The 56,096-nt window shown below is 57.5% G+C and carries 56 protein-coding genes and 3 tRNA genes (2 of these 59 running past the window's edge); 31 read left to right on the top strand and 28 right to left on the bottom strand.

The window, feature by feature from the left end:
- Window positions 1-220, top strand: the 3' portion of a protein-coding gene (locus tag DK510_RS17365) for a hypothetical protein (protein WP_058276835.1). It extends 134 nt beyond the left edge of the window; 220 of the gene's 354 nt are visible here — the last part of the coding sequence; its start codon lies off the left edge, out of view; it ends in the stop codon at window positions 218-220.
- An 86-nt stretch (window positions 221-306) separates the two neighbouring features.
- Here the strand turns inward: DK510_RS17365 and DK510_RS17360 are convergent, their stop codons facing one another.
- Complete coding sequence (locus DK510_RS17360; RefSeq protein WP_109313158.1) at window positions 307-1,464, bottom strand: DcaP family trimeric outer membrane transporter; 1,158 nt, start codon at window positions 1,462-1,464, stop codon at window positions 307-309.
- Between the two features lie 650 nt (window positions 1,465-2,114).
- Between DK510_RS17360 and DK510_RS17350 the strand changes: the two genes are divergently transcribed.
- Both DK510_RS17350 and DK510_RS17345 read left to right on the top strand, forming a co-directional pair.
- Window positions 2,115-2,318 (top strand): hypothetical protein, encoded by a 204-nt coding sequence (locus tag DK510_RS17350; RefSeq protein WP_109313156.1) that lies wholly within the window; start codon window positions 2,115-2,117, stop codon window positions 2,316-2,318.
- A gap of 117 nt (window positions 2,319-2,435) precedes the next feature.
- Entirely contained in the window at window positions 2,436-4,481 is a 2,046-nt protein-coding gene (locus tag DK510_RS17345; RefSeq protein ID WP_109313155.1) for an acetyl/propionyl/methylcrotonyl-CoA carboxylase subunit alpha, read from the top strand.
- 76 nt (window positions 4,482-4,557) lie between these two features.
- Here DK510_RS17345 and DK510_RS17340 read toward each other — a convergent pair whose 3' ends face one another.
- The gene (locus DK510_RS17340; RefSeq protein ID WP_109313154.1) at window positions 4,558-5,004 is read right to left on the bottom strand and encodes a DUF4174 domain-containing protein; all 447 of its coding nucleotides are present in this window, start codon (window positions 5,002-5,004) and stop codon (window positions 4,558-4,560) included.
- Window positions 5,005-5,172: 168 nt separating this feature from the next.
- On the opposite strand from DK510_RS17340, the gene scpA reads away from it, so the two are divergent.
- The 6 genes from scpA (at window position 5,173) to DK510_RS17310 (ending at window position 10,628) form a co-directional block, all read left to right on the top strand.
- On the top strand, window positions 5,173-7,299 hold the full coding sequence (gene scpA, locus DK510_RS17335) for a methylmalonyl-CoA mutase (RefSeq protein WP_109313153.1): 2,127 nt from the start codon (window positions 5,173-5,175) through the stop codon (window positions 7,297-7,299).
- A 104-nt stretch (window positions 7,300-7,403) separates the two neighbouring features.
- Window positions 7,404-8,006 carry a VOC family protein gene (locus DK510_RS17330; RefSeq protein ID WP_109313152.1) on the top strand — a complete coding sequence of 201 codons (603 nt, stop codon included), beginning with the start codon at window positions 7,404-7,406 and terminating at the stop codon, window positions 8,004-8,006.
- Window positions 8,003-8,527 (top strand): GNAT family N-acetyltransferase, encoded by a 525-nt coding sequence (locus tag DK510_RS17325; protein ID WP_109313151.1) that lies wholly within the window; start codon window positions 8,003-8,005, stop codon window positions 8,525-8,527. Before DK510_RS17330 ends, DK510_RS17325 begins: the two co-directional genes overlap by 4 nt.
- A 9-nt stretch (window positions 8,528-8,536) precedes the next feature.
- The gene (locus tag DK510_RS17320) at window positions 8,537-9,217 is read left to right on the top strand and encodes a molecular chaperone DjiA (RefSeq protein WP_109313150.1); all 681 of its coding nucleotides are present in this window, start codon (window positions 8,537-8,539) and stop codon (window positions 9,215-9,217) included.
- A 3-nt stretch (window positions 9,218-9,220) separates the two neighbouring features.
- Window positions 9,221-10,216: an endonuclease/exonuclease/phosphatase family protein gene (locus DK510_RS17315; protein ID WP_109313149.1), complete on the top strand. Its 996-nt coding sequence runs from the start codon at window positions 9,221-9,223 to the stop codon at window positions 10,214-10,216.
- Window positions 10,217-10,253: 37 nt separating this feature from the next.
- Window positions 10,254-10,628 carry a hypothetical protein gene (locus DK510_RS17310; protein WP_109313148.1) on the top strand — a complete coding sequence of 125 codons (375 nt, stop codon included), beginning with the start codon at window positions 10,254-10,256 and terminating at the stop codon, window positions 10,626-10,628.
- 3 nt (window positions 10,629-10,631) lie between these two features.
- Here DK510_RS17310 and DK510_RS17305 read toward each other — a convergent pair whose 3' ends face one another.
- From DK510_RS17305 to DK510_RS17285, 5 genes are all read right to left on the bottom strand, one after another.
- Entirely contained in the window at window positions 10,632-12,176 is a 1,545-nt protein-coding gene (locus tag DK510_RS17305) for a Ppx/GppA family phosphatase (protein WP_109313147.1), read from the bottom strand.
- A gap of 49 nt (window positions 12,177-12,225) precedes the next feature.
- On the bottom strand, window positions 12,226-12,915 hold the full coding sequence (locus tag DK510_RS17300) for a DnaA ATPase domain-containing protein (RefSeq protein WP_109313146.1): 690 nt from the start codon (window positions 12,913-12,915) through the stop codon (window positions 12,226-12,228).
- Between the two features lies 1 nt (window position 12,916).
- A complete protein-coding gene (locus DK510_RS17295) occupies window positions 12,917-13,990 on the bottom strand; it encodes an AI-2E family transporter (RefSeq protein ID WP_109313145.1) in 1,074 nt (357 codons plus the stop codon).
- Between the two features lie 90 nt (window positions 13,991-14,080).
- Window positions 14,081-15,055: an isopenicillin N synthase family oxygenase gene (locus DK510_RS17290; RefSeq protein ID WP_109313144.1), complete on the bottom strand. Its 975-nt coding sequence runs from the start codon at window positions 15,053-15,055 to the stop codon at window positions 14,081-14,083.
- Window positions 15,055-16,419 (bottom strand): FAD-dependent oxidoreductase, encoded by a 1,365-nt coding sequence (locus DK510_RS17285; protein WP_109313143.1) that lies wholly within the window; start codon window positions 16,417-16,419, stop codon window positions 15,055-15,057. Before DK510_RS17285 ends, DK510_RS17290 begins: the two co-directional genes overlap by 1 nt.
- 168 nt (window positions 16,420-16,587) lie before the next feature.
- Between DK510_RS17285 and proS the strand changes: the two genes are divergently transcribed.
- Window positions 16,588-17,928 (top strand): proline--tRNA ligase, encoded by a 1,341-nt coding sequence (gene proS / locus DK510_RS17280; protein ID WP_109313142.1) that lies wholly within the window; start codon window positions 16,588-16,590, stop codon window positions 17,926-17,928.
- Complete coding sequence (locus DK510_RS17275) at window positions 17,912-18,805, top strand: glycosyltransferase family 2 protein (protein ID WP_109313141.1); 894 nt, start codon at window positions 17,912-17,914, stop codon at window positions 18,803-18,805. The genes proS and DK510_RS17275 overlap by 17 nt, the downstream gene beginning before the upstream one ends.
- Before the next feature lie 5 nt (window positions 18,806-18,810).
- On the opposite strand, the gene DK510_RS17270 is transcribed toward DK510_RS17275, so the two are convergent.
- On the bottom strand, window positions 18,811-19,161 hold the full coding sequence (locus tag DK510_RS17270; RefSeq protein ID WP_058275672.1) for a hypothetical protein: 351 nt from the start codon (window positions 19,159-19,161) through the stop codon (window positions 18,811-18,813).
- Window positions 19,162-19,498: 337 nt separating this feature from the next.
- On the opposite strand from DK510_RS17270, the gene DK510_RS17265 reads away from it, so the two are divergent.
- From DK510_RS17265 to DK510_RS17255, 3 genes are all read left to right on the top strand, one after another.
- The gene (locus tag DK510_RS17265; protein WP_109313140.1) at window positions 19,499-20,485 is read left to right on the top strand and encodes a DUF6492 family protein; all 987 of its coding nucleotides are present in this window, start codon (window positions 19,499-19,501) and stop codon (window positions 20,483-20,485) included.
- 64 nt (window positions 20,486-20,549) lie between these two features.
- Window positions 20,550-21,845 carry a lipoprotein-releasing ABC transporter permease subunit gene (locus tag DK510_RS17260; protein WP_109313139.1) on the top strand — a complete coding sequence of 432 codons (1,296 nt, stop codon included), beginning with the start codon at window positions 20,550-20,552 and terminating at the stop codon, window positions 21,843-21,845.
- Entirely contained in the window at window positions 21,838-22,524 is a 687-nt protein-coding gene (locus tag DK510_RS17255) for an ABC transporter ATP-binding protein (protein WP_109313138.1), read from the top strand. Before DK510_RS17260 ends, DK510_RS17255 begins: the two co-directional genes overlap by 8 nt.
- Here the strand turns inward: DK510_RS17255 and DK510_RS17250 are convergent.
- The gene (locus DK510_RS17250) at window positions 22,508-22,945 is read right to left on the bottom strand and encodes a DMT family transporter (RefSeq protein WP_109313137.1); all 438 of its coding nucleotides are present in this window, start codon (window positions 22,943-22,945) and stop codon (window positions 22,508-22,510) included. The two genes, DK510_RS17255 and DK510_RS17250, sit on opposite strands and share 17 nt — an antisense overlap.
- Window positions 22,946-23,037: 92 nt before the next feature.
- On the opposite strand from DK510_RS17250, the gene DK510_RS17245 reads away from it, so the two are divergent.
- On the top strand, window positions 23,038-23,436 hold the full coding sequence (locus tag DK510_RS17245; RefSeq protein ID WP_234999127.1) for a cytochrome c: 399 nt from the start codon (window positions 23,038-23,040) through the stop codon (window positions 23,434-23,436).
- A 3-nt stretch (window positions 23,437-23,439) separates the two neighbouring features.
- On the opposite strand, the gene DK510_RS17240 is transcribed toward DK510_RS17245, so the two are convergent.
- Window positions 23,440-24,132 (bottom strand): hypothetical protein, encoded by a 693-nt coding sequence (locus tag DK510_RS17240; protein ID WP_109313136.1) that lies wholly within the window; start codon window positions 24,130-24,132, stop codon window positions 23,440-23,442.
- Between the two features lie 41 nt (window positions 24,133-24,173).
- Window positions 24,174-24,836, bottom strand: a complete 663-nt coding sequence (locus DK510_RS17235; RefSeq protein WP_109313135.1) for a DNA-3-methyladenine glycosylase I — start codon at window positions 24,834-24,836, stop codon at window positions 24,174-24,176.
- A 416-nt stretch (window positions 24,837-25,252) separates the two neighbouring features.
- On the opposite strand from DK510_RS17235, the gene DK510_RS17230 reads away from it, so the two are divergent.
- The 7 genes from DK510_RS17230 to DK510_RS17200 all read left to right on the top strand — a co-directional run bounded on the left by DK510_RS17230 (window position 25,253) and on the right by DK510_RS17200 (window position 33,146).
- Window positions 25,253-26,203 carry an ABC transporter substrate-binding protein gene (locus DK510_RS17230; RefSeq protein ID WP_058275748.1) on the top strand — a complete coding sequence of 317 codons (951 nt, stop codon included), beginning with the start codon at window positions 25,253-25,255 and terminating at the stop codon, window positions 26,201-26,203.
- Window positions 26,204-26,213: 10 nt separating this feature from the next.
- Window positions 26,214-27,263 (top strand): glycine betaine/L-proline ABC transporter ATP-binding protein, encoded by a 1,050-nt coding sequence (locus tag DK510_RS17225; RefSeq protein ID WP_058275679.1) that lies wholly within the window; start codon window positions 26,214-26,216, stop codon window positions 27,261-27,263.
- The gene (locus DK510_RS17220) at window positions 27,260-29,326 is read left to right on the top strand and encodes a proline/glycine betaine ABC transporter permease (protein WP_109313134.1); all 2,067 of its coding nucleotides are present in this window, start codon (window positions 27,260-27,262) and stop codon (window positions 29,324-29,326) included. Before DK510_RS17225 ends, DK510_RS17220 begins: the two co-directional genes overlap by 4 nt.
- A 108-nt stretch (window positions 29,327-29,434) precedes the next feature.
- Window positions 29,435-30,100, top strand: a complete 666-nt coding sequence (locus tag DK510_RS17215) for an NnrU family protein (protein ID WP_109313133.1) — start codon at window positions 29,435-29,437, stop codon at window positions 30,098-30,100.
- A 72-nt stretch (window positions 30,101-30,172) separates the two neighbouring features.
- Complete coding sequence (locus DK510_RS17210) at window positions 30,173-30,694, top strand: DUF2478 domain-containing protein (protein WP_109313132.1); 522 nt, start codon at window positions 30,173-30,175, stop codon at window positions 30,692-30,694.
- 86 nt (window positions 30,695-30,780) lie between these two features.
- Window positions 30,781-32,028 carry a D-arabinono-1,4-lactone oxidase gene (locus tag DK510_RS17205; RefSeq protein ID WP_109313131.1) on the top strand — a complete coding sequence of 416 codons (1,248 nt, stop codon included), beginning with the start codon at window positions 30,781-30,783 and terminating at the stop codon, window positions 32,026-32,028.
- Window positions 32,025-33,146 (top strand): alanine racemase, encoded by a 1,122-nt coding sequence (locus tag DK510_RS17200; RefSeq protein ID WP_109313130.1) that lies wholly within the window; start codon window positions 32,025-32,027, stop codon window positions 33,144-33,146. Before DK510_RS17205 ends, DK510_RS17200 begins: the two co-directional genes overlap by 4 nt.
- Window positions 33,147-33,153: 7 nt before the next feature.
- On the opposite strand, the gene DK510_RS17195 is transcribed toward DK510_RS17200, so the two are convergent.
- Complete coding sequence (locus DK510_RS17195; protein ID WP_109313129.1) at window positions 33,154-34,635, bottom strand: hypothetical protein; 1,482 nt, start codon at window positions 34,633-34,635, stop codon at window positions 33,154-33,156.
- 227 nt (window positions 34,636-34,862) lie between these two features.
- Window positions 34,863-34,946, bottom strand: a tRNA-Tyr gene (locus tag DK510_RS22865).
- 116 nt (window positions 34,947-35,062) lie between these two features.
- Between DK510_RS22865 and rlmB the strand changes: the two genes are divergently transcribed.
- The 4 genes from rlmB (at window position 35,063) to DK510_RS17175 (ending at window position 37,357) form a co-directional block, all read left to right on the top strand.
- On the top strand, window positions 35,063-35,833 hold the full coding sequence (gene rlmB / locus DK510_RS17190; RefSeq protein ID WP_109313128.1) for a 23S rRNA (guanosine(2251)-2'-O)-methyltransferase RlmB: 771 nt from the start codon (window positions 35,063-35,065) through the stop codon (window positions 35,831-35,833).
- A complete protein-coding gene (locus DK510_RS17185; RefSeq protein ID WP_200833257.1) occupies window positions 35,817-36,131 on the top strand; it encodes a hypothetical protein in 315 nt (104 codons plus the stop codon). The genes rlmB and DK510_RS17185 overlap by 17 nt, the downstream gene beginning before the upstream one ends.
- Window positions 36,132-36,235: 104 nt before the next feature.
- Entirely contained in the window at window positions 36,236-36,688 is a 453-nt protein-coding gene (locus DK510_RS17180; RefSeq protein ID WP_234999123.1) for a YHS domain-containing (seleno)protein, read from the top strand.
- A 198-nt stretch (window positions 36,689-36,886) separates the two neighbouring features.
- Window positions 36,887-37,357: a CoA-binding protein gene (locus DK510_RS17175; protein ID WP_109313127.1), complete on the top strand. Its 471-nt coding sequence runs from the start codon at window positions 36,887-36,889 to the stop codon at window positions 37,355-37,357.
- A 3-nt stretch (window positions 37,358-37,360) separates the two neighbouring features.
- Here the strand turns inward: DK510_RS17175 and DK510_RS17170 are convergent, their stop codons facing one another.
- From DK510_RS17170 to DK510_RS17155, 4 genes are all read right to left on the bottom strand, one after another.
- Window positions 37,361-37,936 (bottom strand): hypothetical protein, encoded by a 576-nt coding sequence (locus tag DK510_RS17170; protein WP_109313126.1) that lies wholly within the window; start codon window positions 37,934-37,936, stop codon window positions 37,361-37,363.
- A gap of 72 nt (window positions 37,937-38,008) precedes the next feature.
- Window positions 38,009-38,326, bottom strand: a complete 318-nt coding sequence (locus DK510_RS17165; protein WP_109313125.1) for a phosphoribosyl-ATP diphosphatase — start codon at window positions 38,324-38,326, stop codon at window positions 38,009-38,011.
- Window positions 38,323-39,084 (bottom strand): imidazole glycerol phosphate synthase subunit HisF, encoded by a 762-nt coding sequence (hisF, locus tag DK510_RS17160; RefSeq protein WP_109313124.1) that lies wholly within the window; start codon window positions 39,082-39,084, stop codon window positions 38,323-38,325. Before hisF ends, DK510_RS17165 begins: the two co-directional genes overlap by 4 nt.
- 141 nt (window positions 39,085-39,225) lie before the next feature.
- Window positions 39,226-41,454, bottom strand: coding sequence for a spermidine synthase (locus tag DK510_RS17155; RefSeq protein WP_234999121.1), 2,229 nt, complete (start codon window positions 41,452-41,454; stop codon window positions 39,226-39,228).
- Between the two features lie 244 nt (window positions 41,455-41,698).
- On the opposite strand from DK510_RS17155, the gene DK510_RS17150 reads away from it, so the two are divergent.
- On the top strand, window positions 41,699-42,145 hold the full coding sequence (locus tag DK510_RS17150; RefSeq protein WP_058274315.1) for a DUF302 domain-containing protein: 447 nt from the start codon (window positions 41,699-41,701) through the stop codon (window positions 42,143-42,145).
- On the opposite strand, the gene hisA is transcribed toward DK510_RS17150, so the two are convergent.
- A complete protein-coding gene (gene hisA, locus DK510_RS17145) occupies window positions 42,146-42,865 on the bottom strand; it encodes a 1-(5-phosphoribosyl)-5-[(5-phosphoribosylamino)methylideneamino]imidazole-4-carboxamide isomerase (protein WP_109313123.1) in 720 nt (239 codons plus the stop codon).
- A 134-nt stretch (window positions 42,866-42,999) separates the two neighbouring features.
- Between hisA and DK510_RS17140 the strand changes: the two genes are divergently transcribed.
- Window positions 43,000-43,401 carry a DUF2147 domain-containing protein gene (locus tag DK510_RS17140; protein ID WP_058274317.1) on the top strand — a complete coding sequence of 134 codons (402 nt, stop codon included), beginning with the start codon at window positions 43,000-43,002 and terminating at the stop codon, window positions 43,399-43,401.
- A gap of 4 nt (window positions 43,402-43,405) precedes the next feature.
- On the opposite strand, the gene hisH is transcribed toward DK510_RS17140, so the two are convergent.
- Entirely contained in the window at window positions 43,406-44,044 is a 639-nt protein-coding gene (hisH, locus tag DK510_RS17135) for an imidazole glycerol phosphate synthase subunit HisH (RefSeq protein ID WP_109313122.1), read from the bottom strand.
- Window positions 44,045-44,632 (bottom strand): imidazoleglycerol-phosphate dehydratase HisB, encoded by a 588-nt coding sequence (hisB, locus tag DK510_RS17130; protein ID WP_109313121.1) that lies wholly within the window; start codon window positions 44,630-44,632, stop codon window positions 44,045-44,047.
- 153 nt (window positions 44,633-44,785) lie between these two features.
- Between hisB and DK510_RS17125 the strand changes: the two genes are divergently transcribed.
- On the top strand, window positions 44,786-45,025 hold the full coding sequence (locus DK510_RS17125) for an Lrp/AsnC family transcriptional regulator (RefSeq protein ID WP_058274459.1): 240 nt from the start codon (window positions 44,786-44,788) through the stop codon (window positions 45,023-45,025).
- A 1-nt stretch (window position 45,026) separates the two neighbouring features.
- Here the strand turns inward: DK510_RS17125 and DK510_RS17120 are convergent, their stop codons facing one another.
- The 4 genes from DK510_RS17120 to DK510_RS17105 all read right to left on the bottom strand — a co-directional run bounded on the left by DK510_RS17120 (window position 45,027) and on the right by DK510_RS17105 (window position 46,821).
- Complete coding sequence (locus DK510_RS17120; protein WP_109313120.1) at window positions 45,027-45,629, bottom strand: hypothetical protein; 603 nt, start codon at window positions 45,627-45,629, stop codon at window positions 45,027-45,029.
- A gap of 55 nt (window positions 45,630-45,684) precedes the next feature.
- Complete coding sequence (locus tag DK510_RS17115; RefSeq protein WP_234999119.1) at window positions 45,685-46,581, bottom strand: GNAT family N-acetyltransferase; 897 nt, start codon at window positions 46,579-46,581, stop codon at window positions 45,685-45,687.
- Between the two features lie 55 nt (window positions 46,582-46,636).
- Window positions 46,637-46,711 (bottom strand) — tRNA-Gly (locus DK510_RS17110).
- Between the two features lie 35 nt (window positions 46,712-46,746).
- Window positions 46,747-46,821: transfer RNA gene (locus DK510_RS17105), tRNA-Gly, on the bottom strand.
- A gap of 149 nt (window positions 46,822-46,970) precedes the next feature.
- On the opposite strand from DK510_RS17105, the gene DK510_RS22860 reads away from it, so the two are divergent.
- Entirely contained in the window at window positions 46,971-47,123 is a 153-nt protein-coding gene (locus DK510_RS22860) for a hypothetical protein (RefSeq protein WP_160116557.1), read from the top strand.
- Between the two features lie 15 nt (window positions 47,124-47,138).
- Here DK510_RS22860 and DK510_RS17100 read toward each other — a convergent pair whose 3' ends face one another.
- From DK510_RS17100 to DK510_RS17085, 4 genes are all read right to left on the bottom strand, one after another.
- Window positions 47,139-47,522 (bottom strand): MAPEG family protein, encoded by a 384-nt coding sequence (locus DK510_RS17100; protein WP_082637226.1) that lies wholly within the window; start codon window positions 47,520-47,522, stop codon window positions 47,139-47,141.
- A gap of 76 nt (window positions 47,523-47,598) precedes the next feature.
- A complete protein-coding gene (locus DK510_RS17095) occupies window positions 47,599-51,036 on the bottom strand; it encodes a pyruvate carboxylase (protein WP_109313119.1) in 3,438 nt (1,145 codons plus the stop codon).
- Between the two features lie 124 nt (window positions 51,037-51,160).
- A complete protein-coding gene (locus DK510_RS17090) occupies window positions 51,161-52,318 on the bottom strand; it encodes an alpha-hydroxy acid oxidase (protein WP_109313118.1) in 1,158 nt (385 codons plus the stop codon).
- Between the two features lie 39 nt (window positions 52,319-52,357).
- On the bottom strand, window positions 52,358-54,142 hold the full coding sequence (locus DK510_RS17085; protein ID WP_109313117.1) for a diguanylate cyclase: 1,785 nt from the start codon (window positions 54,140-54,142) through the stop codon (window positions 52,358-52,360).
- Between the two features lie 181 nt (window positions 54,143-54,323).
- On the opposite strand from DK510_RS17085, the gene DK510_RS17080 reads away from it, so the two are divergent.
- Window positions 54,324-56,096: the 5' portion of an ATP-dependent helicase gene (locus tag DK510_RS17080; RefSeq protein WP_109313116.1), read on the top strand. Its footprint extends 624 nt past the window's final position; only the first 1,773 of its 2,397 coding nucleotides appear in the window; its start codon is at window positions 54,324-54,326; its stop codon lies beyond the right edge, outside the window.

Raw genomic sequence — 56,096 nt, 5'->3', positions numbered from 1 at the left:
GCGCGCGGATGCGGCTTTTATGGAGGCCCTGTGGGCGCATTTTGGCGACCAACCGTTTGAGAGGGGCAATTTGGATGCTGGCCGTCTTTGCTGGCTGTTCGAACGCGAAGTCATTCCGGCCGAAGATCCTTTTGATCCAGCTAGTTACGACGCGCTTTTGGTCATTGATCCGAATGTGGGCCGGATTTCCTTCCCCGAAATTTTTGACGGGGTGCGCTGATCGTGCAATCCGCTGTCGCACATAGCACCTTGGGGCATTCCCGGCCAAAAACCCTGCCCGTGTCGGGGCAGGGTCGGTATGTGTGGTCAGAAGTTCAGTTGCGCCGCCAATTGAATTCGGTTGCTGTCAAAGGTGCGTCCGGTCGGTGCATCGTTCCGCTCACCATAGAAGTATTCGGCGCTAAGCGTCAGATTGTCGGTCGCTTTGTAAAAGGCGTTCACGTGGATCGTTTCAACCTCGGTAAAGGACAGGGTCCCGGTCGAGGTCGGCAGGTCGTAATTCTCTTGCCCATAAGCGATGCCGACGTTCCATTTGGGGCTCAGTTCCTGGCGGAATTCCACGGTAAATCCATCCACGTCGTTGGCCTGTCCGTTGACGATGGCGTCACCGGCAGCGATCAGGTAGGGGCCCAAAGCCTCGCCGTCGACATAGTTGACCTGAAACAAACCGCCTTGCCAGGGCCGGATGCCAGCCGAGAGGGTATAGCCGGTCTGATCCACTTCGACCGCGCTGGATTGCGCCTTACCATACAAAGCCGAGGCGCGGGCCAGGTAGGTACCGTTGTTGTATTCGATAGAGCCGGTCAGGACGGGGTCATTCGAATCCGAGCCGCCAACGTTTTCCTCGATCGCCACCGCAAAGGTTGTGTCAGAGCCCAGCGTGTTCGTATAGCGCACTTGAGGGACGCGAGCGAAAGGAATGCCAACGGGGCCGTTGAATTCAACGGTCGTGGGATAGGTGTCCAACGGCTGGAAGTTGGTCCAGAATTGACCGATCAACCAGTTATCACCAATACGGATATTGGCGTGGCGCAGGCGCAGTTCAGCAGGCCCATCCGTCCCGCCGGAAAACAGATCCAGTTCCAGCTGGCCGGCAATATCGCCGATGGCAGACGGCGTATTGGTCCGAAGCCCGATGCGCGATTGGCGCACGGTGGCCCCAAAGGTGCCGCTGGTGGCGTTTGCTGGCTCGCCAATTCGGGTCGCATCGGCAAGATCGCCCAGTTCAAAGTCCGTGTCGTAGAAGAAATCAGCCTTAACGTACCCATAAACATCAAGAGTGGTGTTTCCGATTCGAAGATCGCCAGTGCCAGCGCCGGGATTTGCGGCCTCGAGGGCTTCGACGCGGGCACGCAGGGCATCAAGTTCCGTTTGCGTCTGGGCGTCTTGGGCGAAAGCAGCCGCGGCGGACATGCCAAGCGCGGACACGGCAAGCAGCAACGCCGTTTTTCTCTTTGCAATCATGTGGATATTTCCTTGTGTGCGAGTGTGCACGGGTACCGTTCCACGCAAGAGAACTTGAGGGAAATCACGAGAACGGGATGGAAAGCGCCTAGTTTCTCAAGGAAACGTGCAAAACTTTCGGACCGTTTTCACCCTAAGGTGAACAGATCGGTTAACCCTTTGCGTTTGAAAAGACAAATTCTGGCGCCCTTTTTCGCAACCCGTGATGTTGCAGGCGCAGAAACAGACCAATTGCTGAGGAAAAGTAACAGCAACGTGACGGCATTGGTCTCGCGTTTCACCCCCAAAACTGCATCTGATCTCGGCGCGAATCTGCGCGCGCATTCGCCCAATGGGCGATTTCCAGCCGGAATCCTGACCGGAAACAATACTTTGTTTACGCATTTGATTGTGCCAAGCAACCTGACCAAGCCGTGCGGCTCTACTTTGCCTGCGTCGCACAAGCACCTACTATTCCGTACCCCTTCCTTCCGCGGGCAGGCTTGTGATGTTCACAAAGTCCTGCCCGCGTTTTTCTTTGCGCAATATCCAGGCGTAAAGCGGCACAAATCTGCGCAAAACTCTGTTCAGGACGGCCTGTTATTGAATAACAAGGTTGAAATCGGACATCTGCCCCGGAACGCATCAAGAATTCCAAAGGGGCAGATATCATGCGAATCTCGAAACTCGTTCTTGCAATGGCGACCTGCGCAGGCGTTGCTGCCTGTGGTGACACGACGGGCGAACAGGCGCTGCTTGGCGGCGGCGCAGGCGCCGTCGGGGCGGCTGTTGTCAGCGCCGACCCGCTGTTCGGCGCGGTTGTCGGCGCGGCGGGCAACGTACTGTACTGCAAGACACAAAACAACTGTAGGTAATACCGGGTTTTTCGGGGCGCGCGTCGCCCCGACCGTCATCGCGCATCACGCCGCCGTGGGGAACGTTCCCTGCGGCGGCGTTTTGCGTTCTCAGAACATCAAGACAAAGGACGTTCCATGTTTAACAAGATCCTGATCGCCAACCGGGGCGAGATCGCCTGCCGGGTCATCAAGACAGCCCGCAAGATGGGTATCGGCACCGTTGCCATCTATTCGGATGCAGACAAGAACGCCTTGCATGTGTCGATGGCGGATGAATCGGTGCATATCGGCCCGCCGCCTGCGAACCAGTCCTATATTGTGATCGACAAGGTCATGGATGCCATTCGCCAGAGTGGGGCCCAGGCGGTGCATCCTGGTTATGGCTTCCTGTCGGAAAATTCGAAATTCGCCGAGGCGCTTGAGGCCGAAGGCGTTGCATTTGTTGGTCCGCCGGTTCGGGCAATCGAAAGCATGGGCGACAAGATCACCTCGAAGAAGATCGCGCAAGAAGCCGGTGTTTCCACCGTTCCCGGTTACATGGGGCTGATCGAAGACGCAGAAGAGGCCGTCAAGATCTCCAACGAAGTCGGCTATCCGGTCATGATCAAGGCCAGTGCCGGCGGCGGCGGAAAGGGCATGCGGATCGCGTGGAATGATGAAGAGGCACGCGAGGGCTTCCAGTCGTCCAAAAACGAGGCCGCGAATTCGTTCGGTGACGACCGGATCTTTATCGAAAAATTCGTGACCCAGCCGCGTCACATCGAGATTCAGGTCCTGTGCGACAGCCACGGCAACGGCATCTATCTGGGCGAGCGTGAATGCTCGATCCAGCGTCGGAACCAGAAAGTGGTCGAAGAAGCTCCGTCGCCGTTCCTGGACGAAGCGACCCGTAAGGCGATGGGCGAACAGGCCGTGGCACTGGCCAAGGCCGTGGACTATGCCAGCGCCGGTACGGTTGAATTCATCGTCGATGGCGACAAGAATTTCTACTTCCTCGAGATGAACACGCGTCTGCAGGTGGAACACCCGGTCACCGAGCTGATCACCGGTGTTGACCTTGTCGAACAGATGATCCGTGTGGCGGCCGGTGAAAAGCTGTCGATCACGCAGGACGACGTGACCCTGACCGGCTGGGCCATCGAAAACCGCCTGTATGCCGAGGACCCCTATCGCGGCTTCCTGCCGTCGATTGGTCGTCTGTCCCGTTATCGTCCGCCGCAAGAGATTGCCTCTGGTCCGCTGTTGGTGAACGGTAAATGGCAAGGTGACGCGCCCGAAGGGGAAGCCGCCGTGCGCAACGATACCGGCGTCTATGAGGGCGGCGAGATCAGCATGTACTATGACCCGATGATCGCCAAGCTGTGCACCTGGGCCCCGACCCGTGAGGCGGCGATCGAGGCGATGCGCGTTGCGCTCGACAGCTTTGAGGTCGAAGGCATTGGCCACAATCTGCCCTTCCTGTCGGCTGTGATGGACCATCCGAAATTCGTCAGCGGCGAGATGACCACGGCCTTTATCGCCGAGGAATATCCCGAGGGTTTCGAAGGCGTCGAACTGCCCGAGGCCGATCTGCGCCGGATCGCCGCGTCCTGTGCCGCGATGCACCGCGTGGCCGAAATTCGCCGCACCCGCGTGTCTGGTCGGATGGACAACCACGAACGCAAGGTCGGCTCTGATTGGGTCGTCACCCTGCAAGGGCAGGAATATGCGGTTGAGATTGATGCAGATCGCGATGGGTCAACCGTGACGTTCCCGGACGATACCGCAATGCGGGTCACTTCGGACTGGACACCGGGCGATCACTTGGCGGTACTGGACGTCGATGGCAGCCCGCTGGTTCTGAAGGTCGGAAAAATCTCGGGCGGGTTCCGTATTCGCAACCGGGGCGCAGACCTCAAGGTTCATGTCCGCACGACGCGTCAGGCCGAACTGGCCCGTATGATGCCCGAAAAGCTGCCGCCGGATACTTCGAAAATGCTGCTGTGCCCGATGCCCGGCCTGATCGTAAAGATCGACGTCGAAGTGGGTCAGGAAGTACAGGAAGGTCAGGCGCTGTGCACTGTTGAGGCGATGAAGATGGAAAACATCCTGCGCGCCGAGAAGAAAGGCGTCGTGTCCAAAGTCAACGCAGGCCCCGGCGACAACCTCGCCGTGGACGACGTGATCATCGAGTTCGAGTGATCATGATCGCGTTTTCACCATATCTCCATGGTTTCCCGGCGGTTCGCGCCGGGAGCTTTGGGCGTGGCGAAAGCGCTCAGCCGCCCTCGCGCCGTTCGCGGATTTCGCGTTCGCGCAGGGGTGTTTTGTCGATGGAACGTCCGATTTCACGCGCGCGCCATGGCGAAGGTTTGCGCAGTTTGACCACACCGTCCTTGTCGACGAACACCATCTGGAAGCCGCGCGGGCGCAATTGTGACCGGATCGGCGAACGGGCGGACGGATCGGTATCGGTCAGCACGACCACATCCCGGTCACGCATGGCCGCTTCGTCTTCCAGTAGCATGTCGATTTGCTGCCGGAAACGCGGGTCGGCTGGGGTATCGGCAAAGACGACGATGGGCCGGCTGACCCATAAATATTCGCTCAGTTCGGTGTCACCAGCGGGGCGGACAAAATCTTCATCGGCGGGCGCAGACCCGTCTGCCGCCATCGCGGCCAGCGGGAATAGTGCCGAGAAAACAAGGGCAAGCGTTCGTGTCATAGGGCCTCCTGTTCGTTTGAATATAGCCTCTGCGCCGGTGAATGCGACCGGCGAAATGCACGCAGGCTTCAAAATATCGCGTTTACACCTGCCGCGACGCGCGGCACCGAACGTTAAAACGCGCAGGCCAAGCCTGTTCGCGACCCGAATTGAGAAAAGGAATACGCAATGACCGATACGAAAGACTGGCAGGCGCTGGCCGAGAAAGAGCTGCGCGGACGCCCGTTGGACGACCTGACCAAAGAGACTTTGGAAGGTATCGACGTCAAACCTCTTTACACGCAGGAAGACACCGCTGAGCTGCCGCATATGGGGTCGCTGCCTGGGTTCGGTCCTTTTACGCGCGGTGTGAAGGCGACCATGTATGCGGGCCGCCCTTGGACGATCCGCCAATATGCAGGCTTCTCGACCGCCGAAGAATCAAACGCGTTCTATCGCCGCAATCTGGCGGCCGGTCAGCAGGGTGTGTCGGTCGCTTTCGATCTGGCGACGCACCGCGGCTATGACAGTGACCATCCGCGCGTTGTCGGTGACGTGGGCAAGGCCGGTGTGGCAATCGACAGCGTCGAGGACATGAAGATCCTGTTCGACGGTATTCCGTTGGATAAGGTCTCGGTCTCGATGACCATGAACGGCGCGGTGATCCCGATCCTGGCAAGTTTCATCGTTGCAGGCGAAGAGCAGGGGCATGACAAATCTGTCCTGTCCGGCACCATTCAGAATGACATTCTGAAAGAGTTCATGGTCCGAAACACCTATATTTACCCGCCTGAGCCTTCGATGAAGATCATCTCGGACATCATTGAATTCACATCGAATGAGATGCCGAAATTCAACTCGATCTCGATCTCGGGCTATCACATGCAAGAGGCCGGGGCGAACCTGGTGCAGGAACTGGCCTATACGCTGGCCGACGGGCGTGAATACGTCCGAGCAGCGACACAGGCCGGGATGGACGTGGACAAGTTCGCAGGCCGTCTGTCGTTCTTCTTTGCCATCGGCATGAACTTCTTCATGGAGATCGCCAAACTGCGCGCCGCCCGTACGCTGTGGCACCGGGTGATGACCGATTTTGGCGCGAAATCCGAGCGGTCCAAGATGCTGCGCACCCACTGTCAGACGTCCGGCGTGTCTTTGCAGGAACAGGATCCCTATAACAACGTGATCCGTACCGCCTATGAAGCGATGAGCGCGGTTCTGGGCGGCACCCAGTCGTTGCACACCAACGCGTTGGACGAGGCGATTGCGCTGCCGACCGACTTCTCGGCCCGTATCGCGCGGAACACGCAGCTGGTTCTGCAAGAGGAAACCGGTGTGACCGATGTGGTCGATCCGCTGGCCGGTTCGTATTACATCGAAAGCCTGACCAACGAGTTGATCGAAAAAGCCTGGGCTCTGATGGAAGAGGTCGAGGAAATGGGCGGTATGACCAAGGCCGTTGCCAGCGGTATGCCCAAGCTGCGGATCGAGGAAAGCGCCGCCCGCCGTCAGGCCATGATTGACCGGGGTGACGAGGTGATCGTCGGCGTCAACAAGTACCGCAAGGAACAGGAAGACCCGATCGACATTCTGGACGTCGACAATGTGGCCGTGCGCGAAGCTCAGGTCGCGCGATTGGAACGTATCCGTGCAACCCGTGACGAAGCCGCCTGTCAAACGGCACTGGATGCTCTGACCAAGACCGCCCGCGAGGGTGGAAACCTGCTGGCTGCTGCCGTTGAGGCCGCCCGCGCCCGTGCATCCGTAGGAGAGATCAGCATGGCAATGGAAAAAGAATTCGGTCGCCACCGCGCCGAAGTGAAAACGCTGGCCGGTGTCTATGGCGCGGCATATGAAGGCGATGAAGGCTTTGCTGCGATCCAGAAATCCATCGAAGAGTTTGCCGAGGCCGAAGGCCGCCGTCCACGCCTGCTTGTGGTCAAGATGGGGCAAGACGGGCATGACCGCGGTGCCAAGGTGATCGCAACCGCCTTTGCGGATATCGGGTTTGACGTGGATGTAGGCCCGCTGTTCCAAACCCCGGCTGAGGCCGCGCAGGACGCCGTGGACAACGACGTGCACGTCATCGGTATTTCGTCGCAGGCAGCGGGGCACAAAACACTGGCACCGCAGCTAGTAGAAGAGCTGAAGAAAGCCGGTGCCGAGGACATTCTTGTAATCTGCGGCGGGGTGATCCCGCAGCAGGATTATCAATTCCTCTATGATCACGGCGTCAAAGCGATCTTTGGCCCGGGCACCAACATCCCCGAAGCCGCTGAGGACATTCTGCGCCTGATCGGTGAAGCGAAAGGCTGAGGCTTTCAAAGATTTTCGTCGAAAAATCTTGTGATCCACCGTCTTTAAGGAAAACATGCGACCAGATCCGATAGGGTTTGGTCGTTTTTCATAGGAGGCGCTGCGTGTTACTGGATCATCTGGCGGTTGCGGGCGAAGCGCTCGAAGAAGCGTCTGCCCATGTCGAACAGGCATTGGGAGTACCGCTGCAGGAAGGCGGCAAGCATGAAAGGTTTGGCACATATAACCGCCTGTTAGGATTGCGAGACGGCTTGTATCTTGAGGCCATCGCGATTGACCCACAGGCACCGAATCCGCAAAGAACCAGATGGTTTGATCTGGACCGGTTCAAGGGTGCGCCGCGCCTTACCAACTGGATATGCCGGGTGCCGGACATTTCAGCCTCGTTGACCGTGTTTCCGGATGGGGTGGGCCACCCGATCGACCTGGCCCGCGGGGCGTTACGCTGGCAAATGGCGGTTCCGCCAAACGGGCGTCTGCCCTTCGACAATCTGTTCCCGGCGCTTATTCAGTGGCACGGAGATTTGCATCCGGCAAATATGCTGCAGGATAGCGGATGTCGCTTGCGTCGGTTGGTGGTTTTTCACCCGGACGCGCTGGAGCTTGCCAGGCTGCTAGGCGAAATGGACGCTGTGGTTTTTGACACAGGCCCGGCCGCATTGCAGGCAGAGTTCGAAACTCCGCACGGGAAGCGCGTGTTGGAATGAAAATCAGGCAGGCCAAAGCAGCGGATGTCAAAGAGATAGCTGCGATCACCAATGCAATCATCCGCGACACGCTGGTAACATTCACAACCGACGAACGCAGTGTGGACAGCATCGCGCGTGACATCGAAGCGCGTGGTCCGGCCTATTTTGTGGCTGAACAGGACGAACAGATTCTTGGGTTTGCGACTTATGGTCCGTTTCGATCCGGTCCGGGATACGCGCAGTGCCGCGAGCTGACGATCCAACTGGCCATTGATGCGCGCGGACAAGGTACGGGGCGCGCTTTGATGCGGGCGCTTGAGGTCGCCGCCCGGGCAGAGGGAACTCATGCACTGGTGGCGGGGATTTCTTCGGCAAATCCGAGGGCAGTTTCTTTTCACACGGCCGTGGGCTTTGTTGAAGTCGGACGCATGTTCGAGGTTGGGTTCAAGTGGGGGAAACGTCTGGACCTTGTGCTGATGCAGAAAATTCTTGCCACAGACGGTTTGGTTGCACCTGACAGTCCCGATTTGGGACGCTAGGGTGCGCTCATGTCGATCTGGATCCGTATATCCGATGCGCTAAGCGCGCTTGCCCAGGGTGAAAGCCTTACCGCTGTCTTTGAAAAGCTACGCTCGCCACCCGAACGGTCGGTGGCCTTCACCATCGCAGTGATCGCACTGGGCGCGAAAATGGCCAAGGCTGACGGGCAGGTGACGCGGGATGAGGTCACGGCGTTTCGCGACGTGTTCCAGATTGCCCGCGATGATGAGGAAGGCGCGGCGCGCGTGTTCAATATGGCCCGCACGGATGTTGCGGGCTATCAGGACTATGCCCACAAGATCGCGCGCATGTTTTCCGAAGACAGCACCACGTTGTGCGATTTGATGGAGGGGTTGTTCCACATCGCCATGGCGGACGGGTTCTATCACCCCAACGAAAACGAGTTTCTGGAAGAGGTCAGCCATATTTTCGGCCAGACCGATGCGCAGTTCATGGCCTTGCGTGCCCGTTTTGTGCCTGATGCGCCCAATGATCCCTACACGGTTCTTGGGGTGCCACGGGACATGCCGTTACCCGATATTCGTAAGGTCTGGCGGCAACTTGTGCGCGAAACACATCCCGATGCGATGTTGGCACGTGGTGTCCCAGAAGAGGCCGTACGTTTGGCTGAAAAGAAGATGATCGACATCAACCGCGCCTGGGACGAAATCAACGGCGCGCAGGCCTGAGGCATGCGCCTCGCGACTTATAACATCGAGTGGTTCGCCAATCTGTTTGATCGTCATGACGAACTGATCGCCGATGACAGTTGGTCAGGTCGCCATGATGTCACCAAGGCGCAACAGATCGAGGCCATCGCCAAAGTTTTGACGGCGATCGATGCGGATGCTGTGCTGGTTGTCGAAGCACCAAACACAGGGAAATCTCAGAACACGGTCCGCGCGCTACAAAACTTTGCCGAGGCTTTCGATCTGCGCACCAGCGAAGCCGTGATGGGGTTTGCCAACGATACACATCAAGAACTGGCCTTGTTGTATGACCCGCGCGTTCTGACGGTGCGACATGATCCAAAAGACGGAGGGCAACGGGCCCCGCGTTTCGATCAGGAGTTTCACATCGACCTCGATATCGACGCAACCGAGGATCAGGTACAGTTTTCCAAGCCGCCAATGGAACTAGCCGCCGAAACCAAGGCAGGCGAACGGTTTCGTCTTATTGGCGCGCATCTGAAGTCAAAGGCGCCTCATGGGGCGGAAACCCGCGATGCGGCGATCCGCATCTCGATCGCCAATCGTCGGAAACAGCTGGCTCAGGCGATCTGGCTGGGCAGGCGGATCAAGGCGCATCTGGCGGCTGATGAACAGATGATCTTAATGGGCGATCTGAACGATGGTCCGGGGCTGGACGAATTCGAAAACTTGTTTGGTCGCTCATCGGTTGAAATCCTGCTGCAATCGGGGGTGTTTGACCCCCACGCGGATACGGCCTTCGGGTCAGAACCGGGTGAACGCCCGTCGACCGCGCGCTTTTATCGGCCCCAAGATCGCGGGTATCTTGAGGCGTTGCTGGACTATATTATGATCAGCGATGGGTTAAAGGATCGTCGCCCGGACTGGCGCATATGGCATCCGTTTCGCGATCCGGCTTGCCGTGATGCGATGGATCTACATGAAGCGTTGCTAACCGCGTCTGACCATTTCCCTGTCACTCTGGATATCGAGCTGTGATCTTTCAACCGCGTTTCAGTTGCCCTATATTTTCGATATGAAACGTTTCATTCCAATCTGCGCGTTGACCGTCACTATGGCCCTTCCGGCTTTTGCCGAGGAAGAGGGGAACAAATCCCTGATGGAGCAGGGGGCAGAGCTGTTCTTTGAAGGCTTGCGCCAGGAGATGGAGCCTGCATTGGATGAACTGCTGGGACTCGCTGAACAGTTTGGCCCTGCAATGCAGTCATTTATTGCGGAAATGGGGCCCGCCTTGGCCGAGCTGGCAGATGAGATTGAGGATTGGAGCGCCTATGAAGCACCCGAGATCCTGCCTAACGGCGATATAATTATCCGCAAAAAACCACCGCAGAACCCAGATGCCCAGCCAGAGATCCCTGAAGACGCGCCTGAGGGCGAAACCGAGATTTGATATCTAGTCCCGGATGATGACGCGGGTTTCGGATTTCAAAGCGTTGCCGAGTGACTTTAGCCGTGCCTCGGCCACTTCGTTGAACAGGGGGCGTGCTGCAGTTGGCAAGAACAGGTCCAGTTGTTGCTTCTTGGGGTAAAATTTCAAAGTCGCCATCGGCGCATCGTTCTGCATCCACAGCATGGCACCAAACCGCATGGCTTTGCCTAAAATCTCGGCCTGTTTTTGATCTTTCTCGTCTAGGAGTTCGTACAGTGCGGTGAAGCGGTTGCCCTCGCGTTTGTTGCGATACCGGTGCTGCAGGGCCAGCCCGATATAAACTCGCTCCGAGTGCTTCAAGCCGCCCAGATTGGCACGTGTGACGTAGTCGAAACAGACCTCGGCCCGATAGTCAGGATGTGCGCGCCAGCTTACGTCGTGCAATAGACAGGCGGCCTTTATCAGGCGGATACGCGCGGGCGGGGCTGATTTGAACAGCGGCATCACGAAATCAAGCAGGTGTTTTCCAAAACCGGGCAGGCGGGCGTCCTTGGCTTCGGAAAAACGGCTCGCCTCGATCAACGGATCGCGGTCCCGCAGGTTTTGTGGCATCTGCTCGTAAAGCAGACCCTCGCGGATACCATAGCTGGAAATGGCGATATCCTTGGGTTTGAACGTGCGGATCAAGCGTGCCAGCACATCCATCGCATAGGGGATCAGCGCCATCCGTGATCCCGACACACCGGCTTTGCTGCGCAGCTTTTCCGGGTCACCTTTTTCGATGAATTTAATGGTCTCGCGCACCTGCTTGGTGGTCATGCGATATTCATGCAGAACGTTCAGGGGATAACCCCGACGCAGCATGTCCAGGCGCGCAAATGCTCGCCAGCTTCCGCCTACAAGGAACAGGCGATCGCGTTGCGGCCCCATCTGGTCGCGCAGATCCTCCATCGTGGATTTGATGTGCGCCTTGCGTGCACGCCGGCCACCCTTGATGTCCCGTAGTTTCAGCGGTCCCAGCGCCGAGGTCAGGCGCCGGCCGACACCGCCGTCTCCGATCTCGGCCAATTCCATTGAGGACCCGCCGATGTCACAGATCAGGCCATATGCGCCGGGCCATCCAAGCAGGACACCCTGCGCGGACAGGCGAGCCTCTTCATCGCCGTTAATGACCGATACGGTCAGGCCGGTTTCGGCTTTGACCTCGGCACAAAACTCGGGGCCATCCTCGGCCTCGCGTACGGCTGCGGTGGCGACGACATGCAGGCCGGGCAGGCCAAGGTCATCGGAGAGTTGGGCAAACCGGCCCAAAGCGGCCAGGGCGCGTTTGCGACCCGTTGGGTTGAGCCGCCCTGTGTCCGAAAGGCCCGCGCCGAGCTCGCACATCACTTTCTCATTGTAGAAATAAGCCGGTGAGCGCGCGGCGCCGTCAAAAATCACCATCCGGACTGAGTTTGATCCGACGTCAACCACGCCCACGCGTGACAGAGCTCGGGCTTGGGGGTCATCAAAGAGGGGCTTTCCGAACGGACCCCAGTCAGGGATTTCGGTAACGACAGTTTGATCCATGTCTCTTCCAGATATTCCGCGTGCAGAATGCGAGATGACCCGGCGTGGGTCAATTCCCAGATTGGATATCATCCAAATCTGCGCTCAAAACACGCACCGCCAAGGCGCGGGTAATGTCGCGCTTTTCCGATAGCGCAAGCTGGTCCAGTTGCGCCACCACACTGGCGGCAGTTTCAAAGCGCCGGTCCATATGTTTGACCAGATAGGCGATAACCTCGGGGCTGGGGTTCAACTGCCGATCCACGAACAGCTTGGCCAGAACCGCGCCCAGCAATGCGTCATCCGGCGGGTCAAGCGCTACGTGATGCGCGCCCTCGATCCGGCTTTGGAGATCGGGCAACGGAAGTTGCCAGAAATTAGGGGCCAGCCGTCCAGTCATAAGAAGGGCGTTGCCTTCGGCCAGCACAAGATTGTGCAGGTGAAACAGTGTTTTCTGTTGTTCTAAGTCGTGCGCGATCATCGGGACGTCTTCAACCGCGACAGGCGCGCGTGCCAGATCCGGCACGTCTTCGTGACGTACATCCGCGGCCTGAATGATCCGACCACCGGTTTCCGCCGCCCAGACATGTGCCAGATGGGTTTTACCTGCGCCCGCAGGGCCGCTCAGAACCAGTTTGTTGCCCGGCCAGGACGTGGCCGAGATCATGGCAACCGCAAGTGCATTCGCGGGAGAGACGAAAAAATCCTCACGCCCCAGCGCAGTTTTCGCCGGAAGATCAAAGCTTAGCTGAAGGGCCATCTTACAGGTCTTCCTGATCCGCGCTTTCGAGGCCGGTATACAGGCGGCTGCCCAAATAGACCGATGTTGCGTACCGCGCCAGCACGCCCAGTGCGGCAGCAACGGGCACAGCGATCAGCATCCCTACAAAGCCGAACAAGGCGCCGAATACTGACAACGCCAGCAGCAACCATACTGGGTGCAATCCCACTGAGCTACCAACCAGTTTTGGAGTCAGGAAATTGCCTTCGGTTACCTGACCCAGGGCAAAGATCCCGGCAACCAAACCGATCTGCGCCCAATCCCCCCAGAACTGAAACAGCGCCAGACCGATGGCCAGCGTGCCGCCGATAAGCGCGCCGAGGTAGGGAATGAATGTGACCAGACCCGCGATGAAACCGACGATCAGTCCGAACTGCAGGCCGACCGCCATCAGTGCCACGGCGTAATAGGTGCCAAGGATCAGGCAGACCGTGCCCATGCCGCGAACGAATGAGGCCAGAACGGCGTCAATTTCACCGGACAGTCGTTTGATCGTGGGGGCGTGATCGCGGGGCAGCAGATCACCGATCCGGGCGATCATGCGGTCCCAGTCCAGCAGCATGTAGACGGCCACAACCGGAACAATGACCAACAGAACTACGACGTTGATCGCCGAACCCACTGAGGCAGCGACGGATTGCAAGACATCGCCTGTTTTGGATTTCAGCGTTTCACCCAGTGAGACGAGGAATTGGTGCGAATTGGATTCGCGGTCCAGAAGGGACGGGAACTGTAGTTCGATGAAGCTGCGCAGCTGTTGGAACAGGCTTGGCATAACCTCGACCAATTCGATCAACTGGGTAATCAGCGCGGGAACAACCATCAGAATTGCCAGAGCAAAGCCCAGAATGCCGACAACCGTGATGATCGCCGTGGCCGCCATGCGCGACAGGCCCAGATTTTCCAGCCGATCTGCGAGCGGATCAAGGAAATAGGCGATCGCACCGCCAATCACAAACGGTAGTAAAACGTCGCCAAGTGCCCATAGGCAAAGCACAAAAATGACAGCCGCGACGCCCCAGTATCTGAGTTGATCCTTTACCGGCAAGGCCATGCTCGTCCCCTTGTTTTTGGCTCTTACTGGTGTTCTTGGCGTAAGCGGCCACGTGATGCAAGCGGTTCATGCCATGGAAATTTCCAAGGATTATGAGCTGAACGTCCCAAGCTCGGGTGTATCGACGGTGGCATTTTCATCGGGCCAGTTGGTGCGCCAGATTTCGGCGGACCAATGTCCGCAATGAACAGACGGTCGATCAAAGCCGGGCAGGGGCGGCAGTAGCGGTTCAACGACCACGTCATGACGCGGAACTGCGAAGTAAGGGAAGGAATAGCGTTCTTTGCCAGATTTATTGACCACCCGATGCGGAGTGGATTTAAGCTGTCCGCCGGACCAAAGCTCAAGCATATCGCCGATATTCACGATAAAGCCGCCGGGAGGGCAATCCGGGGTGATCCATCCGCCATCGCGGGTCTGCACCTCAAGCCCGCCGACGGGGTCGGGGGCGATGATGGTCAGGGCATCCGTGTCCTTGTGCGGATGAATGCCAAAGCCTTCCTCATCCGGGGCCTGCGGCGGATAGTGCAACAGTGTCATGTTGGTCATGGGGGTTGCAAAAGCCGCTTTCAGGACGTTGGGCTTCAGACCCAGCCCAATTTCAAGCGCGCCCAGCAGCAGTTTGGCCACGTGGTCCAGTTGCGACCAATACTCCAATATCACATCCTGCGCGCCCGGTACCTCCGCTGGCCAAAGGTTCGGTCCATAAAGGGCACAGTCATCGCGAACCGGGTGGTCCTCGGAAACTTCGAAATGAAGCTTGTAACCTTCGTATTTGTCCGCTTTGCCCGAGCCATCATTGGGCGTGAAGAAACCCATGGGGATATATCCGCGATAGTTGTCGCGGGTGATCGCCTGATCCCACTTGCTCTGTTCATCGATGTCAAAGATCGCGCGCGTCTTGACGCGGACCTGATCAACGGTGTCAGGCGAAACCCCAGTGCCTGTGATGGAGAGAAAGCCGATGTCGGTGCAGGCGTCCAATATCCGCTGAACGGTTGCGTCATGGTCCGGATGGGCCGTGTCTTTCAGTGGAGAGATGTCGATCGTCGGGATTGATTGCATCAGTGAATCCTCACGCCTTGCCGATCTAGCTCGGCGTGAACTGGGGCGAGGTTCATGTCGCGCAGACCCTGATTGCTTTTCAGCGACATGGCTGCGGCAATTCCTGCACCCTGACCCATGACCGCGCAGCAAGCCATGTTGCGGGTTGCAGCGTGGGCAACTTTGTCCGCACCATGCGAGCGGCCTGCAACCAGGAGGCCTTTGACGCCTTTGGGCAGCATCGAGCGATAGGGAACTTGCATATATCGCCCGGTAGTCGGAAGGATGAGGATGCCATAGCCATCAATGAATTCAGGGTAGATGCCGATCGTGTCCTCAAACCGGCCCTGATGGCGGGCGTCATCTTCAGTCATGTTATAGACCGCGTCGATCTTCCGCGTGTCGCGAATGCCGATGGTCATCCCAAAATTGCGCAGCCGCGCGTTTTCACACCCCGGCATAAAGCGACGAAGCGCCTCGATTGCGAGCATGGATTGGCGGCGGCCTTCAATCTCGCCCTTTGTCAGACTGTCGGGGTCGGTTCCGTCGATTTCGCCCAGATGGATGAGGTTCATATAGGTCAGCTCACCCGTGTCGTGCATTGCACCCCATGTGCCCGCGATGGTGTTCAGATGCGGCGGGATCAGGCCCTGATCGATGGCCTGCTGGAACGGCTTGTGCACGAAGGGGGAAAACATGTCGTCTTCTTTGCCCGAAGTTTCGATGTTCCACTCGCCGCCGCCGCCCCAATCCTTGTAGGTCTGCGGATCGGCTTTGACACCTTCCATGAACGCGCGCTTGTCGACACCGGCCAGATGGAACATGACCGAGGCTGCCATCATGTCTTCGCGGGCGGTTTTGTGGGTTGGCGCGCCTGCGCGGTGGGCTACATCGGCGTCGCCGGTGGCGTCGATCACCAACTTGGCCAGGATTGCTTCACGCCCAGCTTTGGATTCGGTGATGATGCCTGTGATCCGGTCTCCCTCCATGATCGGAGCGACGAATTGCCGGTGCAGCATCGGATGAACGCCTGCCTCTTCAACCAGCTTGTCGGCCACTAGCTTAAAACCTTCGCTGTCCAACTCATAGCTCAGCGACTGGCTTTCGGGGACCGCGGCGCCCATGTCCTTGGCGCGGGTCTCGAACTCCATGCCGATTCCGCCAGCTTCGACCGTCTGTTCATGGCGATACCAGGCGAAGCCCTCAACGCCGACGGCGGTGATGTTGCCACCCATGCAGCCGAAGCGGTCGACAAGCGAAACCTCGACCCCGGCCCGAGCGGCGGCTAGCGCGGCAGCCAGCCCTGCCGGTCCTGACCCGACCACAAGAACGTCTGTCTGATGAACAACCGGTATTTGACGCGCGGGTTCCTGAATGGTTTGCATGGGTGCCCCCTGGAATTGGTATTTCAGTCACAATTGAAAACCCTGACTGGCGGGTCAATCAAAAAACCGACCGGCCCGAGGTCGCAAAATAACCAATGCATGATTGCCCCCGGCGGGGCTTTGGCATAAGCAACTTTGAAGTCCAAATTCACCTTCAAAGGTTCACCAATGCGCCTCAGCCGTTACTTTCTGCCCGTTCTCAAGGAAAACCCCTCCGAGGCCCAGATCGTCAGCCACCGGCTGATGCTGCGCGCCGGGATGATCAAGCAAGCTGCTGCCGGAATTTATTCATGGTTGCCGCTGGGCTTCAAAGTGCTGCGCAAGCTGGAAAACATCATCCATGAAGAGCAGGCACGCGCTGGCCATATCGCGATCCAGATGCCCATCATCCAGTCGGCGGATCTGTGGCGCGAATCCGAGCGGTATGATGACTACGGTCAGGAAATGCTGCGCATGAAAGACCGGCATGACCGGGATATGCTGTTCACGCCGACTGCCGAAGAACTGGTCACCGACATCTTCCGCGGTCATGTGAGCAGCTACAAAGACTTGCCGCTGACGCTGTACCAAATCCAGTGGAAGTTCCGCGATGAAATCCGCCCCCGTTTCGGCGTAATGCGCGGACGCGAATTCTACATGAAGGACGGGTATAATTTTGACCTGACCAAAGAGGACTCGCTGCACGCCTACAACCGCCATCTGGTCACTTATCTGCGCACCTATGAGCGCATGGGCCTGCAAGCCATCCCGATGCGTGCCGATTCCGGCCCTATCGGTGGCGACAACACGCACGAGTTCCTCGTTCTGGCCGACACCGGTGAATCTGAGGTGTTCTATGACAGTGCAGTCACCGACCTGACCTTTGGTGATCGTCAAATCGACTACGACAGCCGCGAGCAGTGTCAGGCCATTCTCGAAGAGTTCACCTCGAAATACGCGCGCACGGATGAAACCCATGACGAGGCGCTGTTCAATCAGGTCCCCGAAGAGCGCCGCCGCGTGGCGCGCGGGATCGAGGTTGGCCAGATCTTCTACTTTGGCACCAAGTATTCCGATGCCATGGGCGCAACTGTTCAAGGCCCCGATGGAAAGCCGGTTCCTGTTCACATGGGCAGCCACGGTATCGGCGTCAGCCGCCTGATCGGCGCGATCATCGAGGCCAGCCATGACGACAAGGGCATCATCTGGCCCGAAGGCGTGACGCCGTTCCATTGCGGTATCGTCAACCTGAAACAGGGTGATGACGAGGTCGACGCCGCCTGTAACAAGATCTACGGCGCGCTGACTGCGCTGGGCCTCGACCCGTTGTATGATGACCGTAAGGAACGGGCAGGGGGCAAGTTTGCCACCATGGACCTGATTGGTTTGCCCTGGCGCATCACCGTTGGCCCGCGCGGTTTGAAAAACGGAGTAGTTGAACTGACCTGTCGCCGTACAGGCGAAAGCGAGGAGATGTCCCCCGAAGCCGCCGTTACCAAGATCGCCGAGATCTATGAGCGCATCGCCTGATACCTCAGACGCGCCGCTGATCTCGGTCATTACCGCGACCTATGACCTGCTGTCGCAAGGGCGGCAGGACAGTTTTCGCGAGGTAATCGAGTGCATGGCCCGTCAGAATTGCGACCGGGCTGAGCATATCATTCAGGATGGGGCGTCGAGTGATGGCTCGGTCGAGTTTCTACAGAACCTGACCGCGGACGCGGCTCGCACCCGGCTTATTAGCGAACCGGATACCGGTTTGTATGACGCGATGAACAAGGGCGCGAAGGCCGCGCGTGGGAAATATCTGTTGTTCCTGAACTCGGATGACTCGCTGGCATCCGACGACATTTTGAACATCGTCGCTGATCGCCTTGAAGCGACACAGCCGGATTTCCTGTTCGGCTCGACCCTGCGCCGGTTCGAGGATGGGTCGGAAAGCCGAGAGAAACGGATGTCGCTGACTGCGATTCTGCAGCGGATGCCGTTCTGTCATAACTCTGTGTTGCTGAAGCGGGATGTGTTTTTGGCGCTGGGCGGACATGACACTCAATTTAGCGTCGCGGCCGATTACGATCTGATGTTACGCCTTTTGACCGAAGGGTATCAGGGCGAGCGCATTGACGACCCGATATCCATGTTCTGGGGCAGGGGCGCTACGAGCGACGATGCCGCAACAGCGGAAGATTACGCCCGTGTCTGGATGAATTACTACAGCGGGTACAGGTCGGCCGATGGCCTAACACAGTCCGATTTCGCTCGATATTACCGACGCGGTCACATGCCCGCGGCCCTGATCCTTGAGCGCTTGTTAAAGCCCGGCACGTCGGATGCCATCAAAGCCGCCGCGCGCCATAGTCTGTGGAAGACGACACGCCGATCCGTTCAGTTCTGGCGCAGCTTTTAGGCGCGTCAGGCTGTCGGTCGGGCGGTCAGAACATCTCCGTCTGCCTCATGGCCCCGTGCGACAACGACTGGACGGCCCAGCCGTCGCACCAAATCCCTGAACTCAAGGCCCAGAAAGCGCAGACCGCAAATCCGGTCTCCGGTAGTTTGATCGGTTAGGCACATCCGTCCATCCCGGAAGACCAGGCGATACCCCTTGTCGTTCAGGATGTCGGTCAGACCAGCCCAGCTTGCCGCGCTGGCAAAGATCGGAAGGATCGTTGCTCGCAGTAGAACTGCGGATTCACAATCCAGTTCTGTTGATGTTTGTCGGACCGAAAATGCGTCCGGTTGTTCAGTTTCAATTCGAATACTCATGAGCGACCCCCGCTCTAAAAAATGTATTCCCCCACAATCAGGGTGACAAAGTTTCCAAAAATAAGCAAAACGCGAAATAAAGTTGCGTTTCAAATGTTGCATTTTGAGTTCAGTTTGCCTCGCCATGCTCACATTGACTTCATACCTGAAACAATACCGGGCTGTCTGTGAAGAGCGTCACAACCGGGGGTATACTTTGGTGGCGGACGATCTCCTTAAATTCGTGTGACCGTTCGACCCGTGGCCCTACTGATTCGCATTTTCGAGGCTTTGAGAGTGAATTTGACCGCGCCGAAATTGCTGATAAACCGAGCAAAACGATGAAAGGGCCCGCGCTGTGCTGAGTTTCGCGACCGTCGTGTATTCCAAGGACTTTCCCCTGCTTGAACTTCAGGCGCTGTCTTTTGCCCGTTTTGTCGCTCCGGACATGGTTTCGTCGATTCACGTGATCATGAATGACTGCGACGAAGATACGCTCAGGGCAAAAATCGAACCCCTTTTGGCTTCATACGGCCCACTGCGATCCAAGGTTCAGGTCCTGGGCGGCGATGACCTGTTGTTGCAGCCCGGTCAGTACGCGCGGCGATCCTTGTCGGATCGGATCATGATCGAAAATCGGTTTCGTATTCCCGGCATTCGCAGGCAGGGGTGGCGCGGGTCCAACGGGTATCGCAGTCAGCAAGTTCTGAAGCTGGGTGCCGCGCGCGTTGCGGCGTCCGAGAACATGGTTATCCTGGACACCAAGAACGTCTTTCTGCGCAGCTTTGACCCGACTGAGTTCTTTGCTGACAATGGTGCGGCGCGTATCGCTTTCATCGACGTCCAAAGCGATTACCACCGCAATTGGCTGGTCGAGAGCCTTGATGCACTGGGCGCGTCAGGTACCGACCTCAACGGGTTAAGGACCACGACATTTGCGACCCCTTTCGCGATGCGCCGATCCTTGGCCTTGGCGCTGTTGGACGAGATCAATGATCGCTACGGTTCGGTTCAGGCGCTGTTCGGATCGCGCAGGCGACCGTCCGAGTTCATGTTGCTGAATGCGTTCTGCCTCAAATCGCCGGATGGCTATGCACAGTGGTTCGAGGACCACGCGCAATGCAATATCGGGCTCTGGCCGACCTATTCGCCCGAGGAAATGGCATCGCAGTTGGCGATGCTGGATGATCCCGCTGCATTGACGTTGGGTCTGCATAACCGCGCCTTGTCGCTGTTGCCCGGCGATCTGCGGGATCGTGTGTTTTCCGAGTTGGAAGACAGGGGTATTTGTACCCGACCGCGCGCCGAAGAGGTGCTAAACCGCGCGGCGACGCTGACCGGCTGACAACCGGCTTGACCATCCGGTGAAATGCCGAAAGGGTCGCGACAACAAAATAACCGGAGCAGGCATGGCCAGAACACCCCCGCCCTTTGCCCTATTTGAGTGGAAAATCGCGTGGCGTTACCTGCGCGCGCGCCGTGTCGAAGGTGGCGTGAGCGTTATGACGTGGATTTCCCTGATCGGGATCACGCTGGCCGTCTTTGCCCTGATTGCCACTCTGGCCGTCCGTTCTGGATTTCGGTCCGAATTCGTCGGCACTATTCTGGGCGCAAACGCCCATGTGACTGTGTACTCCGCCGGAGAGTTTGATGCGCAGGGGCGCGTTGACCGCACAATCGCGGAATATGAAGAGATGACCAGCCGGATCGCGCAGGTTCCGGGCGTGGAACGCGCGGCCCCGCTGGTCAAAGGGCAGGTCCTGATTACCAATCGCGATCGCAGCAGCGGGGTCGAGGTCTTTGGTATCCGCCCCGACGACCTGCGCGATCTGCCCGGCGTCGCGCAAAGCGAACAGGCCGTCGGTGATCTGACCCAGTTTCAAGACGGAGAGGATGTGATTGCCATTGGGTCCGGTGTGGCGCGCAGCATCGGAGCGACGGTCGGTGACACCGTCAAGCTGACCTCACCCAATGGGGTGAAAACCGCCTTTGGGACGTCTCCACGCGTGAACGCTTATCAGGTGGTCTATGTGTTCTCGGCCGGGCGGTATGACATCGACCGCACCCGCGTGTACATGCCGTTCACGCAAGCTCAGAGCTTTTTCAACCGCGACGGTGTGGCCGACGAGATCGAAGTGATGGTCGAACGGCCCGAGGAAATGACCCCGGTTCTGATTCCCATCCTCGAGGCCGCAGGCGGGCGCAACCAGATCTGGACGTGGCAGGATGCTTCGGGCGGATTTCTGCGTGCGCTTGAGGTTGAGGACAACGTGATGTTCATCATCCTGTCGATCCTCGTCTTGATTGCGGCAATGAATATCGTGTCGGGCTTGATCATGCTGGTGAAAAACAAGGGGCGCGATATTGGCATCCTGCGCACCATTGGCCTGAGCGAAGGGTCGATCCTGCGAGTCTTTTTCATCTGCGGTGCATTCACAGGCATCATCGGTACCGTTGTGGGCGTGATCCTCGGCTGCCTGTTTGCCATCTATATCGACCCGATATTCTCATTCGTGAACTACGTCATGGGCGGCGGCGTCTGGGATCCGTCCATTCGCGGCATCTACTCCTTACCCGCCGAGTTGCACCTTTCAGATGTTCTCAAGGCGATTGGGCTGTCGTTGGGGCTGTCATTCATCGTCACCTATTTCCCGGCCCGCCGCGCGGCGCGGCTGAACCCGGTTGAGGCGCTGCGCTATGAATGATCTGACGATGCGGCTGAACGGTTTGACCAAGACCTACCTCAAGGGCACTCCAGGTGAGGTGCAGGTGTTGCGTGGGGTCGATCTGGAATTGCGCGCAGGTGAGGCTGTGGCTTTGGTCGCGCCATCCGGGGCAGGCAAATCGACACTGTTGCACATTGCTGGGCTACTGGACAAACCAGATGAAGGATCAGTTGAGATCGCGGGCCAGAATGTAGCGGGCAGGGGGGATCGAACCCGTACAGCGCTTAGACGGCAGGACGTTGGGTTCGTGTACCAGTTCCATCATTTGTTGCCCGAGTTTACCGCGCTGGAAAACATCACCCTGCCGCAACTGGCTAACGGTGTATCCGAAAAGGCTGCACAGGACAGAGCGATGGCCTTGCTGGACCGCGTTGGAGTGGCGGCACGTGCAAAACACCGCCCCGCCGCCCTGTCAGGGGGCGAGCAGCAGCGTGTTGCGTTTTGCCGGGCCCTGGCGAACAAACCACGTGTTTTGCTGGCGGATGAACCGACCGGTAACCTGGATCCCGAAACCTCGGATCAGGTATTTGGTGCTTTGATGTCGCTGGTCCGGGATGAAGGGCTTTCAGCGTTGATTGCCACGCATAACATGGATCTGGCCGCGCGGATGGACCAAAAACTGCGGCTGGAGGCGGGTGTTCTTAAGCCAGTTGAGTGATGGCGACACCGGCCGCCATCACGGCGATGCCTCCGGCCCGTATCCATGTCAGCGGCGTGACCTGAGCACCGAACAGGCCAAAATGGTCGATGGCCGCCGTGCTGATCAACTGCCCCAGCAGAACAAAGAACACTGCGTTGCCGACCCCGAAATGGGGGGCAACATGCGTGATCGACAGAACATAAAACGCAATCAAAACACCGGCCAGCAACAAGTGTTTCGGGGCTTGGGCCACTTTGGATAGCGCTTCCATTCCTGGAAACAGCAGCATGACCAGGGCTGACCCCAGGAACGCGATGGCAAACAGGACTACGCCGGCGGTTGTCGGGGACCCGATCAGCTTGCCCAGTGCGGCATTCAAAGCCGCCAGAATCGGAACGCCGATCCCGGCCGCCAGCATAATGGCTGCGTATTGTGTCATTGCCCGTATCCTCCCGCTTCGTTGATCTGGATCATTGCGCCAAGCCGCCCGGCGGGCAAGCCTGCAAATGTCAATCGTGACAGGAGGATGCGATGATCAGACCGATGTTCAGGGCCGTTTGCGCGAGTGTTGCTGCGTTGGCGTCTCAGGCCATAGCGCAGAACGTTGAAACCGGTGCCGAACTCTATCAGCATTATTGTGCGACTTGTCATGGGATCGATGCGACCGGGCATGGGCCAATGGCTGGTGTGTTGGTGATACAGCCGACTGATCTGACACAGCTGGCATCCGGGGATGGAGTGTTCCCTACAGCCCGTGTTGTGGCGCGTATCGACGGCCGTGATCCGCTGGTCAGTCATGGCAGCCCGATGCCGGTTTACGGTCCCTATTTCGACGGGCAGGATACCACGATGAAAACCCCAGACGGTCAGCCTATCCTGACCAGTCAGCCGATTGTGGATCTGGTGGCATATCTGGAGACGCTGCAATAAGGCTTAGCCTTCGCGGCAAATCCCTTCGATCTTCGCTCCGCTCCACGGAATGACAACGGCACGCTCGCGCTGCGCGCCAGGCAGCGGTGACAAGTCGAAATGCGCGCCCAACATGTCATGCAAGCGCTGGGTCCGCGGTGCGGTAGGGTCCAAGGCCCGGCAGCAGACGTATTCCTCGACGATCGCCCCCTGTTGTTCGAATCCATAGGATAAAAAATCAGGCGATGTCTGCAGGTCGAACAAGTACGGGTCCTTGCTTCCGCCATGTTCGGCGGCGGCTCGCAGGGGGTGGTAACCAGTGGACTGGCGGTTCTGCCATTGCCAGACGTGGGTCAGTTCGTGTGCAAGCAACATCCCGGCAATCAGGTCCATCTGTTCCGGGAAATCGGACATATAGTCATCAAGGTACCAGTCCTTGTTAAAATAGACCTTATTGAACAACGCAACAGCGGCGGGTTTCGCGGTTACGACCCCTTCTTCGGTTGGTGGCAGGATACGTTCCCGACAGGCCAGGCGCGGCCGGTCCTTGCGGTAAAACGTGATCGGCGTTACCGGCGCACCTTCGACAAGTCGCACGCGATCCAAATCCAGCGTGTCGCCTTGAACGGCACTTGCAAATGCGCGTTCCTGACCCGTCAAAGGGCGACCACAGGCAGCAAGCAAAATTAATAGCGTCATCAAAATACGAAAGGCCATAATCAAAGCCTAATGCGATGCGCCCGCGCTGCAACCCGTTTTCACAGGCTCATCGCCAAAACCCTGCTGATTTCGGTTAGCGACCGGCCTGATTGATCCATCCATGTATTAAAGGCCTCTTGCACCGCAGCCATTGCCTTTTTCGAAGTCGCGGGTTTATCAACCACCCCTTCGGCAACCAGCCGCGCGGTCACATCTTGCGAGAGGATAAAACTGTCACACCCTGCAAATCGCATGGCGTATTGGGCCGACGCGCCGCCCAGACGCGACCCGCGCTTGGCCAGCATCGCCAACAGACCGACGTAGTCTTCGGATGGCCATCCTCCAAGCACCTGACCCGCGCCGCCTTCATTACGCAGTTCCAGCAGAAATGCGGCATTGTCACGAACGGTCGCGATCTTGGTTCCGTTGCGCACAATGCGGGTGTCCTGCAGCAAGGCGTCGAATTTCTCATCATCCATGAAGGCGCAGCGTCCGACATCGAAACCGTCAAATGCGATTTCAAACCCGTCCCACTTGTTTTCGATGACCTTCCAGTTGAACCCCGCCTGAAAAATAGTCTTGGTAATAATCGACAGCCAGCGATCTTCCGGCATCTCAGCAAGCTCGGCCAGGCTTTTGGGTTTGCTCAATTTTTCATTCAACGCATCCGGGCCACCATGGCGATTGGCAGCCATTACAAAAATTTCATCGAAATGATGCATCAATCATGTCCTCCACCGATAAAGTTGCCTGTTGAACGCTTCGTTGCAAGGTCTCAAAGAGAGTGAGGTTTTGGACTTTTGGTGCGTCTGAGATCAAAAAAATGCAGAAAAATCGAACATCGAGCAAAGAAATGCTCGACAAAACAGGGGAATCGGGTTTCTGATTGACTCGTCAATCAAAGACCTGCGCCTGATATTTGTGTTAAGCAAAAACGCGCGCGATCAGTACAACGCAGCGAGTGGGGACTTGCGGCTTAATACAAGGCGAAAAATTCCGCCTTTGTTCAAAGTGTTCACTTCCCTTTTGCGGCCAATATTGTGCATGTTGCGACATGGTATTGTCGTCTGTCCAACCTTCCGGCGCGCACCTGTGCGCTGAGGTGGACGAAAAACAAAAAAAGACAGGGAGAATGTCGATGAAAAAACTTAGTGTCAGCCTGTTGGCTATGATGGTAGCCGGTTCCGCTTACGCCGCCGATATGGGTGCCGTGGACGAGCCGATCAAACTGGCGATCAACGAATGGACCGGTCAGCACGTAACGACCCAAGTGGCGGGCGAGATGCTGAAAGCCGCGGGTTACAACGTCGAATATGTGACCGCTGGTATGATGAACCAGTTCCAGGCAATCGCGGATGGCGACATCACTGCGACGCTGGAAATCTGGTCGTCAAACGTCTCGGACGAATACGCCAAGAAAATCGACGAAGGCACCGTCGTCGAAATTGGCGATCTGGGTCTGGATGCCAAGGAAGGCATCGCTTATCCGGCGCACGTGGCCGATCTGTGCCCCGGTCTGCCGGCATGGGAAGCGCTGAAGGATTGCGCGCAGGTCTTCGCGACCGCTGAAACTCTGCCCGGTGGTCGTCTGGTCGACTATCCTGCCGATTGGGGTACGCCCGGCGCCGACCGTATGACCGGTCTTGAACTGCCGTTCAAAGCTGTGCCTGCCGGTTCCGAAGGCGCTCTGATCGCCGAATTGCGCGCCTCGACCGAGCGCAAGTCGCCGCTGCTGATCACTTTCTGGCAGCCGCATTGGGCGATGTCGGCCTATGACGTTCAGTTCGTTGAATTGCCTGCCGGTGAAGAAGCCTGCTTTAACGATCCGGCTTGGGGACCGAACCCGAACGCCGTGAACGACTGCGATTTCTCGCCCTCACGCATCTTCAAAGCCAGCTGGAATGGGATGGAAGAAAAATGGCCCGCGGCCTATGAAATCCTGTCCAACTATCAATTGGCGGTCGAGGACCAGCAGCCGATGATGGGCGCGATCGACGTTGACGGCGGTAAGGTCGAAGAAGTTGTCGCTGAATGGATGGCTGCGAACGAAGACAAATGGCGTCCGGTTGTTGACGCGGCAACGCAGTGAGTTCGCATAAGTGACTGATGCGAATACGCCAGCCATTACCTGCCAGAATCTCTGGCAGGTTTTTGGTCAAGGCGCAGACAAAGCCCTGACCGACGCGCTGTCTCGGTCAGGGAATGACGCAGACAAAGCCGCCACCGATCTGCGCGAACAAGGGTTCATCCCGGCTGTTCAGGACGCAAATTTCGAAGTCAAAGAGGGCGAGCTCTTCGTCATCATGGGGCTGTCGGGATCGGGCAAGTCCACACTGATCCGCTGTATCTCGCAATTGCTGCCGGGCACGGGCGGCGAAATCCGTGTCGACGGCGAAAACGTTATCGGCGCGTCGAAGAAAGCGCTGACCGAATTGCGGCGCAAAAAACTGGGCATGGTGTTCCAGCATTTTGGCCTGTTTCCACACATGACTGTTGCGGACAACGTGGCCTATCCACTGCGCGTATCGGGCGTCGGCAAAAAGGAACGAATGGCCCGTGCGCAAGAGGTCATCACTCTGGTCGGACTGGAGGGGCGCGAGGACAGCTACCCGCGTCAGCTTTCCGGTGGTCAGCGTCAGCGCGTGGGAATTGCACGGTCTTTGGCGGTGAACCCGGACATCTGGTTTCTGGACGAGCCGTTCTCGGCCCTCGACCCGCTGATCCGCCGACAGCTGCAGGACGAATTCCTGCGCATTCAGGCGACGCTGAAGAAATCCATCGTCTTCATTACTCATGATATCCAAGAGGCGCTGAAACTGGCCGACCGCATCGCCATCATGCGCGATGGCAAGATCGTCCAGATCGGAACGCCGACGGATATCGTATTGCGCCCCGTAGATGATTACGTGCGCGAATTCTCGAAAGACGTGGCCAAGGGTCAGCACGCTAAGGTTGCCTCGGTCATGCGGGACGAGTCTGAACGTGGCCCGGATGATCCTGGCCTGACAACCTCGATGACGCTAGACGCTGCGTTGGCGCATTGCATGGAGCTTTATGAGCCCGTTCCTGTGCGAGATGAAAACGGCAATATTGTTGGCACGGTTCATCCTTCTGATCTTGCCGCCGCCCTTCAGGTGGATGAGACATGACTGCCGTGTCAGACATCCCCAGCAACAGCGCGATCCAATTGACGGTTGGCGCGAAGGCGGCATTAATCACAGTCGTTGTCGGCGCGATTTGCCTTGCGTTGGAGGGTCTTGCGCCTTGGTTGGTCAAGTGGCCCGCCACTTGGGAACTGCCCGCCACGCAATGGGTCGGCGCGTTTCTGGACTGGTTTCTGAACGGTATCAAACCGGCGATGCGGTTGTTCTCTGACCTGATGGCATATCCCATGAACGGGGCCAATTTCGTATTAGGTAATACACCATGGCCCATCCTCATCGGTCTGGTAACGGCACTGGGCTGGTTCCTGGGCGGATTGCCCATGGCGGCGTTGGGTTTCTTTGGGCTGTGTTTCGTGCTGGCCTCAGGCTACTGGGCTGAGAGTATGAATACGCTGGCGCTGGTTGCCGTTTCTGTGCCCGTCGCGTTAGTCGTCGGCGGTGCCATCGGCATCCTTGCCAACGAGGTGCCGCGCGTGAAGTCCTTTGTTCAGGCGGTGTTGGACGTGATGCAGACGGTCCCGACTTTTGCCTATTTGACCCCGCTGTTGCTGTTGTTCGGCTTTGGTCCGGTCGTAGGGCTGATCGCTTCGGCCATCTATGCGGCCCCGCCAATGGCGCGCAACGTGATGCTGGGTCTGGAACGGGTCGAGCCCGAGATCAAAGAGGCTGCCATCATGTCTGGCGGCACGCGGTTTCAGCAGCTGTTTCAAGTCGAAATCCCGGCTGCCGCGACGCAGATCATGGTCGGCGTGAACCAATGTCTGATGGCCGCCCTGTCGATGGTCATCATCGCCGCCGTTATCGGCGGGTTCAACGACATCGGCTGGGAAGTTCTTCTGACCATGCGCAAGGCTCAGTTTGGCGAGTCGCTGATGGCCGGTTTGGTCATTGTGGTCTTTGCCGTGGTGATCGACCGGATGAGCGGCACGCTGGCGACTGAGCGTAAGCGCTATGATCCACGCGTTGTTTGGGCGTTGTTGGGCTTTACGGCGCTGTTTACAGCCGCCTTCTGGGCATGGCTGCCGAACCCGTCCGAACTGACCCTGCTGGACCCGATGGCCGAGGCTGTCGATAGCGGCCTGACCGCGTTCACGCAAGCGAACGGTCCTTGGCTGGATGCGCTCAAGAACAACTCATTGTTCTATGTCCTGTTGCCACTGCGGATAGGTCTGGATCAGGCCGTTCTGCCGTTCACGTGGGGTTTCCAGTGGACAGCTGGCATGAGCTTCGGCCTGTTCGCCGTCGGCGCGGTCATCGCCGTACTGATGGCATGGCGCGGTCACCTTACGGGCGGTTTGATCGTGCTGATCCTGATCGGAATGTTGGAAACTGGTATTGCATACCTGCCATGGCCCTTCGTCCTGACCGGGGCGGCTGCGCTCAGCTATGTCGCGGGGGGCTGGCGTCTGGCGGCGCTTTCGGTGGGGTTGCTGTGCACCATCCTTGTTTCCGGTCTTTGGGAACGCGCCTTGCTGTCGCTTTACCTCAGCGGGGCTGCGGTGTTTTCCTGCGCCGTCGCAGGCGGCTTGATCGGACTGGCCAGCGCGGTATGGGCGCCAGTCTGGAAGGTCGTTCGTCCAATTTGCGACATGCTGCAGACGATCCCGCTATTCGTCTTCCTGATCCCGGTGCTGATGGTGTTCCAGATTGGTGAGTTCTCGGCCTTTTTGGCGATCTGTGCCTACGCCATCGTCCCGATGATCCGCTACACGCGTCACGGGCTGGTCAACACTCCGGAAGAGATGATGGAGGCCGCAATCTCGAGCGGTGCGACCGAGTGGCAGATCATGCGCGATGTGCGCGCGCCATATGCTGCGCCGACGATCCTGCTGGGGTTGAACCAGACCATCCTTTATGCCTTTGCAATGCTGGTGATCGCGGCACTGATCGGGACCACCGGTCTGGGGCAGTCGATCTATCTTGCACTGGGGCAAGCGGATGTGGGTCTGGGCATCTCGGCCGGTGCTGCTATGGCGATTCTGGCGCTTGTTGCCGACCGTATCGTACAGGGTTTTGCCGAAGAACGGCGCAAAGCGCTGGGGCTGTAAATTGGGGCAGGGGCGGCGCGTCCGCCCCTTTTGCCCTGCACTTGATCTTAGACAAAGACCGGACAGGGTTCGGGACGTAGACCGCGCGTAACACGTTCGGAGAATACGATGACCGGTTGGGCCTTCTTCCTCGCAGCACTGATTACCTTTCTCCTCAGCCACGCCATCCCGGTGAGGCCGGGTGTTCGCGGACGGCTGATCGAATTGTTGGGGCGCAGGGGGTATTTCGCTGCTTATTCAGCACTTTCCTTACTGGTGCTGGCATGGCTGATCGTCGCCGCGGCACAAGCGCCTTACGTTGAGGTCATACCACCGCTTGCCATTTTTCGCTGGGCACCACTCTTGGTGATGCCGATCGTGTGTTGGCTGGCGGTTGCAGGCTTGTCGATCCAAAACCCGTTCTCTTTTGGCGGGATGGGGCGACGCGCCTTCGATCCTGAAAAACCGGGCATTCTGCGGACAACGCGCCACCCTATTCTTGTCGCCTTGATGCTGTGGGCCGTGGCGCATCTGCTGGCCAATGGCAGTCTGTCACACGTGATCCTGTTTGGGCTTTTTGCCGGTTTTGCTGTCTTAGGCATGGCCTTGATCGACCGCCGTAAACAACGCGATATGGGTATGGAATGGACTCGGTTGTCCCGCAATACAGGTCGTCTGTCGCTGCGCGCGCCGCGTCCCTGGCCGCGCCCTTGGGCCTGGTTTGTTGCTATCGCCATCTTCATGGCCCTGCTTCATCTGCACGCGCCTGTGATCGGGTTGTCACCACTGCCGTAAAGCAAGAGAGTGGCCGCGCGAGTACTTGCGTGCTATCTGGAATGTCACAAATCTGTACTTAGGGGTCCTTAGATGCATCTGGCCTATGTTACTACCACCGACCGCGGCGCAACCGATCGTCTTTTAAGCGCGGTTGCCGAACACCTGCTCGCGAAAGGCGCGAGCCTTGCCGGAGTGGTGCAAACCAATACCGAATGCGCGGATAGCAGCAAGTGTGACATGGATGTTCGAGTTCTGCCCGAGGGAGAGACCATTCGCATCTCGCAATCCCTTGGTGAGCAGTCGCGGGGGTGTCGTCTGGACCCGGCCGCGTTGGAACAGGCCGTAGGATATGTGACGTCTTCGCTGGCCGATGCGCCCCAATTGCTGATCATCAACAAATTCGGCAAGCATGAGGCTGACGGGCGCGGATTCCGCCCGGTGATCGCCGAAGCACTGGCGCAGGATATTCCCGTCCTTGTCGGTGTGAATGGCCTGAACAAAGAAAAATTCGACGCGTTCACAGGTGGTGCTGCCGAACAGATCGCACCTGATTCTGAAAGCATCATTGCTTGGTTCGACCGCGTCACTGCGCAACGTGAGGCCGCGGCCTGACAAAGCTCCCGTTGGGTAAGCTTCTGTTTTCCTAACTTGTTTCGTGTCGCATGTGCTGCGATCCTCTCTCTCGGAGGAGACAGTGCATGTGGACCAACTGGGCCGGAAACCAGCGCACGGATACGCCAATAGCGCGCCCGACGTCGATTGCTGAACTGCAAAATGAGATCGCGCGACCCCAAAGCCTGCGGGTCTTGGGTGCGGGGCATTCCTTTACGCCGATCGTGGCCGGTGGTGACCGGATTGTGGACTTGTCGGATTTGGGCCTGCCAACGCTTGGCGATGCCCGGCAGGATCGGGTGTGGGTTAACGCCAATGCGCGTTTGCGGGATCTGTCGCCGGCACTGGCGGACAAGGGGCTGGCGTTCCGCAACCTTGGGGATATCAACGCGCAATCTCTGGCTGGTGCGGTGTCGACCGCGACCCATGGGACCGGGCGCGAACTTCCCTGCCTTGCGGCAGAAGTCACCGCTGCCCGAATGGTCGGGGCAAGCGGTGATGTTCTGACCACGGATGATATCCCGCTTGAGATGGTACAGGTCAGTTTGGGTATGCTAGGCGTTCTGACCGAAGCGCAGATCAGGGTCGTGCCAAAGTACAACTTACGTCGGCAGGTCCGGCTTGCCTCGGTCGAGGATAGTCTGGCTAGGATGCACCAGAATTGGACGGAGAACCGGAATTTCGAATTCTTCTGCATCCCGTTTACCGGAAAAACTGTCGAGCTTCGTCACGCCATCATCGATGCCGCCGAAAGCAAGGCACCGCGCGATTTGGATATGGTCGCTGTAAAAGTACTGAAACTTGCACGCAGCGCGGGGCGGATCAGCGAGGGTTTGCGCCGTGCGATGCTCAAGCTACTGACGCTTGCGCAGTCGGACGAGGATTACGTCGGCGAAAGCTGGCGGGTTTTGTGTAGCGACCGGCATATTCGTTTCAAGGAAATGGAATACCATCTGCCGCCAGATGTGGCTGGGGATGTTCTGCAAGAGGTTCTGACGCGCCTGCATCGCGACCATAAGGATATCTACTTTCCGATCGAGGTGCGCCAGACCGCTGGTGACACGGCCTGTCTGTCTCCGTTCCAGGGTGGGCCGCGCATTTCCATTGCCATCCACACCGACGCAGCCGAGGATCATAAACGGTATTTCGAAGCCATTGAGCCGCTATTTGTCGAAGCAGGGGGCCGCCCTCATTGGGGCAAGATGCACAATTTGACTTACAAAGACCTGTCCGTAATGTATCCGGATTTTGACCAGTTTTGTGCGTTACGCGAACAGCTCGATCCACAGGGTAAATTTCTGACGCCCTCGCTTGCTCGGTTGTTTCGGCCATGAACGCAGCAGCCCTGAAAGCTCTGTCAAATGCTCTGCGATCACACGGGGTCGACAAGCCCGTCGTCGTAGTGGACTTAGACTTGTTGGATGCCAATTGTGTTGTCGCGAACAGAGTTGCTGACGCTGGGCTGGCCCGCAGGCTGGTCGCCAAGTCTCTGCCCTGCCTTCCTTTGTTGGATTTCATTCGCGAGCGCATCTCGACCTCTGGCCTGATGACGTTTTCCGAACCGATGTTGCAGGCGCTTTTGACGGCCGAGCCCGATACGGACCATCTGATCGGGAAGCCCTTGCCTGTCAGTACGGCTGCAAGGCTTCTGACCACCAATCGCGACGCGGCAAGGCGGGTTCAATGGTTGATTGACACCCCAGATAGGCTTGGAGAATATCTGGCTTTGGCTTCAGATCGCCAGACGTCACTGCGTTTGTCTTTGGAACTGGATATCGGCCTGCACCGTGGCGGGCTAAATTCTCAGAATGTCGCAGAACTTGCCCAACAAATAATGGCGCACCCATACGGGCAACTTGCCGGGGTCATGGGGTACGAGGCGCATTTGGCGAAACTGCCCGGCATTCTACGCAACCGCGCGGTTCGGGCCAGTGCAGATGCGTTCAACACAGCCGTCGCCGCTTTGCCGCGTGACGAGGATGAGCTGTGCCTGAACACAGGCGGCAGCCTGACCTTTCAATCCTACCTTGCCGAGGGGGCCGCGAATGAGGTGGCATTCGGCTCGGTCCTGGTAAAGCCCGGCGATTTTGACCACGCTACGACGCAGGCGTTTGACCCAGCCGCGTTCATCGCGACACCGGTTCTGAAAGTAATGCCGGGAAACGCATTGCCGGGTCTGGAGTTCTTGCCGCGACAAAAAACGGATATTGCGATCTTTGGCGGCCACTTCCTTGCCCAGCCGGTTTTCCCAGCAGCGTTTGGCTACTCAGCGGTCTTTGGCCGTTCAAGCAATCAGGAAGTGTGGACAGGTCCACGTTCGGCAGACGTATCGCCGGGCGACATCGCACTGCTGCGCCCTGATCAAAGCGAGGCTGTGCTGAATCAGTTCGGCACCATTCTGGCCGTCCGAGGCAGGCAGGTGATTAGTGAATGGCCATGCCTGCCTAACTAGGCGTCGGTTAATCTGCAAACAGGGCTTCGGCGGCGCGGCGCGCCTCGGGGTCGCGCTTGATCTCTTGGTTGTAAGGAAGCTCGGCCAGTTCGGGCACCGACTGACGCAAGATCGCCGCGTTCAGCTCTCCATTTCGGCGCCGGGCAGGAGTGACGCCCATACTGCGCGAGATCAGGTATCTGTCGTTGAACGGATTGAGCGTAAAGTGACATGGCATCCCGTTCAGCATGGCACCCATTGTGTTTGGAAGGATGTTCTCAAGAAATGAAAGGTCATATGCGTTGGGGCGCGCTTCTGGCGGCAGTGTGTCAAGCCAAGTCATCACCTCACGCTGCCAAAAGACGGCTGGTTGAATGCCTTCGGGTGCCCTCAGGCGCAGACGTCGAACCAGATGAAGAAACCGAAACGCATCCTGCCTTTTCCACTGATTTGCACGGTTCATGTCCATGACGTTGCCGCGCAGAGAGATCTGGGCATCAGGGAGGAATGCATGCGCTGCCAATTCACGATACCCCATCGTCGACGTGTGCCCCCCCGTGCGTAGGCCGAATAGTTTCTCCTCTAAGCTGGGTGCATCCGAGGGGTCACGTTTTTCGGTCAACTTCATGCCGTCAATCAAATCGGGTTCGAATCCAAGTTTCTGTCCAATTTTCTGGGCAAGCAGACAATCCAGCGATGACAGATAGTTAATCCGGTGCGTATAAAACGCACTGACATGTTCAAGGTGCTCCTTGGCCGACGCGACCAGTGCCCGGCTGTCATACCCACCTGTAATCGGAATGGCGGCCCGAAAGGATCCCGCAAGCGCACCAACTGTCGCCCCGAGACGCGTCACTATTTCTGATGCAACAGTGTCAATATCTACATCTGCGGTAAACGGTGCGTCCGACCGGGGCCAATGGCGGTATTGCTGATACCGGTCAAGGGTAAGAGCCTGATTTGGCCGCGCCAGCCGCAAATCGCGATCACCAGTGATGCCCAGTGAAAAGTTGGTTGCCCCAGACATGACGTCCTCGACCCGGATATACCGACCTGGCTCAATGGGTCGGTCCAGCGCCATGAAAGGTGATGAGCCGATAAGGCCGGTCTTTGGATTATAGAAACAGGACAATTCCAGGGTAGGGTCGAAGTACAGCCTTTGCTCGCGTCCAAGACTGCTGAATATGACAAAGCGCCCGGCCAGATTTTCAAGCCAGTTTTCCAGATCGCGCCAAGTCGGACTGGCACCAAGATCGATCTGTGTATCGTCTGCTATGACCTTTCCGGTGTCGACCGCGATCCCTAGAATCAACAGCTGTAGGCTGGCGTTGGCGCATTCAGGTTGCGCAACGTTTAGCCGAGGACTGTGATGAATTTTGAAAGGGGGGAACTCAACTGTATTCCAACCTTCGGGCGCTGCCACACTGTCCGATCTGACCGCGTATTGATGGGGAAAAACATCATCGAACGGAATGCCAAAATCCTGCGCTTCACGTATTGCCTGTAGCATTTATTCTCCACATCGGATTGATCCGCAAAGCCCTGACTTCGCTGGGAATCCGGCTGTTCGTTGTTTGCGATCAGATTAACCTGAGGCGATTTGCACTTCCAGTGACAAGACCGCTGATCCGTTGCGTAGCGTCCTGCCAATGTCAACAATTTGCAACAGAGCCTCGCAATCGAAGGCCAGTGCAAACGAAAATGCTTGGATTGAGGGATCTGCATGTGATTGGAAAGTGGTGGGCGACCCTGGAATCGAACCAGGCGTGCGTCTCCGCGAGGGAGTTACAGTCCCCTGCCACACCTTGCGGCCTGTCGCCCACTGTCAGGCGTTGCACCTGACGTGGAGGCGTGATTACTAGCGCCTTGAAGAAGCGTCAACAGGAAAATTTGGCTTTGACGCAGGAAACCGAATTCCCGGCCCGGAGGCCCAAGAAATGAAGAAACCCAAGTGGGTCGTTGAAAAGGAACAGGCGCGCAAAGCCGCGGCGTCTGAAACCGTATGGCTGTTCGGTTTGCATGCCGTTCGGGATGCTTTGATGAACCCCAACAGGCAGAAACTCCGCCTTGTTGTGACGCGGAATGCCCAGGATAAACTGGCAGAAGCGATTGAATTTGCAGGGATCGAGGCCGAAATGGTCGATCCGCGGAAATTTACCGCTCCTATTGATCCCGGTTCAGTCCATCAGGGGGCTGCACTGGAGGTCAAGCCGCTGGATTGGGGCGGGCTGGCTGAAAACTGCATTGGGCGTGAACATCCCAGGGTCATTCTGTTGGACCGTGTCACCGACCCGCACAATGTTGGGGCGATCCTTCGCTCGGCCGAAGTGCTTGGGGCCAGTGCGGTGATCGGTACGCGGCACCACTCGGCCCCAGAGACGGGCGCGCTGGCCAAAACCGCCAGCGGAGCGCTGGAGCGTCAGCCCTATCTGCGTGTGCGCAACCTGGCGGATGCGATCGTTGAATTGCAGAATATGGGATTCTTGGTATTGGGTCTGGATGGCGAGGCGGAGGACACCATCGAAACCGCGCTGGGCGGCAAACTGGATCAACCTGTTGCGCTGGTTCTGGGGGCCGAAGGGCCGGGTCTGCGGCAAAAGACCAAGGAAACTGTCAATCAACTGGTGAAAATCGACGCATCCGGTGGGTTTGGTTCTCTGAACGTCTCAAATGCTGCCGCAATTGCCTTATATGCTTCAAGGCATTGATAGACAGGAGAGAGCCATTACCAGCCCGACCAAAATCGCCACCTGCTGTTATTGCGGAACGCGCGCTGCGTTGGTTCTGAAGGGGAAGCAACGCCACGAACTCAGCTGCTCTAGCTGCGGTGCCCCTTTGCATGACCTCAAGATGGTTCCCAAGCGCAAGCTGAGCAATGACAAGCCAAAGCGCGACAGTTACAAAACCGCCACCGCATACAAGTCCAAAAAGAAAAAGAAGAAAAAGGGGATTTTTGCGCGCGTCATTGATGAGGCCTGGGATGTGGTCGAGGATATCTTTGACTGACGCGGATTAAAGCGACACGGGCGTTCACAACCGCGTTAATAGGGGTGTTTCGCGCGACAAAAGATTGCATTTTGATACCCTGAATTTGTAATCCTGAGCATGTGATGCCAATCAAACGTTTCATACATGGCGCGATAGCCGCCGTTGCCCTTCTTTCTGCCGCTCATGCACAGGACATGCCCGTCTTCTATGAGGCGGACGGTGCCGTCATGGCCGGCTACGACCCAGTCTCATATTTTCTTGAGGAAACGCCGGTCCGCGGATTGCCAGAATATTCTGTGATCTGGAAAGGGGCCGAGTGGCATTTCGCCTCGGCCGAGAATCGCGATCTGTTTGAAAGCAATCCTCGCGCCTTTTCCCCTCAGTTCGGGGGCTACTGCGCCTATGCCATGGCGCAAGGTATCTTAAAAAGCACCGATCCGATGCTTTGGGACATGGTGGAAGGCCGACTGTATCTGACCCACTCGCCTGAGATTGAGCAGCTCTGGCACGGAGATCGTGCAGAATACATTCACATGGCCGAGGAAAACTGGCCTGTGGTGCTGTATCAAGACTAGGCGAATTTCCGCCTTCTTCGGTCTGTCATCACAAAAATGCGACACCCCTCTTTTTTTCTCTGAACTTATGCCTAAATGTCACAGTGACCGCGGAACGGAACTGCCGCGGGTCATTTCACTGTCCCTCGTTCCAACAACTGGCGCTCAGGTTTGACCTGAGCGCTTTTTTCTTTGCTGCGCCAAGTCTAGGGTGCCCGCATGCCGAATTACACAGACCCATTCCTGAAAGACATCCTGCGTCGCACCAAGGTGATTGCTGTGGTAGGCGTTTCGATGAACCCGGCGCGGCCCAGCTATTATGTCGCGCGGTATCTTTCACTTAAGGGATACGCGGTGATCCCTGTGAACCCAGGTCATGCCGGGAAGTTACTTTTTGGCCAGACCGTTCGCGCGTCATTGTCTGAGGTTACTCAGCCGGTCGATATGGTTGACATCTTTCGCCGTTCCGAAGCTGTTCCGCCAATAGTCGACGAAGCACTGTCTTCTTTTCCCGACCTACGCACGATCTGGATACAGATCGGCGTTGAACACCCCGGAGCCGCAGCCAAAGCACAGGCGCGCGGCGTGGATGTGGTGATGAATCGTTGCCCTAAAATAGAATATCAGCGCTTGTTTGGCGAGCTGCGCATGGGTGGATTCGCGACCGGAGTGATTTCTTCCAGACTGTGAAGGTTAGCCTCCGACATACGGCAGCAATTCCCCGTATTGTTCCTGGCGGCGCTTTTCCAGAACAACGCTTCGGGGCACCCACTCATACTTGGTGTCTTCCACCAAGGGCGACCAGAACAGAACACCGCCGTACCGCCATGGGTCCAGCACCACGCCGTCAAACATCGTCTCACCCTTGCGGCTGATGATGGCTGTGCTGTGGTCGATTCTGAACTGGTTGTCCGCATTTGCTATCGCACGGTGCAAGTCCAGCGTCCGGAAGTTCTCTTGCTTCAGCCGACGTTCGATATCCTCGGCCCAATGCCAACACAGCCCACGCGGGCGTAGACCCTTGTTGACCTTGGCATTGTGGATCAGCGGAGGGTCAGTAATTTCGTATTCCTGAACCAGCTGCGCGGTATAGGAATAGGCGATGCGGGCTGCGCGGTCGGCTTCTTCGGGGTCGATGTCGGGACCAAGGCTGCGGATTTCCGTTGCCAGTCGTTGAACTTCATCACCTGTCGAGCGCGGCGGTGCCGAACACGCGGTAAACATCACAAGCGAAAGCAAAGCCATTACACTGGCCAGAGCCTTGGTCATTCCCGCGTTCCTCGGTCGGTCCCACACTGATCCCTGACTATACAGGGCAGAACGGCAGGACGGAACCCGGGCTTAGGTTTTTGGGCGCGATGCCTTTTCCGCGATGCCGCTTGTGCCCTTGCGTCGGACCAACTCGGTCAAAACGTCATCCAGCGCCACGTCCCGCGCGGCCAGCATGACCAACAGGTGATAGAGGACATCCGCAGCCTCGGCGGTCAGCTTGTCTTTGTCGCCTTTGACGGCTTCGATGATGGCCTCAACAGCCTCTTCCCCAAACTTCTCGGCACATTTCTCTGGCCCCTTGGCCAACAGTTTTGCAGTCCAGCTAGAGTCGGGCTCGGCACCTTTGCGGGTCTCAATCGTCGCGGCCAGATCGTGTAGGATGTTCATATCAGCCTCATGGGGATGCCAGCCGCAGCCATGTGTTCTTTGGCCTCGCGGATAGTGTATTCGCCGAAATGGAAGATCGAGGCCGCCAGCACGGCACTGGCTCCGCCTTCTGTCACACCCTCGACCAGATGATCCAGGTTGCCTACGCCGCCAGAGGCAATCACCGGCACGTCCACCGCGTCCGAGATCGCGCGGGTCAGCGGCAGATTGAAGCCTGCCTTGGTGCCGTCGCGGTCCATTGAGGTCAAAAGAATCTCTCCGGCTCCTTTGGCGACAACAGTTTTGGCGAATTCGACGGCGTCGATACCGGTCGGCTTGCGGCCACCGTGGGTGAAGATCTCCCACTTGCCTGGGCTGGTTGTTTTTGCGTCGATGGCACACACAATACACTGACTGCCGAATTGATCCGCAGCTTCCGCTATGACATCCGGATTGGCGACTGCGGCCGAGTTAAAGCTGACCTTGTCGGCACCCGCCAGCAGCAGCGCCCGAACGTCGTCTTTTGTACGGACGCCTCCACCGACCGTCAGCGGAACAAAACACTGTTCAGCTGTGCGTCGAACCACATCGAACATGGTGCCGCGGTTTTCGTGGGTGGCGTGAATGTCCAGAAAACAGATCTCGTCCGCGCCTGCTGCGTCATAGGCTTTGGCCGACTCTACAGGATCGCCCGCGTCACGCAGACCAACGAAATTGACACCTTTGACAACACGGCCATCGGCGACATCCAGACAGGGAATGATACGAGTTTTCAGCATACCGGCGTCCTTTGTTGGCGCACCTGTATCGGCAAAACCCCACCTTTTCCAGTGCCGTAAAGGCACCTTGCGGAAAACGGCGGGGTCAATTGAACCTTTGAAGCGGAATTTCTGCGGGTTGGAAGAAAACGCTGTCTCACATTAGTGCGTTTGCTGCTTGTCTTTGAGCAATATGAGCGCGGACAGCAAGTTTGCCTTATCGTCCGTCCACGGCTCTCCCCCATCAGAAACCACGGGCAGCCATTTTCCATTTTGGACAAAACCGTCGACTCGTCCCTGATCTGGGCTGATAATCACCACTTGGGAATCCGATGCGCCTAGTTCGTTGGCGCCTGGTTCAATCCGATGGAACTGTTTGGCCGCGTGGAGACCACGCTTGTCTGCAATGCGCGCAAGTGGGTCGACCAGATCGTAGTACCGGTTGCTGATGTGAAAGACCAATATTCCGTCATCAGCCAGTCGCTCTGTATACATCCGCACCGCTTCTTCAGTGATTAGATGCACAGGAATAGCATCAGAACTATATGCGTCCAGGACGAGAATATCGAAGGAATAATCTGTGTGCGCCAGGACAATGCGTGCGTCACCAAGATGCGTTGGCGAATCTGGTGCACATTCCGAGATGTAGGTGAAAAGGGATGGGTTGCGCGCCACTTGGTCAACCATGGCGTCGATTTCAAAGAATGCCCATTTCTGTGATGGAAGCTTGTAGCAGGACAGAGCACCAACTCCGAGGCCGACAATACCGATGCTGCCGGCTCCTCGTCCGAATTCAGACGTTATGACCTGAGCCATTGGCCCTTTGGGATAGTAGTAAGACTTCGGCGTAGGTTTTTGACCAATTTCTGATTCCAACTGCAAACCGTGCAGTGTAGTCCCGTTTTGATACATTCTGAGGCCCGCTTTTGAGAAAACCCTGTGCGTTCCAAAGAAGCTTCGATCTTGAAGCAATGAGTCTTTTTGTGGCCAAAGTACCGGCAGCATAAGTGCCGCGATAATCGCTATGATACGTGCAGGTTGATTACGGAACAGGATCAGTGCACCCAACAGCATCGTGGTTGCGAAAACCGCGCGCAGCGCGCCGTGTCCAAGAGGCTCTACTCCATCGATCATCCCGAATAATAGCAGGAACGGGTAGCTGACAATCAGGCCGATCGTCAGGTTCCTGGGCGTCACTGCGCCTTTTCCGATCAAGAGCAATCCGCTGGCCAAGAACAGCGTCAGCTGCGCTTCGACTGCTTGGGCAAATGCCAAAGGGGCAAGGATCGAATTGAACAATCCACCGAACGCACCGCCTATCGACAGTGCTATGTAGAACACTGTCAGTTGTTCTGCTGGTGGCCTCATTTCATAAAGCAACCTGTGCGCATAAAGGGCGATGACAAATAGAACAGGAATGTACAGCAAAAAAACGATGGGGGTCGAATGTTGGTCGATAAAATTGGACAACAGGACCACACCAATCGCCAGCGCCAAGATCATAGGAATGCGCAGAGATTTGACGTTCAGTCTTTTTAATTTCGCAAAGGCGAAAATGAAGGACAGAAGGTAAGTTGCCAGAGGCACAACCCAGATAAGCGGGATTGAGCCCAGATCTGTACTTGCTTTCGTGGTGAAGGAAAGCATCAGCGATGAAGGTACAAAGGCGATCAAAACCCATGTTGCAATCTGCTTCAGTTTTGGGGTGCTCTTCGCGATATCAGCTGCGATCGGCGCAATGACGCTGCTCGATCCGCGCAGCGCAATAAGGCCACATATCGCCATTAACCCACCGAATATGACAAACCCGATGGACCAAATATTACTGGTCGCACTGGCACCCAGAAGGGGGTCTGCCAGCAAAGGAAAAGCCAAAAGAGCCAGCAAGGAACCGACGTTACTTGCGCTGTATAGGAAATAGGGGTCGTCTGCCGAAGGCCCACCGGACCGTGAATACCACGCCTGAAGCAATGGCGCATTCGCAGAAAGAACCGCAAATGGCAGGCCGACACCCAGGGCAAACAACTTAAGGGTTTGCAGCGCGGTTGAGCTGGATGCGTCATAACTCCAGCCGTCGCTAATTGAGAGGGGCAGGTATGTCAGTGCAGTCGCCCAAAGTGCCAGGTGAGTCACAAGCTGCCAGCGCAAGGGGATCCATTTCGTCAACACATGGGCGTAAATGTAGCCAACGATCAGAACCACCTGAAAGAACAGCATAGCGGTCGTCCAAACCGCAGGAGCGCCACCAATTTGCGGCAAGACCAGCTTGGCAAACAGGGGCTGAACAAAAAACAATAGAGAAGCGCTGACAAAAACTGTGGTGCAAAAGCTGAATATGATCGCAATTCTGAACCAAGAATTGTTCGAATATTCTGTGCTGGTAATACTCACGGTGGAATTCCCTGCCCGAGTTCTTTTGCGAACTGCTACAGGCGAATTAAGACGAAGTTTGGGCCAAGCTGGGTAAAATATCTGTCAGAATGGGTTATTGTTCTCGAATACGGGACGGCCTGCGCGGGTTTCAAAGTTGCGAGGGGTCGGGTGCGTGGCAAGGCTTCGCCGATGCCGGAGATGTGATTGCAAGTTCGCGAAAAGCTGAGACAATTTGGATGAAATTTACAGAAGGAAACCCGATATGCGAAATCTGATATTGGCAACAATTTTGACTTTTGGAGGGGCGATGTCTGCCATGGCTGACGACATCATCAAGGTAAACACGAACAAATCGGTGCAAGAGGCGATGGACGCCCTGGAAGCTGCCGTCGGCAATGCGGGCGCGACCGTCTTTGCACGCGTCGATCATGCAGCTGGTGCGGAAAAGGTCGGTCTGACCATCCCCGCCAATCAGGTTCTGATCTTTGGCAACCCGGCACTGGGTACACCCGCGATGCAGATTGATCCGCGCGCCGGGCTTTTCCTGCCGCTCAAAGTGCAGGCATACGAAGATGAGACCGGGCAGGTCTGGCTGGCCTATGAGGACCCGAAAGAGACGATGGATGAGCTCGACGAAGTCGAGAAATCACCTGTCATCGAAAAGATGCGCGGTGCGCTTGCCAAGCTGACTTCGGTTGCGGCCGAGTGATCAGCTTAAGGCGCGAATGGCCTCGGAAAGGTCAATCGCGCCATCATAAAGCGCCCGGCCCGAGATCGCGCCGTCCAATGCCACGCCACAATCACGCAGGGCGATCAGATCATCCAGCGAACTGACCCCACCTGAGGCGATGACGGGGATTGACACCGCGCGGGCCAAATCAGCCGTTGCCTGGATGTTCGGCCCCTGCATCGCGCCGTCGCGGTTGATATCGGTATAGATGATGGCCGCAACGCCTGCGTCCTCGAATCTGCGGGCCAGATCGGTGACCTTTACGTTGGTCTCTTCGGCCCAGCCCTTGGTGGCCACCATGCCGTCGCGCGCATCGATGCCAACAGCAACTTTGCCCGGAAACGCCTTGGCAGCTTCACGCACCAGATCGGGGTTTTCGACCGCCACGGTGCCCAGAATCACGCGCGCCAGACCTTTGTCGATCCATGTCTCGATCGTGGATATGTCGCGAATGCCACCGCCCAACTGCGCGGGCACGTTGCATTCTCTCAGGATCGCTTCAACCGGGGCGGCGTTGACCGGTTCACCCGCGAAAGCGCCGTTCAGATCGACGAGGTGCAGCCATTCACAGCCTGCCTCGACAAAAGCCCGTGCCTGCGCTGCAGGGTCGTCGTTGAACACGGTTGCTTTATCCATTTCACCACGCAGCAGGCGTACGGCCTGTCCGTCTTTGAGGTCGATGGCGGGGTAGAGGATCATGTCAGGCGGCCCTATATCTGATTTGTTCGCGCGGGATATCGCACATGCGGGGCAGGGGATGCAACGCGACGCCAAGTCAATCTTGCCGGAATTGCCCAGCCGGGCCAGACTGAGCAGAAATAAGGGAGGAAGTCATGAAAACATTCACACTTGCAGCCGGGTTTGCGGTATTGGCCAGCGCTGCTTTTGCGGCCGATCCGGTTGACGGTCTTTGGAAGACTCAGCCCGGGGATACCGGTGGGTATCTACACGTTTCGATTTCGGAATGCGGCAGCGCGATTTGTGGCACCATCGACACCGCCTTTGACAAAGACGGTAATGAGCAGCTGGCGTATGAAAACCTCGGCAAGCAGATCATCTGGGATATGGTGCCCGATGGCGGCGGCAGCTATAGCGGCGGCAAGATCTGGGCCCCGGACCGGGACAAGACCTACAGCTCGAAAATGACGCTGGACAGCCAGAACAAGCTGACCGTCAAAGGCTGTGCTGTGGGCGGTCTCGTGTGTCGCGGGCAGGACTGGACGCGGGTTCAGTAAACGCTCAGGGCGTCCAGGTCAGGAAGTTCCCGATCATCCGCAGGCCCACATCCTGACTTTTCTCAGGGTGAAACTGCATCCCAACCATTGTGTCGCGGCCGATCACGGCCGTGACCTCCTGCCCATAATCCACAAAGGCCAGACGCTGCGCCGGGTCGTTGACCCGGAAATGGTAGGAGTGCACGAAATAGGCGTGATCGCCTGATTGCACCCCGGCAAAGACCGGGTGCTCGCTTTCCAGAACCAGATCGTTCCAGCCCATATGCGGTACTTTCAGCGCACTATCTGACGGCTCGATCCGCACCACATCACCTGCAACCCAGCCAAGACCGTCGGTCTCGCGATATTCGTGACCCTTGGAGGCCATCAATTGCATGCCGACGCAGATGCCCAGAAAGGGGCGGCCTTTCTGTTCGACGGCCTCGACCATCGCGTCGTAGATGCCTTTGTGCCCGCGCAGCTCATTCGCGCAGGCGGGAAAAGCGCCGTCACCGGGTAGAACCAGCCGGTCCGCACGGGCAACCACCTCCGCGTCCGAGGTTACGACAACTTCACCCGCGTCCATCTCGCGCGCCATGCGCTGAAACGCCTTTTCGGCCGAGTGCAGATTGCCACTTTCGTAGTCGATAATGGCCGTCAGCATCTACAACGCGCCCTTCGTGGACGGAATCGCGTCCGCCTTGCGCGGATCGGTTTCGACCGCCAAACGCAACGCACGCGCGACGGCCTTAAACGCGGCCTCGGCGATGTGGTGGCTGTTGAAGCCGTGCAATTGGTCAATATGCAACGTGATGCCGCCATGGGTGCTGAGCGCCTGAAAGAACTCGCGCACCAATTCGGTGTCAAAGTTGCCGATCTTGGGTGTCGGCATGTCCACGTTCCAGATAAGAAATGGACGCGCGGACAAGTCCAGAGCACAGCGTACTTGCGCGTCATCCATGGGCAGGTGGCACTCGCCGTAACGACGGATGCCCTTCTTGTCGCCCAACGCCTGCGTCAGCGCCTGACCCAGCGCAATGCCGGTATCCTCGACCGTGTGGTGGTCGTCGATGTGGTAATCACCCTTGGCGCGGATCGTCATGTCGATCAGCGAATGGCGCGCAAGCTGGTCCAGCATGTGATCAAAAAACCCAACACCGGTTTGGTTGTCATAAGTGCCGGTTCCGTCAAGATTGACCTCGACCGAAATCTCGGTCTCGGCGGTTTGACGGCTGATCTTTGCGCTGCGCATGGGCGAATTCCTTTTGCTACAGGCGCGCTTATAGACGGGGATTGGTCGGCTTATCCAGACCAAGCGTTGCTTTCATTGCAATCTGTTGCAGGGGATTGCGCCCGGTGACGCGCCATGCCAGCCTGCCGGAAACTCAATCAACAGGTCCAAAACATGTCCACCTGCGTTTTCATTCAGATCCGCTGCACACCCGGCACCACCTATAAGGTCGCCGAAGAGATCGCGCTGCGCGAGATTCACTCCGAGCTTTACTCGACCAGCGGCGAATATGACCTGCTGCTCAAGCTCTATATCCCCGAAACCGACGATGTCGGTCATTTCATCAATGAAAACCTGCTTGTGATCCCGAATATCGAGCGTTCGCTGACTACTATGACCTTCAAGGCGTTCTGAGTCAGGCCGAAGCGTCGGATACGGAACCTTGTGGCGCGGCACATGCCAAAATCGCGCCATTGCGCGCCTGCTGATCAGTTGTTCCTGCCCGGAGCAACTGATGCACACCGAACAATACCATCAGCGGAATGCCAAGCGAGACCAGATAGTTTTTTCCGGCCAATTGCGACCAAACCACACCGAAAGCGCAGACAATCAGCAAAACGGCAGAGTGCGTGTTTCTCTGTTTTGTCCCATTGGTCTGATAGTTCAGGAATCCGTTCGTTCTGAACAAGGTCAAAACGACACCCGTCAAGAAAACGCTCATAATAACGAGGGTCGCGATGTTCCGGGTCAAAATCGTCGCCGTGTCGCGATAGCCAAGCAAGATCAGGCATTCGATCAGTGGCGTGATCGCCACCATGAAGAGATTGATACCAAGTAAAATGGGCTGTGGACGCAGCGTTTTCCTGACATAGGTAACGCAAACCGAGGCGGCCAGAACCGCGCCGATCCACCCGGCCAATCGCATATCATCCGTGGCCCGAAACAAAAGCATGAAAACCACGCCTGGCAGATTCTCAAACATCTCATGCAGCAATCGCTTTTGGGTATCGCTGGGCATTCTATAGATTTCCTTTTTGCAATTGCGCTTTTGGAATGTCGAGTGTGGGGTGAAATTACCCCAGTTCGAATGTTGTGATGCCGTAAATCCGGTCCAGATCAATATCCGGTGCGTGGCTGGAATACATGCGACCTGTTTCGAAGACTTTGGTCAGACCCAACTGTTGCGCCATTGCCATAGCACGCGCGTTGGGGTTGGGCATGTCGATAAAGACCTCAGACCCGATCTGATCGGCGGGAAGTGTCGTTAGCAGCGATACCAAAAGGGCTTGTGCGATCTCTGGGCGGTCCGCAAAAAGGGGACCAACTTTGTACCCGCTCAGACACCGGCGCAGCGTTGCATAGCCCTTGATCTGACCGTCTTCCTCAAACACCCGAGAGATATGACTTGGTGCGTTCAGCCAGCCATGCAGAAACGTGTCGCGCGGGGCAGGGAACAAGCCCCGGTCATACGATTTCAGCTCATCCGTCAGGGCACTGAGGGGCGTGATCTGATCGTGAAGGTACCGGCCCAACTGGTCTAGAATTTCACCAACCCTGCCCGAAAAACGATAATTGTCATAGGCCAGCTCGAACCCGAATTTTCGATAATTGCCCTGCTGTTCGACGACACCGTCCATGCCCATGTTCCGGTGCTGGCAATGCGCCTTGACCGCCTCGGCAACCTGCAGCCCATATCCCGATCCGCGATATTCGGGTTGCACGATATAAAAGCCTAAAAACGAGTAGTTATTGTCATAATTCACAGCAGAGGCCGATGCGATCATCTGCCCATCCAGAAACCCGCCCTTAAACCCTTCGGGGTCGGAACCGCGAAAGCAGACCGCGTCGTGTAACCCCGGGTTCCAGCCTTCCCGGCCAGCCCAATCGACGGCCGTTTGAACTTCGTTTTCAGTCAAAGCGCGAATAACGTATTCTGGCATCAGCGCACCTCTGTTGTGATTGCGTGCCATTCGAGAATGCCGCAACACCAGACAAAGAACCAGCATGTTCATAGAGGTTTGTATCTGGAGCGGGCGAGGCGATTCGAACGCCCGACCCTAACCTTGGCAAGGTTATGCTCTACCCCTGAGCTACGCCCGCATCAGATACATATTTTCGACCTTTCGGTCTCTCAATGGAGCGGGCGAGGCGATTCGAACGCCCGACCCTAACCTTGGCAAGGTTATGCTCTACCCCTGAGCTACGCCCGCGCCGTTGAGTGAGGAGGGGTGTATTAATTCCCAAGCAGGGCTTCAAGCGGAAAAAACAAAAAAGAGGAAAATTCTTTGCGACGGAAACGCGCCTCTTAACCGTTCCAGAACCAGAGCATCCAAGAATAAGAACGGTGGAGGTGACGAAAATGACGTATACTAAGGATCTGAAGATGGCGGCCCTGGCGGCGATGATTTTGCTGGCTACGGCGGTGTCTGGCAAAGGCGAGAATCGAATGGGCGATGTCGAATCAATTTTTACGGAATCCCCTCGAATCGAAACTAAGGTTTTGGCGGGGTAATCCCCGCCATCCAGTTCACAGCGCCATCAAAAGGCTGGCTATGGCTGCTACCACAATCACGGCAAAGGTCAGCAACATGCCGATCTGGCGCAGAATCACGATCTGCGGTTTGCGGCCGAACCCATAGGCATGCAGCACGCGCCCGGCCAAAATGCCAAGGCCCAACAGATTGACCAGCCAACCACCGGCGCCCTGCAGCTCGACCATGGCGATCAGCAACAGGGCAAACGGTGCATATTCGGCAAAGTTGGAATGCGTGCGCATGACTTTGAGCATATCGGTGTTGCCACCATCGCCGTAAGAAATCTTGTCGCCGCGGCGCTGCATGATGACCCGCACACTGAGCGCGACATAGAGAAGTGCCAGCAATGCGGCATAGACTGGGGTGATGGACAGCATGGTCTGCTCCTTTCAGGATCAAAAAAGGGCCGCCCGGTTCCCCGAACGGCCCTTGTTCCCGAAAAGGTTAGGTCGTTTATTCCAGTTCGACCAGTAGGTCCTTTGCGTCAATCTGGCTGCCCGGCTGAACATGCACAGCCTTGACCGTCGCATCGCGCTCGGCGTGGATGCCGGTTTCCATCTTCATCGCTTCGATGGTCAGCAGCATGTCGCCTTCCTTGACCTCCTGGCCCGCGGTCACGGCAACAGTGGCCACCACGCCCGGCATCGGCGCGCCGATGTGGTTGGGGTTGCCTGCCTCGGCTTTAGGACGGGACTGCGTGGTTGAGGTCACCAGACGGTTTGGAACCCGGATCACGCGCGGTTGGCCGTTGAGTTCAAAGAACACTTTGACCTCGCCCTTTTCATCGGTCTCACCGATGGCCTGACAGCGGATTTCCAGTGTTTTGCCGGGGTCGATCTCAGCTGTGATCTCTTCGCCGGGTTCCATGCCATAGAAGAAGGTGCGCGTGGGAAGAGTGCGCACAGGACCGTAAGCCCGGTGACGCCCCATGTAGTCCAGGAACACCTTGGGATACATCAGATAGCCGTTCAGATCCTCGTCATCGACCTCTTTGCCTTCCAAAAGTTGGGACAGCTCGGCGCGTGTGCCTTCAAGGTCAACCGGTGGGACATCCTTGCCCGGGCGATCTGTGTTGGGTGTTTCATCCTTGAGGACCTTCGTGACGATAGTGTCGGGGAACCCGCCCGGAGGTTGACCCAAATTGCCGCGCATCATGTCCACAACCGAGTCGGGGAAGGCCACATCGGTATCCGGGTTTTCGACCTGTTCACGGGTCATGTTCTGGCTGACCATCATCAACGCCATGTCACCGACCACTTTCGACGAAGGTGTAACTTTCACGATGTCGCCGAACATTTGGTTTACGTCCGCGTACATCTGAGCCACTTCGTGCCAACGCTCCTCAAGTCCCAGAGACCGCGCCTGCGCCTTGAGGTTGGTGAACTGACCGCCGGGCATCTCGTGCAAGTAAACCTCAGAAGCCGGGGCCTGCAGGCTGGATTCAAAGGCCGCATATTGCTCCCGAACCGCTTCGAAATAATCGCTGATCTCACGGATGGCCTTGATGTCCAACCCGGTGTCGCGCTCGGTATGGCGCAGTGCTTCGACCACGGTGCCCAGCGTCGCCTGCGAAGTGTTGCCCGAGAAGCTGTCCATCGCGCAATCCACCGCGTCCACGCCCGCCTCGGATGCCGCGAGAATGGTAGCGCTGGCGATACCTGCGGTGTCATGCGTGTGGAAGTGGATCGGCAGGCCGACCTCTTCCTTAAGCGCGCGGATCAGGATTTTGGCCGAGGCCGGTTTCAAAAGACCCGCCATATCCTTCAGACCCAGAACGTGTGCACCTGCATCGCGCAGTTCTTTCGCCATGCCGACATAGTATTTCAGGTCATACTTGGCGCGGTCCGGGTCCAGAATGTCACCGGTGTAACAGACGGTGCCCTCACAGATTTTGCCGTTCTCAACTACGGCGTCCATGGCCACGCGCATATTCTCGACCCAGTTTAACGAGTCGAACACACGGAACAAGTCGATGTTCTGCGATGCCTGACGCACGAACTCTTGCACAACGTTGTCAGGGTAATTGGTGTAACCGACCCCGTTCGCGCCGCGCAGCAGCATCTGGGTCATCAGGTTCGGCATCGCCTCGCGCAGGTCGCGCAGACGTTGCCAAGGGCATTCCTGTAAGAATCGGTAGGCCACATCAAATGTCGCGCCGCCCCAGCATTCAACCGAGAACAGCTGCGGCAGGTTGGCGGCATAGGTCGGTGCCACTTTGATCATGTCGATCGACCGCATCCGGGTCGCCAGCAGCGACTGGTGGCCGTCGCGCATGGTTGTGTCGGTGATCAGAAGCTGGCGCTGCGCCTTCATCCAATCAGCAACGGCTTGCGGGCCTTTTTGTTCCAGCAGGTTGCGTGCGCCCATCTGCGGCTCGAACTTCGGTGCTGGGGGCTTTGCGTCTTTCAGATCAGCGCGCGGTTCGGGGCGGTCCTTGGTCTCGGGGTGACCATTCACCGTGATGTCGGCGATATAGGTCAGAACCTTGGTGCCCCGGTCGCGGCGGCGCTTAAAGGAGAACAGGTCCGGCGTCGTGTCGATGAATTTGGTTGTATATTCATTCGACAAGAAAGTCGGGTGTTTGAGCAGGTTGATGACAAAGTCGATATTGGTGCTGACGCCGCGAATTCGGAATTCACGCAAGGCGCGGTCCATCCGGGCAATTGCAGCCTGAGGCGTCGGAGCCTTGGCAGTCACTTTGGTCAGCAGCGAGTCGTAATAGCGCGTGATCACACCCCCCGCATAGGCGGTGCCGCCATCCAGTCGGATGCCCATGCCAGTGGCCGAGCGATAAGCAGTGATACGACCGTAGTCGGGGATGAAGTTGTTCTGCGGGTCCTCGGTGGTGATCCGGGTTTGCAGCGCGTGGCCGGTCAGGTGCACATCCGACTGGCTGTTTGCGCCGGTGGCCTCGGCAAGGGTTTTGCCTTCGGCGATCAGGATTTGCGCCTGAACGATGTCGATACCGGTGACTTCCTCGGTGACGGTGTGTTCAACCTGCACACGCGGGTTCACTTCGATGAAGTAGAACTTGCCGGTTTCCATATCCATCAGGAATTCAACAGTGCCAGCGCATTCATAATTCACATGGGCGCAAATCTTGCGACCCAGTTCGCAGATCTCGGCGCGCTGCTCTTCGCTCAGGTAAGGAGCAGGAGCGCGTTCGACTACCTTCTGGTTTCGGCGCTGGACCGAGCAGTCGCGTTCATACAGGTGATAGATCTCACCATGCTTGTCGCCTAGGATCTGAACCTCGACGTGACGCGCGCGGATGATCATCTTTTCCAGATAGCCCTCGCCATTGCCGAACGCGGCCTCGGCCTCGCGGCGGCCTTCCAGAACCATCTCTTCCAATTCATCCTCGGATAGGATCGGGCGCATCCCGCGTCCGCCACCACCCCACGACGCCTTGAGCATCAGGGGATAACCGATTTCTTTTGCCTCGGCCCGGATCGCATCCATGTCATCGCCCAGGACCTCTGTCGCCGGGATCACAGGCACACCCGCTGCGACGGCCACGCGGCGCGCGCTGGCCTTGTCGCCCAAGGCGCGCATGGTTTCCGCCTTCGGGCCTATAAAGGTGATGCCGTTCTGCACGCAGGCATCGACAAAGTCCGGGTTCTCGGACAGCAGGCCATAGCCGGGATGGATCGCGTCTGCCCCACATTCTTTAGCGACGCGGATGATCTCATCGATGCTCAGGTAGGCGGCAACAGGCCCCATCCCTTCGCCAATGCGATAGGCTTCGTCCGCTTTGAACCGATGCAAGCCCAGCTTGTCTTCTTCGGCAAAGACGGCAACGGTGCGTTTGCCCATCTCATTGGCGGCGCGCATCACGCGAATGGCAATCTCGCCTCGGTTGGCGATCAGGATCTTGGTGAATTCAGTCATGTCGAGTCCCGGTCCTACTTGTTTGGCCGTGTTGATAGGCGGACAATACGCGCACGTATATCAGTCGTTCTGGGTAGAACCGGCATGTTAACGCTCGCAAACGCCCCCTGTTGGCGCTATTTATCTAATAACGCTGCACCGCAGCATCGGCAAGCGGCTCGACTGGGGGCAGGTGATTCAGCGACTCAGCCCCCATTTGACCCATATTCGCGTGCATATCCTGCCGCAAAATGTCTATGACATGGGCAGGGCCTTTGGCGCCGAGGGCGGCCAGCCCATACATGAAGCCACGGCCCAGCATCACAAAATCGGCCCCAAGGGCCTTGGCACGCAAGATGTCCAGACCACCTTCGATCCCACTGTCGAAGATCAGGGGCAGGTCTGTGGCCGCGCGGATTGCAGGCAAGGCGTCGATGCCGGCGGGGGCACCATCGAATTGTCGTCCGCCGTGATTCGATATCCAGATGGCGTCGACGCCAGCCCGCTGCAATGGCTCGGCATCTTCAGGGCGCTGCACGCCTTTCACAATCAGCGGGCCATCCCAGGCATCGCGCAGCCAGTGAACATAGTCCATGTCCGGTGACGTGCGGAGCAGATACCCAACATGGGCCGTCGGCGGCAAGTTGCTGGAGTTGTCCGTATACTTGTCCAGTGTCCGCATCCGCGGCGGTCCGCTGCGCGCTATGCCAAGCGCCCATTCAGGCCGCATCGCGATCTGCGCCAAAAGGCGTGGAGTCAACCGCGGTGGATTGGTCAGCCCGGAACGTGTCTGACGTTCGCGCCGGGATGCAACCGGGACATCTGCCGTCATCACCAGCGTCGTAAAACCAGCGTTCCGAACCCGATCCAGCAGGTCCTTGCGGATGTCCGGGTCCTTTGGCGGATAAAGTTGAAACCACGCGTTGTCACCCAGATGCGGCGCGACGTCCTCGGGGCTTTGGCAGGCAACGTTGGATAGGGCAAAGGGCAGCCCGGCGTTTGCGGCAGCGCGGGCCAAATGAGCTTCGGCATCAGGCCAAATCAGGCCTGCCATACCGATCGGGGCAACGCCGAACGGTAATGGGTAGGTCTGACCCAGGAACTCGGTCGAAGTGTCAAATTCCAATGGTCCATGCAGGATCGACGGCAGGAAACCGACGCGGTCCAAACCGTCGCGATTGCGGCGCAGCGTGGCCTCAACTCCGGTTCCGCTGTCCAGATACTCCCATACAAAATGAGGTATCCTGCGCTGGGCGCGGTGTTTCAGATCGGCAATGCCGGGAAAGCGACTATGTAGGTCCATGGGGATTGATCGGACCTAAGGCGCGATTCGGCAAGGATTTTAAGCCGTTGATTTCCCACCAACGGCTTTTACCGGCTTTTTGAGCTGGGAAATCTGCTGTGCGTCACTTCCGCTGCCGGCGACCTGCACTTGATTGCGACCTTTATCCTTTGCCGCATACAGCGCATCATCGGCGGCGCGCATCAGATCCTGCGGCATGCTGCCGTGTGCCGGATAATGCGAAACCCCAACCGAGATCGTGATACGGGGCAGGGATTTCTCACCGTAGCGCACCGAGACGGCCTCGACCGCTTGCCGCAATTGTTCGGCGCGGGTGATTGCGTCGTCCGATGTATTGTCGGGCAGGATCAGCATGAATTCTTCGCCACCAATGCGACAGGCAACCTCGTCCCGATCGCAGCCCTGTTCCAACGCTGCGCCAACTGCGCGCAACACCATGTCACCTGCATCATGCCCATGGGTGTCGTTGAATTTCTTGAAATGATCGACATCCACGGCAATCAGGCTGAGCGGCGCTCCGGTTTGCTGACTGCGATTGATGGATTTGCGCAGGGTTTCAAGCATATGCCGCCGGTTGAACAGCCCGGTCAACGGGTCCCGGACGGACTGGTCATGCAACTGATTGCGCATCCGTACATTGGCAATCGCCATGCTGATCTGTTCGGCGCTGAGCTGTGCCAGCTTTTTACTTGTATGAAACGCCTCATCTGTCCCCTCAAGGGCGCGGAGATGCAGAAGGCCGACCGTCTCTTCATGCGCCAGAATCGGAAAACAGAAATAAGGTCGCCCGTCATGTGGTTCGGCGTGTTCACAGACAAAGTCGATCTCAGACGCGCCGTATTCATAGGTTCGGCCACGCCGAAGCCCCCAACACCCTTCGGGATGGATGTGCGCCTTATGGGTCCCGCCATTCCAACTGGCACAGCCATCCAGGACGTCGCGCGAGTTGGAATACACGTAAACGCTGCCTTCGGCCTCGGGTAGGATATGGGTCATGAAGCGCGAGACCATATCGAACAGCTCGTCCAAAGACCGGCTGGACTGCAGCCACTCGTTCAATTCGCCTAGCCATCGTACTTCGCGGGCAAGGCGCAGCTGATCTTCCATCAGATCACGCTCTTTGGCGGATTGTTTTTGCAGCGCCCGCAATTGCAAGCGGTTCGCCCTGTAGCTCGCAAAGGACACGGCAACAAGCGCAAGCAAGGCGATACCGCTTAAAACGGTCAATGAAATCCTAAGCCGCGAGATAAACGTGGTGCGCAAATCGGAGATATCAGTAAAGAACTCGATGGCGCCGATGAAACGCCCATTCTTGGCGACCGGCATAAAGACTTCGGCAACATGGTGCTCCGTTGCGTTCAGGATATTGTCGGTATGCAGATCAAGCCCGTCGATCTCGGACAGTGGAACAACTTCCTGAATGTAGTGAACTATTCCTCTTGCAACGTCGCTGCGAAAGAAATCACGGTTTTCAACACTGCCTACCTCTGTCGGACGAGTCGACCAGGTGACACGCCCATTCGAGTCGAGCAATTTGAAGCGGTAAACATCAGAAGCTTCGGGCATCGCGGCCAGAAATTCGGCGTCATGCGCATCAATCACGCTGGTCTTAAGCGCGCTCTCGGGGTCCTCCAGATGCAAGACGACGCGGCGCTTCCAAAGCTCGGCTTGCTTGAGAATGTCGACCTTTAGCATCCTGTCGACCAGCGGCGCAGGCAATTTGTAAATTCCCCAGCCGCATCCAATTGTCAGAGAAATCAGCAACATGCTGATACCGATCCATTTCAGCCGGTGTTTTACGGCCCCTCGATTATCCTGAATCATAACTTCGCGCTCCCACAGCAATTTACTGATCATCGCGGCGGGTGTTTTACAGATGGTTAATGAAACCGTTCTCAGTCCAAGTCGCTTGATTAGAATTGATCGTAACAGAGCATTAAAAACTGTGCGAACAAGGCGTGAACAAACCCTTTCCCTCAGCCTTCATCCAGCGTAGTTTGGCAAGATGAGCAGTTTTGACGAAATGGACGCCTTTGAGGGCGCATCCCTGTCTGCGCGCGCCATGGCCGCGCGCCCCGTGCCTTATCTGGACGAGCTGAACCCGGCGCAACGTGACGCGGTCGAGCGACTGGATGGGCCTGTCCTGATGCTGGCAGGCGCAGGTACGGGCAAAACCAAGGCACTGACCGCGCGTATCGCGCATCTGCTTAGTACCGGGCGGGCGCGCCCGAACGAGATATTGTCGGTGACTTTCACCAACAAGGCCGCGCGCGAGATGAAGAACCGCGTGGGCCGTTTGTTGGGGCAGCCAGCCGAGGGAATGCCTTGGCTGGGCACGTTCCACTCGATCTGCGTCAAGATGCTGCGACGGCACGCGGAACTGGTCGATCTGAAATCGAACTTCACCATTCTGGATACGGATGATCAGTTGCGGCTGCTCAAACAGCTGATTCAGGCGGCCAATATCGATGACAAACGCTGGCCGGCGCGCATGTTGGCCGGAATCCTTGATGACTGGAAGAACCGGGCGCTTACGCCTGACAAGGTGCCTGCTGCCGATGCCGGCGCCTATAACCACAAGGGAATTGAGATATACGCTCAGTACCAAATCCGGCTGCGCGAGTTGAACGCGGTGGATTTCGGCGATCTGCTGTTGCACATGGTCACAATTTTCCAAACCCATCAGGATGTGTTGGAGCAGTACCAGCGCTGGTTCCGGTACATCCTTGTGGACGAATACCAGGATACCAACGTCGCCCAATACCTGTGGCTGCGGCTGCTGGCCGGGGCGCACAAGAACATTTGTTGCGTGGGAGATGACGATCAGTCAATTTATGGTTGGCGAGGGGCCGAGGTGGGCAACATCCTGCGGTTCGAGAAAGATTTTCCCGGGGCTTATGTTGTCCGGCTGGAACAAAATTATCGTTCAACCCCACATATTCTGGCGGCTGCGTCCAATGTAATTCGCGGCAATGAAAGCCGGTTGGGCAAAGAACTGTGGACTGATGCGCAGGATGGCGAAAAAGTACGATTAATTGGCCACTGGGATGGCGAGGAAGAGGCGCGCTGGATCGGTGAAGAGATCGACGCGATGCAGGGGGGAACGCGTGGTGCGCGTCCCTTCAATCTGGACGAAATTGCGATTCTCGTGCGGGCCAGCCACCAGATGCGGGCGTTTGAGGATCGGTTCCTGACGATCGGGCTGCCTTACAAAGTCATTGGCGGCCCGCGATTCTATGAGCGGATGGAGATCCGTGACGCCATGGCCTATTTCCGGCTGGTGGTTAGCCCGGGCGACGATCTGGCCTTCGAGCGGATCGTGAATACACCGAAACGCGGGCTTGGTGACAAGGCGCAGCAGACGATTCAGATGACGGCGCGGGAAAATGGCGTGTCGCTGGTCGATGGGGCGCGGATTGCTGTCGACAATGGGCTGATCAAAGGCAAAGGCGGCAAAGCACTGCGCGAGCTTATCGACGGGTTGGCGCGTTGGAACGCGATGACGCGCGGGCCCAAGATCGAAGTCGACGATGATTCTGTGATTGATGACGGCACAGCTCCGATGCGGTTTGGTGAGCCAGAGGTGTCACATATTGAGTTGGCGCAGATCATCCTGGACGAATCCGGCTATACGGCCCACTGGCAGAACGAGAAAACGCCTGAGGCTCCGGGGCGGTTGGAAAACCTCAAGGAATTGGTCAACCAACTGGATAATTTCGAGAATCTGCAAGGGTTTTTGGAACATGTCAGCCTGGTGATGGACAACGAGAAGGAATCG

Source organism: Ruegeria sp. AU67, from assembly GCF_900312795.1.
GTDB lineage: Bacteria > Pseudomonadota > Alphaproteobacteria > Rhodobacterales > Rhodobacteraceae > Ruegeria > Ruegeria atlantica.
The sequence above is the reverse complement of the archived record's forward strand: the minus strand, read 5'-3'. Positions and strand labels throughout refer to the sequence as shown.

Excerpts from the sequence above, each read along its gene's own strand:
- DK510_RS17360 (WP_109313158.1), bottom strand. The coding sequence starts at position 1,464 with ATGATTGCAAAGAGAAAAACGGCGTTGCTGCTTGCCGTGTCCGCGCTT.
- DK510_RS17350 (WP_109313156.1), top strand. The coding sequence starts at position 2,115 with ATGCGAATCTCGAAACTCGTTCTTGCAATGGCGACCTGCGCAGGCGTT.
- DK510_RS17345 (WP_109313155.1), top strand. The coding sequence starts at position 2,436 with ATGTTTAACAAGATCCTGATCGCCAACCGGGGCGAGATCGCCTGCCGG.
- DK510_RS17340 (WP_109313154.1), bottom strand. The coding sequence starts at position 5,004 with ATGACACGAACGCTTGCCCTTGTTTTCTCGGCACTATTCCCGCTGGCC.
- scpA (WP_109313153.1), top strand. The coding sequence starts at position 5,173 with ATGACCGATACGAAAGACTGGCAGGCGCTGGCCGAGAAAGAGCTGCGC.
- DK510_RS17325 (WP_109313151.1), top strand. The coding sequence starts at position 8,003 with ATGAAAATCAGGCAGGCCAAAGCAGCGGATGTCAAAGAGATAGCTGCG.
- DK510_RS17320 (WP_109313150.1), top strand. The coding sequence starts at position 8,537 with ATGTCGATCTGGATCCGTATATCCGATGCGCTAAGCGCGCTTGCCCAG.
- DK510_RS17315 (WP_109313149.1), top strand. The coding sequence starts at position 9,221 with ATGCGCCTCGCGACTTATAACATCGAGTGGTTCGCCAATCTGTTTGAT.
- DK510_RS17310 (WP_109313148.1), top strand. The coding sequence starts at position 10,254 with ATGAAACGTTTCATTCCAATCTGCGCGTTGACCGTCACTATGGCCCTT.
- DK510_RS17305 (WP_109313147.1), bottom strand. The coding sequence starts at position 12,176 with ATGGATCAAACTGTCGTTACCGAAATCCCTGACTGGGGTCCGTTCGGA.
- DK510_RS17300 (WP_109313146.1), bottom strand. The coding sequence starts at position 12,915 with ATGGCCCTTCAGCTAAGCTTTGATCTTCCGGCGAAAACTGCGCTGGGG.
- DK510_RS17295 (WP_109313145.1), bottom strand. The coding sequence starts at position 13,990 with ATGGCCTTGCCGGTAAAGGATCAACTCAGATACTGGGGCGTCGCGGCT.
- DK510_RS17290 (WP_109313144.1), bottom strand. The coding sequence starts at position 15,055 with ATGCAATCAATCCCGACGATCGACATCTCTCCACTGAAAGACACGGCC.
- DK510_RS17285 (WP_109313143.1), bottom strand. The coding sequence starts at position 16,419 with ATGCAAACCATTCAGGAACCCGCGCGTCAAATACCGGTTGTTCATCAG.
- proS (WP_109313142.1), top strand. The coding sequence starts at position 16,588 with ATGCGCCTCAGCCGTTACTTTCTGCCCGTTCTCAAGGAAAACCCCTCC.
- DK510_RS17275 (WP_109313141.1), top strand. The coding sequence starts at position 17,912 with ATGAGCGCATCGCCTGATACCTCAGACGCGCCGCTGATCTCGGTCATT.
- DK510_RS17270 (WP_058275672.1), bottom strand. The coding sequence starts at position 19,161 with ATGAGTATTCGAATTGAAACTGAACAACCGGACGCATTTTCGGTCCGA.
- DK510_RS17260 (WP_109313139.1), top strand. The coding sequence starts at position 20,550 with ATGGCCAGAACACCCCCGCCCTTTGCCCTATTTGAGTGGAAAATCGCG.
- DK510_RS17255 (WP_109313138.1), top strand. The coding sequence starts at position 21,838 with ATGAATGATCTGACGATGCGGCTGAACGGTTTGACCAAGACCTACCTC.
- DK510_RS17250 (WP_109313137.1), bottom strand. The coding sequence starts at position 22,945 with ATGACACAATACGCAGCCATTATGCTGGCGGCCGGGATCGGCGTTCCG.
- DK510_RS17245 (WP_234999127.1), top strand. The coding sequence starts at position 23,038 with ATGATCAGACCGATGTTCAGGGCCGTTTGCGCGAGTGTTGCTGCGTTG.
- DK510_RS17240 (WP_109313136.1), bottom strand. The coding sequence starts at position 24,132 with ATGGCCTTTCGTATTTTGATGACGCTATTAATTTTGCTTGCTGCCTGT.
- DK510_RS17235 (WP_109313135.1), bottom strand. The coding sequence starts at position 24,836 with ATGCATCATTTCGATGAAATTTTTGTAATGGCTGCCAATCGCCATGGT.
- DK510_RS17230 (WP_058275748.1), top strand. The coding sequence starts at position 25,253 with ATGAAAAAACTTAGTGTCAGCCTGTTGGCTATGATGGTAGCCGGTTCC.
- DK510_RS17220 (WP_109313134.1), top strand. The coding sequence starts at position 27,260 with ATGACTGCCGTGTCAGACATCCCCAGCAACAGCGCGATCCAATTGACG.
- DK510_RS17215 (WP_109313133.1), top strand. The coding sequence starts at position 29,435 with ATGACCGGTTGGGCCTTCTTCCTCGCAGCACTGATTACCTTTCTCCTC.
- DK510_RS17210 (WP_109313132.1), top strand. The coding sequence starts at position 30,173 with ATGCATCTGGCCTATGTTACTACCACCGACCGCGGCGCAACCGATCGT.
- DK510_RS17205 (WP_109313131.1), top strand. The coding sequence starts at position 30,781 with ATGTGGACCAACTGGGCCGGAAACCAGCGCACGGATACGCCAATAGCG.
- DK510_RS17200 (WP_109313130.1), top strand. The coding sequence starts at position 32,025 with ATGAACGCAGCAGCCCTGAAAGCTCTGTCAAATGCTCTGCGATCACAC.
- DK510_RS17195 (WP_109313129.1), bottom strand. The coding sequence starts at position 34,635 with ATGCTACAGGCAATACGTGAAGCGCAGGATTTTGGCATTCCGTTCGAT.
- rlmB (WP_109313128.1), top strand. The coding sequence starts at position 35,063 with ATGAAGAAACCCAAGTGGGTCGTTGAAAAGGAACAGGCGCGCAAAGCC.
- DK510_RS17185 (WP_200833257.1), top strand. The coding sequence starts at position 35,817 with ATGCTTCAAGGCATTGATAGACAGGAGAGAGCCATTACCAGCCCGACC.
- DK510_RS17180 (WP_234999123.1), top strand. The coding sequence starts at position 36,236 with ATGCCAATCAAACGTTTCATACATGGCGCGATAGCCGCCGTTGCCCTT.
- DK510_RS17175 (WP_109313127.1), top strand. The coding sequence starts at position 36,887 with ATGCCGAATTACACAGACCCATTCCTGAAAGACATCCTGCGTCGCACC.
- DK510_RS17170 (WP_109313126.1), bottom strand. The coding sequence starts at position 37,936 with ATGACCAAGGCTCTGGCCAGTGTAATGGCTTTGCTTTCGCTTGTGATG.
- DK510_RS17165 (WP_109313125.1), bottom strand. The coding sequence starts at position 38,326 with ATGAACATCCTACACGATCTGGCCGCGACGATTGAGACCCGCAAAGGT.
- hisF (WP_109313124.1), bottom strand. The coding sequence starts at position 39,084 with ATGCTGAAAACTCGTATCATTCCCTGTCTGGATGTCGCCGATGGCCGT.
- DK510_RS17150 (WP_058274315.1), top strand. The coding sequence starts at position 41,699 with ATGCGAAATCTGATATTGGCAACAATTTTGACTTTTGGAGGGGCGATG.
- hisA (WP_109313123.1), bottom strand. The coding sequence starts at position 42,865 with ATGATCCTCTACCCCGCCATCGACCTCAAAGACGGACAGGCCGTACGC.
- DK510_RS17140 (WP_058274317.1), top strand. The coding sequence starts at position 43,000 with ATGAAAACATTCACACTTGCAGCCGGGTTTGCGGTATTGGCCAGCGCT.
- hisH (WP_109313122.1), bottom strand. The coding sequence starts at position 44,044 with ATGCTGACGGCCATTATCGACTACGAAAGTGGCAATCTGCACTCGGCC.
- hisB (WP_109313121.1), bottom strand. The coding sequence starts at position 44,632 with ATGCGCAGCGCAAAGATCAGCCGTCAAACCGCCGAGACCGAGATTTCG.
- DK510_RS17125 (WP_058274459.1), top strand. The coding sequence starts at position 44,786 with ATGTCCACCTGCGTTTTCATTCAGATCCGCTGCACACCCGGCACCACC.
- DK510_RS17120 (WP_109313120.1), bottom strand. The coding sequence starts at position 45,629 with ATGCCCAGCGATACCCAAAAGCGATTGCTGCATGAGATGTTTGAGAAT.
- DK510_RS17115 (WP_234999119.1), bottom strand. The coding sequence starts at position 46,581 with ATGGCACGCAATCACAACAGAGGTGCGCTGATGCCAGAATACGTTATT.
- DK510_RS22860 (WP_160116557.1), top strand. The coding sequence starts at position 46,971 with ATGACGTATACTAAGGATCTGAAGATGGCGGCCCTGGCGGCGATGATT.
- DK510_RS17100 (WP_082637226.1), bottom strand. The coding sequence starts at position 47,522 with ATGCTGTCCATCACCCCAGTCTATGCCGCATTGCTGGCACTTCTCTAT.
- DK510_RS17095 (WP_109313119.1), bottom strand. The coding sequence starts at position 51,036 with ATGACTGAATTCACCAAGATCCTGATCGCCAACCGAGGCGAGATTGCC.
- DK510_RS17090 (WP_109313118.1), bottom strand. The coding sequence starts at position 52,318 with ATGGACCTACATAGTCGCTTTCCCGGCATTGCCGATCTGAAACACCGC.
- DK510_RS17085 (WP_109313117.1), bottom strand. The coding sequence starts at position 54,142 with ATGATTCAGGATAATCGAGGGGCCGTAAAACACCGGCTGAAATGGATC.